Annotated in this window: 57 protein-coding genes, 1 tRNA gene and 1 pseudogene (2 of these 59 running past the window's edge); 37 read left to right on the top strand and 22 right to left on the bottom strand. The window is 60.0% G+C overall.

Annotation, left to right across the window (positions count from 1 at the left end; all coding sequences use genetic code 11):
* Together KQ933_RS00270 and KQ933_RS00275 are read right to left on the bottom strand one after the other, a co-directional pair.
* Positions 1 to 82: the 5' portion of a ribokinase gene (locus KQ933_RS00270; RefSeq protein WP_216756849.1), read on the bottom strand. The gene continues 818 nt to the left of window position 1, outside the view; only the first 82 of its 900 coding nucleotides appear in the window; it begins with the start codon at positions 80 to 82; the stop codon falls past the left edge of the window.
* A gap of 43 nt (positions 83 to 125) precedes the next feature.
* Positions 126 to 1,349 carry a DNA recombination protein RmuC gene (locus KQ933_RS00275; RefSeq protein ID WP_216756850.1) on the bottom strand — a complete coding sequence of 408 codons (1,224 nt, stop codon included), beginning with the start codon at positions 1,347 to 1,349 and terminating at the stop codon, positions 126 to 128.
* A 192-nt stretch (positions 1,350 to 1,541) separates the two neighbouring features.
* Here KQ933_RS00275 and KQ933_RS00280 point away from each other — a divergent pair, with 192 nt between their 5' ends.
* The 5 genes and pseudogenes from KQ933_RS00280 (at position 1,542) to arsC (ending at position 5,870) form a co-directional block, all read left to right on the top strand.
* On the top strand, positions 1,542 to 3,041 hold the full coding sequence (locus KQ933_RS00280) for a globin-coupled sensor protein (protein ID WP_216756851.1): 1,500 nt from the start codon (positions 1,542 to 1,544) through the stop codon (positions 3,039 to 3,041).
* 94 nt (positions 3,042 to 3,135) lie between these two features.
* Positions 3,136 to 3,651, top strand: a complete 516-nt coding sequence (gene def / locus KQ933_RS00285; protein ID WP_183727998.1) for a peptide deformylase — start codon at positions 3,136 to 3,138, stop codon at positions 3,649 to 3,651.
* Between the two features lie 97 nt (positions 3,652 to 3,748).
* On the top strand, positions 3,749 to 4,684 hold the full coding sequence (gene fmt / locus KQ933_RS00290) for a methionyl-tRNA formyltransferase (protein ID WP_216756852.1): 936 nt from the start codon (positions 3,749 to 3,751) through the stop codon (positions 4,682 to 4,684).
* Positions 4,684 to 5,490 carry a tRNA pseudouridine(38-40) synthase TruA gene (gene truA / locus KQ933_RS00295; RefSeq protein WP_216756853.1) on the top strand — a complete coding sequence of 269 codons (807 nt, stop codon included), beginning with the start codon at positions 4,684 to 4,686 and terminating at the stop codon, positions 5,488 to 5,490. Before fmt ends, truA begins: the two co-directional genes overlap by 1 nt.
* Positions 5,468 to 5,870: pseudogene (arsC, locus tag KQ933_RS00300) on the top strand (arsenate reductase (glutaredoxin)). Before truA ends, arsC begins: the two are co-directional and overlap by 23 nt.
* Here the strand turns inward: arsC and KQ933_RS00305 are convergent.
* The 3 genes from KQ933_RS00305 to dapD form a co-directional block, all read right to left on the bottom strand.
* Entirely contained in the window at positions 5,871 to 6,467 is a 597-nt protein-coding gene (locus KQ933_RS00305; protein ID WP_216756854.1) for a hypothetical protein, read from the bottom strand. It lies immediately after the preceding pseudogene.
* Positions 6,468 to 6,469: 2 nt separating this feature from the next.
* On the bottom strand, positions 6,470 to 7,663 hold the full coding sequence (gene dapE / locus KQ933_RS00310) for a succinyl-diaminopimelate desuccinylase (protein ID WP_216756855.1): 1,194 nt from the start codon (positions 7,661 to 7,663) through the stop codon (positions 6,470 to 6,472).
* 102 nt (positions 7,664 to 7,765) lie between these two features.
* Positions 7,766 to 8,623 (bottom strand): 2,3,4,5-tetrahydropyridine-2,6-dicarboxylate N-succinyltransferase, encoded by an 858-nt coding sequence (dapD, locus tag KQ933_RS00315; protein ID WP_216756856.1) that lies wholly within the window; start codon positions 8,621 to 8,623, stop codon positions 7,766 to 7,768.
* Between the two features lie 195 nt (positions 8,624 to 8,818).
* Here dapD and KQ933_RS00320 point away from each other — a divergent pair, with 195 nt between their 5' ends.
* Positions 8,819 to 9,685 carry an LOG family protein gene (locus KQ933_RS00320; protein ID WP_216756857.1) on the top strand — a complete coding sequence of 289 codons (867 nt, stop codon included), beginning with the start codon at positions 8,819 to 8,821 and terminating at the stop codon, positions 9,683 to 9,685.
* Positions 9,686 to 9,784: 99 nt separating this feature from the next.
* Here KQ933_RS00320 and KQ933_RS00325 read toward each other — a convergent pair whose 3' ends face one another.
* Positions 9,785 to 10,408 carry an EF-hand domain-containing protein gene (locus tag KQ933_RS00325; protein WP_216756858.1) on the bottom strand — a complete coding sequence of 208 codons (624 nt, stop codon included), beginning with the start codon at positions 10,406 to 10,408 and terminating at the stop codon, positions 9,785 to 9,787.
* Positions 10,409 to 10,510: 102 nt separating this feature from the next.
* Positions 10,511 to 11,218, bottom strand: a complete 708-nt coding sequence (locus KQ933_RS00330; RefSeq protein ID WP_216756859.1) for a pyrimidine 5'-nucleotidase — start codon at positions 11,216 to 11,218, stop codon at positions 10,511 to 10,513.
* Between the two features lie 103 nt (positions 11,219 to 11,321).
* Here KQ933_RS00330 and KQ933_RS00335 point away from each other — a divergent pair, with 103 nt between their 5' ends.
* Together KQ933_RS00335 and KQ933_RS00340 are read left to right on the top strand one after the other, a co-directional pair.
* Entirely contained in the window at positions 11,322 to 12,392 is a 1,071-nt protein-coding gene (locus tag KQ933_RS00335) for a bifunctional transcriptional activator/DNA repair enzyme AdaA (protein ID WP_216756860.1), read from the top strand.
* Entirely contained in the window at positions 12,389 to 13,162 is a 774-nt protein-coding gene (locus tag KQ933_RS00340) for an isocitrate lyase/phosphoenolpyruvate mutase family protein (protein WP_216756861.1), read from the top strand. The genes KQ933_RS00335 and KQ933_RS00340 overlap by 4 nt, the downstream gene beginning before the upstream one ends.
* Before the next feature lies 1 nt (position 13,163).
* On the opposite strand, the gene argB is transcribed toward KQ933_RS00340, so the two are convergent.
* Positions 13,164 to 14,051 carry an acetylglutamate kinase gene (argB, locus tag KQ933_RS00345; RefSeq protein WP_183728030.1) on the bottom strand — a complete coding sequence of 296 codons (888 nt, stop codon included), beginning with the start codon at positions 14,049 to 14,051 and terminating at the stop codon, positions 13,164 to 13,166.
* 156 nt (positions 14,052 to 14,207) lie between these two features.
* Between argB and KQ933_RS00350 the strand changes: the two genes are divergently transcribed.
* The 4 genes from KQ933_RS00350 (at position 14,208) to KQ933_RS00365 (ending at position 17,594) form a co-directional block, all read left to right on the top strand.
* On the top strand, positions 14,208 to 14,744 hold the full coding sequence (locus tag KQ933_RS00350; protein WP_216756862.1) for a sigma-70 family RNA polymerase sigma factor: 537 nt from the start codon (positions 14,208 to 14,210) through the stop codon (positions 14,742 to 14,744).
* A complete protein-coding gene (locus KQ933_RS00355; RefSeq protein WP_216756863.1) occupies positions 14,741 to 15,460 on the top strand; it encodes an anti-sigma factor in 720 nt (239 codons plus the stop codon). The genes KQ933_RS00350 and KQ933_RS00355 overlap by 4 nt, the downstream gene beginning before the upstream one ends.
* Positions 15,461 to 15,572: 112 nt before the next feature.
* Entirely contained in the window at positions 15,573 to 16,130 is a 558-nt protein-coding gene (locus KQ933_RS00360) for a fasciclin domain-containing protein (RefSeq protein WP_216756864.1), read from the top strand.
* 93 nt (positions 16,131 to 16,223) lie between these two features.
* The gene (locus KQ933_RS00365; protein WP_216755122.1) at positions 16,224 to 17,594 is read left to right on the top strand and encodes an IS1182 family transposase; all 1,371 of its coding nucleotides are present in this window, start codon (positions 16,224 to 16,226) and stop codon (positions 17,592 to 17,594) included.
* Between the two features lie 134 nt (positions 17,595 to 17,728).
* On the opposite strand, the gene yihA is transcribed toward KQ933_RS00365, so the two are convergent.
* From yihA to rpmH, 4 genes are all read right to left on the bottom strand, one after another.
* Complete coding sequence (gene yihA / locus KQ933_RS00370) at positions 17,729 to 18,382, bottom strand: ribosome biogenesis GTP-binding protein YihA/YsxC (protein ID WP_007815033.1); 654 nt, start codon at positions 18,380 to 18,382, stop codon at positions 17,729 to 17,731.
* Positions 18,383 to 18,615: 233 nt separating this feature from the next.
* Positions 18,616 to 20,406, bottom strand: coding sequence for a membrane protein insertase YidC (yidC, locus tag KQ933_RS00375; RefSeq protein ID WP_216756865.1), 1,791 nt, complete (start codon positions 20,404 to 20,406; stop codon positions 18,616 to 18,618).
* Complete coding sequence (rnpA, locus tag KQ933_RS00380; RefSeq protein ID WP_216756866.1) at positions 20,406 to 20,804, bottom strand: ribonuclease P protein component; 399 nt, start codon at positions 20,802 to 20,804, stop codon at positions 20,406 to 20,408. The genes yidC and rnpA overlap by 1 nt, the downstream gene beginning before the upstream one ends.
* A gap of 21 nt (positions 20,805 to 20,825) precedes the next feature.
* Entirely contained in the window at positions 20,826 to 20,960 is a 135-nt protein-coding gene (rpmH, locus tag KQ933_RS00385; RefSeq protein WP_016552555.1) for a 50S ribosomal protein L34, read from the bottom strand.
* Between the two features lie 449 nt (positions 20,961 to 21,409).
* Between rpmH and KQ933_RS00390 the strand changes: the two genes are divergently transcribed.
* From KQ933_RS00390 to KQ933_RS00400, 3 genes are all read left to right on the top strand, one after another.
* Entirely contained in the window at positions 21,410 to 23,407 is a 1,998-nt protein-coding gene (locus KQ933_RS00390) for a methyl-accepting chemotaxis protein (protein WP_216756867.1), read from the top strand.
* A gap of 153 nt (positions 23,408 to 23,560) precedes the next feature.
* Positions 23,561 to 25,081, top strand: coding sequence for an ATP-binding protein (locus tag KQ933_RS00395; RefSeq protein ID WP_216756868.1), 1,521 nt, complete (start codon positions 23,561 to 23,563; stop codon positions 25,079 to 25,081).
* A gap of 123 nt (positions 25,082 to 25,204) precedes the next feature.
* Positions 25,205 to 25,281, top strand: a tRNA-Arg gene (locus KQ933_RS00400).
* A 54-nt stretch (positions 25,282 to 25,335) separates the two neighbouring features.
* Here the strand turns inward: KQ933_RS00400 and KQ933_RS00405 are convergent.
* Positions 25,336 to 25,551 carry a hypothetical protein gene (locus tag KQ933_RS00405; protein ID WP_216756869.1) on the bottom strand — a complete coding sequence of 72 codons (216 nt, stop codon included), beginning with the start codon at positions 25,549 to 25,551 and terminating at the stop codon, positions 25,336 to 25,338.
* A gap of 175 nt (positions 25,552 to 25,726) precedes the next feature.
* Here KQ933_RS00405 and KQ933_RS00410 point away from each other — a divergent pair, with 175 nt between their 5' ends.
* From KQ933_RS00410 to KQ933_RS00430, 5 genes are all read left to right on the top strand, one after another.
* Positions 25,727 to 26,038 carry a hypothetical protein gene (locus KQ933_RS00410; protein ID WP_216758800.1) on the top strand — a complete coding sequence of 104 codons (312 nt, stop codon included), beginning with the start codon at positions 25,727 to 25,729 and terminating at the stop codon, positions 26,036 to 26,038.
* Positions 26,039 to 26,237: 199 nt separating this feature from the next.
* Positions 26,238 to 26,609 carry a cell surface protein gene (locus KQ933_RS00415; protein ID WP_216756870.1) on the top strand — a complete coding sequence of 124 codons (372 nt, stop codon included), beginning with the start codon at positions 26,238 to 26,240 and terminating at the stop codon, positions 26,607 to 26,609.
* A gap of 156 nt (positions 26,610 to 26,765) precedes the next feature.
* Positions 26,766 to 27,047: a hypothetical protein gene (locus tag KQ933_RS00420; protein ID WP_216756871.1), complete on the top strand. Its 282-nt coding sequence runs from the start codon at positions 26,766 to 26,768 to the stop codon at positions 27,045 to 27,047.
* 383 nt (positions 27,048 to 27,430) lie between these two features.
* On the top strand, positions 27,431 to 28,096 hold the full coding sequence (locus tag KQ933_RS00425) for a class I SAM-dependent methyltransferase (RefSeq protein WP_216756872.1): 666 nt from the start codon (positions 27,431 to 27,433) through the stop codon (positions 28,094 to 28,096).
* A 10-nt stretch (positions 28,097 to 28,106) separates the two neighbouring features.
* Positions 28,107 to 28,766 carry a TetR family transcriptional regulator gene (locus KQ933_RS00430; protein ID WP_216756873.1) on the top strand — a complete coding sequence of 220 codons (660 nt, stop codon included), beginning with the start codon at positions 28,107 to 28,109 and terminating at the stop codon, positions 28,764 to 28,766.
* Positions 28,767 to 28,862: 96 nt separating this feature from the next.
* On the opposite strand, the gene KQ933_RS00435 is transcribed toward KQ933_RS00430, so the two are convergent.
* On the bottom strand, positions 28,863 to 29,792 hold the full coding sequence (locus KQ933_RS00435) for a LysR family transcriptional regulator (RefSeq protein WP_216756874.1): 930 nt from the start codon (positions 29,790 to 29,792) through the stop codon (positions 28,863 to 28,865).
* Between the two features lie 129 nt (positions 29,793 to 29,921).
* Here KQ933_RS00435 and KQ933_RS00440 point away from each other — a divergent pair, with 129 nt between their 5' ends.
* Positions 29,922 to 30,761 (top strand): oxidoreductase, encoded by an 840-nt coding sequence (locus KQ933_RS00440; protein WP_216756875.1) that lies wholly within the window; start codon positions 29,922 to 29,924, stop codon positions 30,759 to 30,761.
* Between the two features lie 27 nt (positions 30,762 to 30,788).
* Entirely contained in the window at positions 30,789 to 31,670 is an 882-nt protein-coding gene (locus KQ933_RS00445; RefSeq protein WP_216756876.1) for an aldo/keto reductase, read from the top strand.
* Positions 31,671 to 31,704: 34 nt separating this feature from the next.
* Here KQ933_RS00445 and KQ933_RS00450 read toward each other — a convergent pair whose 3' ends face one another.
* Entirely contained in the window at positions 31,705 to 32,622 is a 918-nt protein-coding gene (locus tag KQ933_RS00450; protein ID WP_216756877.1) for a LysR family transcriptional regulator, read from the bottom strand.
* Between the two features lie 104 nt (positions 32,623 to 32,726).
* Here KQ933_RS00450 and KQ933_RS00455 point away from each other — a divergent pair, with 104 nt between their 5' ends.
* The 4 genes from KQ933_RS00455 to KQ933_RS00470 all read left to right on the top strand — a co-directional run bounded on the left by KQ933_RS00455 (position 32,727) and on the right by KQ933_RS00470 (position 37,774).
* Positions 32,727 to 33,557, top strand: a complete 831-nt coding sequence (locus KQ933_RS00455) for an SDR family oxidoreductase (RefSeq protein ID WP_216756878.1) — start codon at positions 32,727 to 32,729, stop codon at positions 33,555 to 33,557.
* Between the two features lie 488 nt (positions 33,558 to 34,045).
* Complete coding sequence (locus KQ933_RS00460; protein ID WP_216756879.1) at positions 34,046 to 35,323, top strand: alpha/beta hydrolase; 1,278 nt, start codon at positions 34,046 to 34,048, stop codon at positions 35,321 to 35,323.
* Positions 35,324 to 35,400: 77 nt separating this feature from the next.
* Entirely contained in the window at positions 35,401 to 36,651 is a 1,251-nt protein-coding gene (locus tag KQ933_RS00465; RefSeq protein ID WP_216756880.1) for an FAD-binding oxidoreductase, read from the top strand.
* An 85-nt stretch (positions 36,652 to 36,736) separates the two neighbouring features.
* On the top strand, positions 36,737 to 37,774 hold the full coding sequence (locus tag KQ933_RS00470; protein WP_216756881.1) for a 4-hydroxyproline epimerase: 1,038 nt from the start codon (positions 36,737 to 36,739) through the stop codon (positions 37,772 to 37,774).
* A 9-nt stretch (positions 37,775 to 37,783) separates the two neighbouring features.
* On the opposite strand, the gene KQ933_RS00475 is transcribed toward KQ933_RS00470, so the two are convergent.
* Complete coding sequence (locus KQ933_RS00475) at positions 37,784 to 38,260, bottom strand: RbsD/FucU family protein (RefSeq protein WP_216756882.1); 477 nt, start codon at positions 38,258 to 38,260, stop codon at positions 37,784 to 37,786.
* On the bottom strand, positions 38,244 to 39,491 hold the full coding sequence (locus KQ933_RS00480; RefSeq protein ID WP_216756883.1) for an ROK family transcriptional regulator: 1,248 nt from the start codon (positions 39,489 to 39,491) through the stop codon (positions 38,244 to 38,246). The genes KQ933_RS00475 and KQ933_RS00480 overlap by 17 nt, the downstream gene beginning before the upstream one ends.
* A 233-nt stretch (positions 39,492 to 39,724) precedes the next feature.
* On the opposite strand from KQ933_RS00480, the gene KQ933_RS00485 reads away from it, so the two are divergent.
* The 7 genes from KQ933_RS00485 to KQ933_RS00515 all read left to right on the top strand — a co-directional run bounded on the left by KQ933_RS00485 (position 39,725) and on the right by KQ933_RS00515 (position 46,563).
* Complete coding sequence (locus KQ933_RS00485) at positions 39,725 to 40,744, top strand: sugar ABC transporter substrate-binding protein (RefSeq protein ID WP_037071865.1); 1,020 nt, start codon at positions 39,725 to 39,727, stop codon at positions 40,742 to 40,744.
* A gap of 153 nt (positions 40,745 to 40,897) precedes the next feature.
* Positions 40,898 to 41,962 carry an ABC transporter permease gene (locus KQ933_RS00490; RefSeq protein WP_216756884.1) on the top strand — a complete coding sequence of 355 codons (1,065 nt, stop codon included), beginning with the start codon at positions 40,898 to 40,900 and terminating at the stop codon, positions 41,960 to 41,962.
* Between the two features lie 2 nt (positions 41,963 to 41,964).
* A complete protein-coding gene (locus KQ933_RS00495) occupies positions 41,965 to 42,747 on the top strand; it encodes an ATP-binding cassette domain-containing protein (protein ID WP_216756885.1) in 783 nt (260 codons plus the stop codon).
* A complete protein-coding gene (locus KQ933_RS00500; RefSeq protein ID WP_216756886.1) occupies positions 42,744 to 43,376 on the top strand; it encodes a nucleoside triphosphate hydrolase in 633 nt (210 codons plus the stop codon). Before KQ933_RS00495 ends, KQ933_RS00500 begins: the two co-directional genes overlap by 4 nt.
* 64 nt (positions 43,377 to 43,440) lie before the next feature.
* The gene (gene pyrC / locus KQ933_RS00505) at positions 43,441 to 44,481 is read left to right on the top strand and encodes a dihydroorotase (RefSeq protein ID WP_216756887.1); all 1,041 of its coding nucleotides are present in this window, start codon (positions 43,441 to 43,443) and stop codon (positions 44,479 to 44,481) included.
* 177 nt (positions 44,482 to 44,658) lie between these two features.
* Positions 44,659 to 45,837, top strand: coding sequence for a GGDEF domain-containing protein (locus KQ933_RS00510; RefSeq protein ID WP_216756888.1), 1,179 nt, complete (start codon positions 44,659 to 44,661; stop codon positions 45,835 to 45,837).
* A 189-nt stretch (positions 45,838 to 46,026) separates the two neighbouring features.
* The gene (locus KQ933_RS00515) at positions 46,027 to 46,563 is read left to right on the top strand and encodes a glyoxalase superfamily protein (protein ID WP_216756889.1); all 537 of its coding nucleotides are present in this window, start codon (positions 46,027 to 46,029) and stop codon (positions 46,561 to 46,563) included.
* Between the two features lie 34 nt (positions 46,564 to 46,597).
* Here KQ933_RS00515 and KQ933_RS00520 read toward each other — a convergent pair whose 3' ends face one another.
* On the bottom strand, positions 46,598 to 47,080 hold the full coding sequence (locus tag KQ933_RS00520; RefSeq protein WP_216756890.1) for a DUF1772 domain-containing protein: 483 nt from the start codon (positions 47,078 to 47,080) through the stop codon (positions 46,598 to 46,600).
* A gap of 98 nt (positions 47,081 to 47,178) precedes the next feature.
* Here KQ933_RS00520 and KQ933_RS00525 point away from each other — a divergent pair, with 98 nt between their 5' ends.
* The 3 genes from KQ933_RS00525 (at position 47,179) to KQ933_RS00535 (ending at position 49,591) form a co-directional block, all read left to right on the top strand.
* Positions 47,179 to 47,832 (top strand): TetR/AcrR family transcriptional regulator, encoded by a 654-nt coding sequence (locus tag KQ933_RS00525; RefSeq protein WP_216756891.1) that lies wholly within the window; start codon positions 47,179 to 47,181, stop codon positions 47,830 to 47,832.
* A gap of 75 nt (positions 47,833 to 47,907) precedes the next feature.
* Positions 47,908 to 48,603 (top strand): orotate phosphoribosyltransferase, encoded by a 696-nt coding sequence (locus tag KQ933_RS00530; protein WP_216756892.1) that lies wholly within the window; start codon positions 47,908 to 47,910, stop codon positions 48,601 to 48,603.
* A gap of 61 nt (positions 48,604 to 48,664) precedes the next feature.
* Entirely contained in the window at positions 48,665 to 49,591 is a 927-nt protein-coding gene (locus tag KQ933_RS00535; RefSeq protein WP_216756893.1) for a carbohydrate kinase, read from the top strand.
* Positions 49,592 to 49,594: 3 nt separating this feature from the next.
* On the opposite strand, the gene KQ933_RS00540 is transcribed toward KQ933_RS00535, so the two are convergent.
* From KQ933_RS00540 to KQ933_RS00550, 3 genes are all read right to left on the bottom strand, one after another.
* A complete protein-coding gene (locus KQ933_RS00540) occupies positions 49,595 to 50,398 on the bottom strand; it encodes an alpha/beta fold hydrolase (protein WP_216756894.1) in 804 nt (267 codons plus the stop codon).
* Positions 50,399 to 50,513: 115 nt separating this feature from the next.
* Entirely contained in the window at positions 50,514 to 52,139 is a 1,626-nt protein-coding gene (gene pgi, locus KQ933_RS00545) for a glucose-6-phosphate isomerase (protein WP_216756895.1), read from the bottom strand.
* A gap of 140 nt (positions 52,140 to 52,279) precedes the next feature.
* A complete protein-coding gene (locus tag KQ933_RS00550) occupies positions 52,280 to 53,980 on the bottom strand; it encodes a long-chain fatty acid--CoA ligase (RefSeq protein ID WP_216756896.1) in 1,701 nt (566 codons plus the stop codon).
* Positions 53,981 to 54,229: 249 nt separating this feature from the next.
* Between KQ933_RS00550 and KQ933_RS00555 the strand changes: the two genes are divergently transcribed.
* Complete coding sequence (locus KQ933_RS00555; protein ID WP_216756897.1) at positions 54,230 to 54,622, top strand: PRC-barrel domain-containing protein; 393 nt, start codon at positions 54,230 to 54,232, stop codon at positions 54,620 to 54,622.
* Between the two features lie 49 nt (positions 54,623 to 54,671).
* Here the strand turns inward: KQ933_RS00555 and KQ933_RS00560 are convergent, their stop codons facing one another.
* On the bottom strand, positions 54,672 to 54,832 hold the final stretch of the coding sequence (locus KQ933_RS00560; protein ID WP_216756898.1) for a glycoside hydrolase family 2 protein. Its footprint extends 2,290 nt past the window's final position; only the last 161 of its 2,451 coding nucleotides appear in the window; the start codon falls outside the window, past its right edge; the stop codon is at positions 54,672 to 54,674.

Below are 54,832 nucleotides of genomic sequence, written 5' to 3' on the forward strand. Positions count from 1 at the left end.
CGGCAACGGTTTCGCCGGGCTTCGGCAGGCGCTCGGTGGTGGCGATGAGGTCCATATTGATGGAGCCGAATACTGTGATCATGGAATGTCCGTCCCTTGCTTCGGGCGCGACACTGCCGAAGTGATTACTCCTCGTCAACCACCCTGAGCTTGAGCAGTCCGGTCCTGCTTTCGACAGATTTCGCCGGCGGCTCACTCACCTGCGGCTGCTTGCCGTCACCACTCGCTTCAAATTCCAGCGCCTCGATCTTCGCGCCGCGCTTGGTGAGCTTGTCCGCCGAGGTAATGATCTGGTCCACGTCGCGCTGCGTCTGGGAAAAATGTCCCTGCAGCTTGCGTACGCGTTCGTCGAGCCGGCCGAGATCGTCCATGAGGAGGGCGACTTCGCCCTGGATGACGTGCGCCTGTGCCCGCATGCGCTGGTCTTTCAGAACGGCCTGGATGACCTGGATCGACAGCATCAAGAGCGAAGGCGAGACGATGACGACGCGTGCGCGGTGAGCCTTCTGCACGATCGCCTCGAAATTCTCGTGAATTTCAGCGAAGATCGATTCCGAGGGAACGAAGAGGAAAGCCGTGTCCTGCGTCTCGCCCTGGATCAGATATTTCTCGGAAATATCCTTGATGTGGACTTCCATGTCTCGGCGAAACTGCTGGCCGGCAAGCTTGCCGTCGTCTGCGCCGCCTGCATCGCGGATCGCGTTCCACGCTTCGAGCGGAAATTTGGCATCGATGACCAGCGGCGGTGCCCCGTTCGGCATCCGGATCGTACAGTCCGGCCGCGAGCCGTTGGAAAGCGTCTGCTGGAAGGCATAGGCGCCCATAGGCAAGCCATCGGCGACGATCGTTTCCATGCGCGACTGGCCGAAAGCCCCGCGCGTCTGCTTGTTGGAAAGAATGGCCTGCAGCCCCACGACATCCTTGGCGAGCGTCTGGATATTGTTCTGGGCGACATCGATCACCGCGAGGCGCTCCTGCAGCTTCTGCAGGTTGTCATGCGTTGATTTTGTCTGCTCGGTCAGCGTCGAGTTCATGCGTTGCGACATGCCGTCGAGCCGCTGGTTGATCGCATGATTGAGTTCGGCCTGCCGTGCACCAAAGACTTCCGTCATGGTCGAGATGCGCCCCTGCATCTCGGCCTGGATTTTTAGAAGTTCGGCCATGCGCGCTTCGCTTTCTGCAGCGCGAAGATGGGCCTCTTCTGCCTCCTCGCGACGAATGCCGGCGCTGCGCAGCGCAAACACGATCGTCACGAGAATGATGACGGCGAGCGCACCGCCAGCGACCGCAAGCACGCCAGGGCTCAGTATGGGCAGGGAAATGGTGAGTGAGTCGGGTGTCATGGTCATACCACACCATAACAAAATGGCCGGCGATATCCAGATCAAAACGTGAACAATCCGCGTTGGCCTTTTTGGCACTATCCAGCTACTTCGCTGTAACAGAAGAAAAATCAGCGATGCGCTTAACGATTGCTCAACCATATTCGCCAAATCTGGCGCCGTTATTCCCTCCGCATCCGCGCCAGATAGAGATCGTCCATGACTCCCCAGCAGACCGACAATGCCCTCAGGCAGCGCCTTGACTTCATTGAGCTTGACGATGAGGCGCGCAAGAACCTCCGGGAGCTGCGGCCGGCGATCTCGGAGCTTCTCGGCGGCGCACTCGACAAATTTTACGGCAAGCTTGCAAAGACCCCGGCTGTCGCAGGCTTTTTCTCCGACAAGGCCCATATGGGCCACGCCAAGAAGCGTCAGCAGGAACATTGGGGCAATCTTTCGGGCGGCAATTTCGACGAGCGCTATGTGAACGGCGTTACGGCCGTCGGCCGCACCCATGCCCGTATCGGCCTGGAGCCGCGCTGGTATATCGGCGGTTATGCGCTCGTCATGTCGGAGCTCGTTCGGGGCCTGATGGAAAAGCAGTGGCCATCGTTCTTTGCCCGCCAGCAGGGAAAGGCGCTCGCCGAAAAGCTGACTGCCGTCATCAAGGCAGCGATGCTCGACATGGATTATTCCATCTCCGTCTATCTCCAGGCGCTCGAGGAAAAACGCCACGCGCTGGAAGAAGAACGCGCCCGCTCCGAAGCAGATCAGGCGCTGGCGCTGGAACATCTGCGCCGCGGCCTCGAAGCGCTGTCGCGCGGCGATCTCGAAGCGACCCTTCCTGCCCATCTGCCCGGCAATTTTCGCCAGATGGCTGAAGACTATAACAGGGCCGTCAACGCTCTTCGCGATTCTTTCACCTCCGTCCGCGCGACCTCCAGCCACATTCTCGAAGGCGCCGATGTGATGTCCAAGGCGACGGACGATCTCGCCTTGCGCACAGCGCAGCAGGCAGCCGGCGTCGAAGAAAGCTCGGCTGCTCTGCAGCAGCTTTCCGTCAGTGTCAGCCAGACTGCTGCCAATGCCGAGAAGGCATCTGGCGCCGTGCGCGAAACGCAGGAGAAAGCCAAGAATTCCGGCGAACTCGTCACCAGCGCCGTTTCGGCCATGGCCGGTATCGAGAAGTCTTCCACCGAGATCGCCAAGATCATCGGCGTCATCGATGAGATCGCTTTCCAGACCAACCTGCTGGCGCTGAACGCCGGCGTCGAAGCCGCCCGTGCCGGTGATGCCGGCAAGGGCTTCGCCGTCGTCGCACAGGAGGTTCGTCAGCTTGCCCAGCGCACGGCCGATGCCGCCAAGGAGATCAAGAACCTGATCTCCGAAAGCTCCACGCAGGTGAACGAGGGCGTCAACATCGTCAGCAGCACCGGTGAGGCGCTGAGCGACATGATCAGCCGCATCGACATCATCAACAGCTTCGTTGCCGATATCGCCGCCGCCGCGCGGGATCAGGCGACCGGCGTCAACGAGGTGAGCGTGGCGATCCGCAATATGGACACCATCACCCAGCAGAATTCCGGCATGGTCGAGCGTACGTCCGCCGAAACCCGCAGGCTGAAGGATGAAGTCGAAAACCTCATCGAACTGCTGCAGCGTTTCCGCGCACGCGCCGAAGGCGGTCAGGCCGCGGGTGTCGCTCGCCGCGCAGCCTGACAATCCGGACAAAATCGGGCAGGCGCTGCAAAAAACCGCAATCCCTGCCCGGCGGATGATTCCCTAGTGTGAAAAGATGGGTTATGGGAACGCCATGACCATCAAGCCACTCATCATTCTTCCCGATCCGGTTCTCCGTCAGGTTTCCAAGCCGATCGAGCGAGTCGATGCCGATCTCCAGCGGCTTTCCGACGACATGCTGGAAACCATGTACGACGCACCGGGCATCGGCCTTGCTGCGATCCAGATCGGCATTGCGCGCCGCATGCTCGTCATCGATCTGTCGAAGGAAGGCGAGGATAAACAGCCGCTCGTCTTCATCAATCCGGAGATCGTCAGCTCCTCGGACGACCGGTCCGTCTATGAGGAAGGCTGCCTTTCCATTCCCGACTACTACGCGGAGGTCGAACGCCCCGCGAAAGTCACGGTCAAATATCTGGATCGCGAAGGTAAGGAACAGAGTGTAGAGGCCGATGGGCTTCTGGCGACCTGCCTCCAGCACGAGATCGATCACCTGAACGGCGTGCTCTTCATCGATCATATCTCGCGGCTGAAGCGCGAAATGGTGATCAAGAAATTCACCAAGGCTTCCAAGTCCAAGGCGCTCTAGGCGGGCTGGCAGCGGCATATACGAAAGATTTCGAGCGGGCTTGATTGTGAGCCGGCAAACCCGTTTGAAGACGGTTGATCCTCAATTGTGAGATAGAATGTCTCTTCGTATCGTTTTCATGGGAACGCCCGAGTTTTCCGTCCCGACGCTGCGCCTGCTTGTGGAGGCGGGCCACCAGATCGTCGCCGTCTATACCCAGCCGCCGCGGCCCGGTGGACGGCGTGGGCTCGATCTCCAGAAATCGCCGGTACACCAGGCGGCTGAGCTGTTCGGCCTGCCGGTCTTTACGCCGGTCAATTTCAAAGACCCCGAAGAGCGTGAACGTTTCCGCGCGCTTAATGCTGATGTCGGCGTCGTCGTCGCCTATGGCCTGTTGCTGCCCGAGGCTATCCTGACCGGCACGCGTTACGGCTGCTATAACGGCCATGCCTCGCTGCTGCCGCGCTGGCGTGGCGCTGCGCCCATCCAGCGGGCGATCATGGCCGGCGATGAAAAGACCGGCATGATGGTCATGAAGATGGACAAGGGTCTCGATACCGGCGACGTCGCGCTGACCCGCGAAGTTGAGATCGGCCCGAACATGACATCGGGCGAACTGCACGATAGACTGATGCATGTTGGCGCAAAGGCGATGGCCGAAGCCATGGTCAAGCTGGAGATGGACGATCTGCCGCTCACCCCCCAGCCGGCCGAAGGCGTGCTCTACGCCGCCAAGATCGACAAGGCGGAAACACGCATCGATTTCAGCCGCGACGCCAAAGACGTTCACAACCATATCCGAGGCCTCGCACCCTTCCCGGGTGCCTGGTTCGAACTCGAGATCAACGGTAAAGCTGAGCGCGTGAAGGTGCTCGGCTCCGAACTTGCGGCGGCTGAGGGGGCGGCCGGCACACTTCTGACCGACGATTTCGTGGTTGCCTGCGGGGCGGGCGCCATCCGCCTTACAAGGCTGCAGAAGGCCGGTGGCAAACCGCTCGCCGCCGGCGACTTCCTTCACGGTACGCCGCTTGCCGCGGGCACGAGGCTCGCCTGATGCCGCGATACCGCATGATCGTCGAATATGACGGCGGCCCCTATGTCGGCTGGCAGCGGCAGGACAACGGCCCATCGGTGCAGGGTGCAATCGAAAAGGCGATCTTTTCGGCAAGTGGCGATACCGTTTCGATTCGCGGTGCGGGCCGCACCGATTCCGGCGTCCATGGCATGGGTCAAGTCATCCATGCCGATCTTTCTAAGGACTGGTCGCCTTTCAAGCTTCAGAATGCGCTGAATGCTCATCTGAAGCTTGCTCGCGAGAAGGTAGCGATCCTCAGTGTCGAGGTGACGAGCGCGTTCTTCGACGCCCGCTTTTCCGCACTCCGCCGGCACTATCTCTATCGCATCATCAGCCGTCGCGCGCCGCTGGCGCTGGAAGCGGGCAAGGCATGGTGGGTGCCGAAGCTGCTGGATCACGAGGTCATGCATGCCGCAGCCCAGAGGCTCGTCGGCAAGCACGATTTCTCGACGTTCCGTTCGGCCCACTGCCAGGCAAACAGTCCGGTGCGTACGCTCGACCGGCTGGACGTGACCCGCAATGGCGAACTGATCGAAATTCGCGCCACCGCACAGAGCTTTCTGCACAACCAGATCCGCTCCTTCGCCGGAACGCTCAAACTGGCGGGTGAGGGCAAGTGGACGTCAGATGATGTGCGGTCGGCACTCGATGCACGCGATCGCAAGGCCTGCGGTCCCGTGGCGCCGCCGGACGGGCTCTATTTCATGCAGGTTGATTATCCCGAGGTGATCACCGATCGCCGCAAGCCGATGGATGAAAACGATGACGGTGACGATCTATCATAATCCGGTCTGCGGCACTCCCGCAACACGCTGGCCACGATCCGCCAGTTCGGCGAAGAGCCTGAGATCATCGAATATCTGAAGACGCAGCCGGCGCGCGAAGAGCTTGTCGAGCTGATCGCCGCCATGGGCACGTCCGCCCGCGATCTTCTTCGCCAGAAGGGAACACCTTATGACGAACTCGGGCTCGATAATCCCGAACTGACCGACGAGCGTCTGCTCGACGTAATGATGGCGCATCCGATCCTCATCATCGGCCGATCGTCGTGACGGAAAAGGATGCGCGCCTGTGCAGGCCGTCCGAAGCGGTGCTGGAGATTCTGCCCAATCCGGATATCGGAACCTTCACCAAGGAAGAAGGCGAAATCGTCAATCCGCGCTGATCACGCCGGATAGATGCCGAGGAAGTTCTGCAGATATTCCGACAGCATCATCGATGGCACCAGCAGCACCAGCGTGAGCGCTCCGACCATCAGGGCATGGCCATGGCAGATCATCCTGAGGATCCGCGCCAGCACGAAGACCTGCGCCAGCATGAAGACGAGCAGCAGCAGCGATACGACACCAACCGAGCCCGGCAGGAAGAACACGAACGCCAGCAACAGCCCGTTGATATAGGCGAGCGGCACGTTGAGCCAGTTGACGCCGACGACGACAGGCGCGAAACGCTCGCCCATACGGACGGCAAGCAGCAGCAGACCGGCAAAGACCAGCGGCACGAACCAATTCGCAAGTTCTACAAGCCCAAGCCGGAAGTAGAAGGGAAATCCGACATCGGTTTCCGGCGGCATGGAGCGGAGATAGGCATTGCGCCACCAGAGCCACGAAATACCCATTGGTGGCAGGCACCAGATGATCGCCCAGAAGGATCGGTTGACGCCGCGATCCGATATGTCGAGGAAGCGGAAACCACGCGGATCGAGCTTGATCAGCAACCAGATGCCGGCGAGATAATATTGAACCTCTCTAAAGCCCGGCATTCTCAAACCCCGGCATTCTCAAACCAACGTTCGATGAAGGTTTCGTAGATCGCCGTCAGCGTCTCCAGATCCGCAATGGCGACGCGCTCGTCGACCATATGCATGGTCTGGCCGACGAGGCCGAATTCCACGACCGGACAATAATCCTTGATGAAGCGCGCATCAGACGTGCCGCCCGTCGTCGACAGCGCCGGCGATGCACCGGTGACGCTCTCGACAGCCGAGGACAGTGAGGCGATCAGCGCATTGTTGCGCGTCAGGAAGACGTGGCTCGGCCGGTCGGCCCAGATGATCTCATATTTCACCGGCTCGCGGCCCGGCCGCAATATACCGTCCGCAGCCGCCGCATCGAGGCGCCGGATGATCTCGGCCCGCAGCGTATCTGCCGTCCAGGTATCGTTGAAGCGGATGTTGAAGCTTGCTAGAGCCTTGGCCGGAATGACGTTCGTCGCCGGATTGCCGACATCGATAGTCGTGACTTCGAGGTTGGACGGCTGGAAATTGTCGGTGCCGGCATCGAAGGGCGGATCCATGAGCGCCTGGGTCAGCTGCAGCATGCCGCGCACCGGATTGTCGGCGAGGTGCGGATAGGCGGCATGACCCTGCACGCCATGCACGACAATCTTGCCGGAGAGCGAACCCCGACGGCCGATCTTGATCATGTCGCCGAGCTTGTTCGGATTGGTGGGCTCACCGACGACGCAGGCATCCCAAGTCTCGCCGCGTTCGGCGGCCCATTGCAGAACCTTGATCGTACCGTTGATCGACGGGCCTTCCTCGTCGCCCGTGATCAGGAAGGAAATCGAGCCCTTCGGTACGCCATGCTTCTCGACATGCCGGGCAACGGCTGCGGCAAAGCAGGCAATGCCGCCTTTCATGTCGACCGCGCCACGGCCGAAAAGCTCGCCACCGGCGATCTCGGCGGCAAAGGGCGGATGCGTCCAGGCGCCTTCGTCGCCGACAGGCACGACATCGGTATGCCCTGCAAACATCAGATGCGGTCCCTCGGTGCCGAGGCGGGCATAGAGGTTTTCGACGTCGGGCGTGCCGGCCTCTTGCGCAATCATTCGTTCGATCTTGAAACCGAGCGGCGAAAGCATCGCTTCCAGCGCCGAAAGTGCGCCACCTTCTGCCGGCGTCACGGACGGGCAGCGGATCAACTTCTGAAGATTGGCAACAGGATTCGTGGCGGTCATGGTGGTCGAATTATCCGGTGGGAATGGCAAAGACGTGGCAAGGCGCAGACCGCCTTGCCCAAAAAGACGCCGACTGTTTACCGGATCAGTTCCGGGCTGTCATCAATCCCTGAGCAGTTCGTTAATGCCCGTCTTGGAACGGGTCTGCTCGTCGACACGCTTGACGATCACAGCGCAATAGAGGTTCGGCGCCTGCTGACCGTTTGCCATCGTCTTGTCTGACGGCAGCGAGCCGGCGACGACAACGGAATAGGGCGGTACTTCGCCATAGGTGATTTCGCCGGTGGCGCGGTCGACGATCTTGGTCGACTTGCCGATGAAGACGCCCATGCCGAGCACGGAACCTTCACGCACGATGCAGCCCTCGACGACTTCCGACCGGGCGCCGATGAAGCAATTGTCCTCGATGATCGTCGGGCCGGCCTGCATCGGCTCCAGAACGCCGCCGATGCCGACGCCGCCGGAAAGATGCACATGCTTGCCGATCTGCGCGCACGAGCCGACGGTCGCCCAGGTATCGACCATCGTGCCTTCGCCGACATAGGCGCCGAGGTTGACGAAGGACGGCATCAGGATCGCATTCGGAGCGATATAGGCCGAGCGGCGAACGACCGCGTTAGGCACGGCGCGGAAGCCGGTGGCGCGGAACTGGTTTTCGCCCCAGCCTTCGAACTTCGAGGGAACCTTATCCCACCAGGTCGACTGGCCGGGACCGCCCTTGACGACTTCCATGTCGCTGAGACGGAAGGACAGGAGCACGGCCTTCTTCAGCCACTGATTGACTTTCCAGGCACCATCGGCGCCGCGTTCGGCCACGCGTGCCTTGCCTTCATCGAGCAGATTGAGAGCCGCCTCGACTGCATCGCGCACTTCACCCTTCGTCGACGTGTTCACATTGTTGCGATTGTCGAAGGCGGTTTCGATGGTCTTCTCGAGGGATGCTAGGTCGGTGACGCTCATGAGAATTCCTTAAACTTCGATCTTTATCGTGGAGACGACGGAGTCTCCGGAATTGCGGTTGGCGGGTTGTCACCCGATCTACAGCATGCGCCCGTAAAATGGAATGATTTTTCGGACAAGATCATATCTGGATTCAAGGCGTTATAGCGACATATCCGATCACTTGTGACCGGTAATACTGAAAGGCATTTCGATATGGCAAAGGCAAGAAACGGCGGCGGGCGGCGCAGGGACGGCGTCTGGGATCCGTTGAAGAGCAGTTCGAGCGACAGGCAGCGCGCGGAAGCGGTTCCGAAGACGCCGCAGACGCTCTCACCGGCTTATCGCCTTGCCTATGTGGACGAGGATTTCCTCTGCCGCGAGGAGCTGCGCCCGATCCGCCTGCAGCTCGAACTCCTGAAGGTCGAGATGATGATGGCCGAGCGCGGTATCACGTCGACCGTCGTCATGTTCGGAGGCGCCCGCATTCCGGCGCCCGGCCAGAGCGCCTGGGCTGCCCGCAACGAGACCCAGCGTGCGAACCTGGAAGCCGCGTCGGTCTATTATGACGAAGCCCGCAAATTCGCCCGTCTCTGCTCGCGTTACGCAGCCGGCTTCGACTTCCACGAATATGTCGTTGTCACCGGCGGCGGACCTGGCGTCATGGAAGCAGGGAACCGCGGCGCGGCCGATGAAGGCGCCCCCTCGATCGGCTTCAACATCGTGCTGCCGCACGAGCAGGCGCCGAATGCCTATGTGACGCCCGAGCTCAGCTTCAATTTCCACTATTTCGCGATCCGCAAGATGCACTTCATGGTGCGCGCCAAGGCCGTCGCGGTCTTCCCCGGCGGCTTCGGTACGCTCGACGAATTCTTCGAATGCCTGACGCTGATCCAGACCGGCCGCATGGAGCGCATCCCGCTGCTGCTCTTCGGCTCGAAATTCTGGCAGAGCATCATCAACTTCGAGGCGCTTGCCGAATTCGGGACGATCGCGCCTGAGGATGTGAAGTTGATCAGCTTCGTGGATACCGCCGATGAGGCCTGGAAGATCGTGCAGGACTTTTACGAGCATCCCGAATAAGGCAACTCCAGCGCGGCAACGAAAAACCCTCTCCCCGCAAGCGGGAAGAGGGTTCCAGAAGCAAACACCTCGCGATATCCAGGGAAACCGGTCAGCCCCTTATAGGAAGGGCCGGTCCGGCATGTCATCGATCGAGATCACGCCGTCCTTGTTGCGATCCATGCGATCGAAGAACTTGTTGAAGGCGGTTTCCGCCTCCTGCTTGCTGATCTGGCCGTTCTCATCGGTATCGATGCGGTGCATCATCAGCGAGGCGCCCATGATGCGCATGCGCATCCCGTGCCGACCGTCCCGGTCCGGGCGGCGATGATCCTTGTTGTCAGCCGTGTCAGGCGCGGCATTGTCATCCGCATTGTCTTGTTTGGCCGAGGCGGCTTCGCGACGTGCCTTGAATTGCGTCTGACGGTATTCTCGGATTTCGCCCGGAGTGAGAGAACCGTCATGGTTGGTGTCGATGGCAGCAAAGATCTTCTCCATGCCGTCGGTTGCCTCCTGCTTGGAAACCTGTCCATCCTTATTGGCGTCGAACTGCTTCAGCATGCGTACAAAGGCGATTTCGCGGAAGGCGGCGCCGTGCGGCCCGCCCATCATGCCATGCTCCATCTTCCCATGGTGAGGCGGACGATTAGACTGGTCGCCCGGCGCTGCCAAGCTGGCCCCGGTGGCTCCGCCGAGTAGAAGAACAGAAGAAAACGCCGTCAGGATAAGCTTGTTGCGGTACATATCAGTGCGTCCTTTCGTAGGATGTCCCTCGTTACGAAAGGTAGGGCCGAACGGCGCCGCGACCCAGTTAAACATCTGTAAGATGGATGAAACTTTGGTAAGTTAACCGGTAATCTTCTTCAGGAAATCAGCGAGATCGTCAGTAACGAAATCGATGTGATCGTCCTCGCCGCTTGTCCTCTCCCACCATTCGACAATCGTCTCTTCCAGATTGCGCGGCACGAGCAGAACGGTCTGCATGCCGAGTGCCTTCGGCACCGTCAGATTTCGCGGCAGATCTTCGAACATGGCTGCCTTGCCGGTCTCGACCTTTTTCAGCGCAGTGAACTTGTCATAGGTCGCCTGCGCCGGCTTCGGCAGGTAGTCGGCCGCCACGATATCGAAGATGTCGTCGAAATGATCAAGGATGCCGAGCGCGCCAGCTGTCGCCTGCGCATGCTGGACGCTGCCATTGGTGAAGATGAACTTGCGCCCCGGCAGGGATTTGATGGCTTCGGCGAGTTCCGGCTGTGGGGTCAGTGCCGAATAGTCGATCGCATGCGCCTTTTCGAGAAAGTCGTTGGGATCGACGCCGTGGTGGATCATCAGGCCCTGCAGCGTCGTACCGTGATCATAATAGTACTGTTTCTGCAGCTTGCGGGCCTCTTCCTGCTCCATCTGCAGGAGAGCCGAGACATAGGCCGTCATGTTCTTGTCGATCTGGGCGAAGAGATTGACGTGATGCGGATAGAGCGTGTTGTCGAGGTCGAAGACCCATTCGGTCACATGCTCGAAATCGCGTCTGCTGGGCGTGCGGTCGATCTTTGTCATGGCCGCCCTTATGGCATGGTCGCGGCGCCAAGAAAATCACGAAGAGAAAATAGACGCCTGATTTTCGGCGGACGAGGCAGGCGCGGAGTGCTAGAAAGCGCATATGCTTTTCGAACGTCCCGATGACGATACGCTTTATGATGCCCTGATCGCCCGCAGCGCCGATTACGAGGGCCAGGCCTATGTCTGTGTGAAAACGACAGGCATCTTCTGTCGTCTGACCTGCCCGGCGCGCAAGCCGAAACGGGAAAACACCATCTTCTTCGATACGATCGCCGCCTGCATGCATTCAGGCTTCCGCCCCTGCCTACGCTGCAGGCCGCTGGAACAGCCCGGCCGCGAACCGATTGTCGATGAACTGCTGGCACAGCTCGAGAGTAAACCGGAACTACGCTGGACCGAGGATGAGCTTGTGCGCCGGGGCCACGATCCCTCGACCGTGCGTCGCGCCTTCAAGCGGGCGCTCGGCATGACTTTCCACGATATTGTCCGCTATCGCCGGCTCGGCGAGGCGGCCCGGCAATTGGCCGATGGTGCGCGTGTCATCGATGCGCAGATCGACGCGGGATATGAATCTCCGAGCGGTTTTCGGGCGGCCTTCCAGCGCCTTGTCGGCAAGGCGCCGGCGCTCTCGCAGAACCGGGAACTGCTGTTTGCTGACTGGTTCGACACGCCGCTCGGACCGATGGTCGCCGTCGCCGACAAGACGCATCTGCATCTTCTCGAATTTCACGACCGCAAGGCACTGCCGACCGAACTCGAAGCCCTGCAGAAGCGTGTTCGTTCCTCGGTCGCGATTGGCCGCACGCCGGCGATCGACCAGATCGAAGCGGAAATCAGAGACTATTTCGAAGGGCGGCTGACGACCTTCAAGACGCCGCTGGCGCTTGGCGGCACGCCTTTCGAAAAACATGTCTGGGCAAAGCTCGTTGACATTCCGATTGGCCAAACGCGCGCCTACGGCGATCTGGCAAGGGAGATGGAACGCCCCGAAGTCGTGCGCGCCGTCGGTCGCGCCAATGGCTCGAACCAGCTCGCCATCATCGTTCCCTGCCATCGGATCCTCGGTGCAGACGGATCGCTGACGGGTTACGGCGGGGGGCTCTGGCGCAAGCAATGGCTGCTGCGGCACGAGGAGAAGATCGGTGTACATAAGATGGAGAAGACAGCATGAACCAGACTGAGAAGGCCGAGCTTTTCGGCACGCTGCATCGCAAGGGTATCCCTGTCATTCTGTACAACATCTGGGATGCCGGAACCGCCAAGGCCGTGACGGAGGCCGGAGCGAAGGCGCTTGCGACCGGAAGCTGGTCTGTGGCTGCCGCCCATGGTTATGGCGACGGTCAGAAGCTGCCGATGGAGGTGCTGATCGAGACCGCCCGCTCGATCACGGCCGTCAACGATCTGCCGCTCTCGGTCGATTTCGAAGGCGGCTATTCGACAGAGCCTGCCGGTGCCGCGGCCAATGTCGCAAAGCTGATCGACGCCGGCGCCGTCGGTATCAATATTGAAGATCAAAAGGTAGGCGGGACCGGCCTTCACCCTGTTGAAGCGCAGGCGGCCCGCATCCGTGCCATCAGGGAAATGGCTGAGGGAAGGGGCATCGACCTCTTCATCAATGCCCGCACCGATCTCTTCCTTCAGGAGGGCGATGGGTCCAGACATGCAAGTCTGGTCGACGCAGCGATCGAGCGCGGCAAGGCCTATGCGGCTGCGGGCGCCAGCGGTTTCTTCGTGCCCGGCCTCATCGAGCCGGCTTTGATCGAGAAGGTCTGCGCGGCTTCCACGCTGCCGGTCAATATCATGATGAAGGCAGGCGCGCCTGATCCAGCTGATCTCGCAAGACTTGGCGTTTCGCGTATCAGTTATGGTCCGGGGCCTTACCGGACCATGATGGCGAAGCTGAAGGAAGCGGCGGCAGCGATCTACACTGCCGCTGGATAGATCAGGGAACGATCAGCGTGCCAACGCCGTGCTCGGTGAAGATTTCGAGCAGCACGGAATGGGCCGTCTTGCCGTTCAGGATGACGACGCCCTGCACGCCCGCCCGGATGGCATCGATGCAGGTCTCCACCTTTGGGATCATGCCACCGGAAATCGTGCCGTCGGCGATCAGCGCATGCGCTTCGGCGACGGAAAGCTCCTTGATGAGCTTGCCCTGCTTGTCGAGCACGCCGGGCACATCCGTCAGGAACAAGAGGCGGGTGGCGTTCAGCGCACCGGCGATCGCGCCAGCGAAAGTGTCGGCGTTGATGTTGTAGGTCGCGCCATCGCGGCCCGGAGCAACCGGAGCGATAACCGGGATCATCTCGGAGCGGGCGAGAAGGTCGAGCAGCGTACGGTCGACCTCGACGACTTCGCCGACAAAGCCGAGATCGAGCACCCGCTCGATGTTGGAATCGGGGTCCTTGACGGTCTTGCGGGCTTTTTCGGCAAAGACCATGTTGCCGTCCTTGCCGCAAAGGCCGATCGCCCATTCGCCGGTCTGGTTGATCAGCGCGACGATTTCCTTGTTGATCGAGCCGGCGAGAACCATTTCGACGATTTCGACCGTCTTCTGGTCGGTAACGCGCAATCCGCCTTCGAATTTGGATTCGATACCCATCTTCGTCAGCATCGCGCCGATCTGCGGGCCGCCGCCATGCACGACGATTGGGTTGACGCCGGACTGCTTCAAAAGTGCGATATCGCTGGCGAAGGCCTTGCCGAGCTCGGGATTACCCATGGCATGGCCACCGTACTTCACGACGATCGTCTTGTTTTCGTAACGCTGCATGAAGGGCAGCGCCTGCGCCAGAAGACGTGCCTGGATTTCGCTTTCGGACTCGTTCATGGGGGACCCCGCGGAATTGATCGCGGCCTTTTATCTCAAGTTTTTGACAGATGGAATAATCCGGCACGCAATAGTTTCTCGTATCTAAGGCCGACCTGGGAACCTGCCAGTTCATATTGAAACTATCGAACCGGAAATCGTTCATTCGAGGGCGACATGACTGGGGATTTTGCAGATTTAATCGGCCGCGTAGCGCTGGGTGACCGCAAAGCCTTTGCGGCGCTCTACCATCAGACCAGCCCGAAACTTCTGGCGATCTGCCTTCGTATCCTTGGGAACAGGAACGAGGCCGAAGAGGTGTTGCAGGAGGTCTACATCAAGATATGGCAGCGTGCCGGTGCCTTTACGGCGGGCTCCTCCACATCAGCCGCCTGGATTGCGGCGATTGCACGCAATCAGTCGATTGATGCGTTGAGGGCGCGCAAGCCGGTAGCCGACGAAATCGACAATGCGCTTGATCTCGCCGATGCCGGTCTCGATCCGGAAGCACAAGTCGTGATTAAGGATGAAGGAAGGCGGATTGACACCTGCATGGAAGAGTTGGAAGCTGATCGAGCGGTCGCCGTGAAACGGGCTTATGTCGAAGGGCTGAGCTATCAGGAACTGGCCGATCAGTTTGGTGTCCCGCTGAACACTGTGCGGACATGGCTAAGACGCAGCCTGCTGAAACTGAGAGAGTGCATGGAACGATGACATCGCCCGACAAAAGCAAGGGAGACCGCTCCCGGGATGAGGTTCTCGCCGGCGAATATGTGCTGGGTGTCCTCTCCCTTCAGGATCGCAGGATCGTTGAGGAGCGCATGCGCCGCGACCGGCAGTTTGCTGCCATCGTCAGCCGCTGGGAGGTCAATCTCTCCAGTTTCAATGATGAATACGGCACGGCCGCGCCAAGCCATGAAACCTTCAAGCAGATCGAGGCGCGCCTATTTGCCGATGCAGAAAGCACGCCGCGCTTTTCGCACGGCCTCTGGAATTCGGCCGGTTTCTGGCGCTCACTCACTTTTGCCTCGCTTGCAGTCACCCTGGGCGTCATCGCCTTTGCCTCGGGCCTCGTGCCCCAACCTCCGGCATCGCCGCCGCTGGTGGCCGAACTCTCGGGACAGAACAACGAGGTCAACCTGACGGCCTCCTACGAAATCCAGAGCGGCCGATTGAAGATCGTGCCTGTTGCGGCCGGCAAGCCGGAGGAGAAATCTCTTGAGCTCTGGCTCATGCCCGGCAGTGGCGCGCCTCGTTCTCTCGGTGTTTTCCAGCCGGGCATGAACGGTGAATTGCTGATTCCGACCGATATGCGCAGCCAGATTGCAGATGGCGCGACGCTGGCCGTCAGCCTGGAGCCATTCGGCGGCTCGCCGACGCACCAGCCAACTGGCCATGTCATCGCCAGCGGTTCGATCCACAGGCCGTAAAACAAAAAATCACTGTCCTGAAACTCTTTTGCAGCACCTTCCGTAGTTGCTGATATCCGGGCGGCACAGGGCATAAAGCCTGCTGCCGCGACCGGGTGCAGAGGAGAAAATCATGTTCAAGTCCGCCTTGCGCGCAACCGCTCTCGCCGCCGCCTTTTCCGCAATTGCATTTGCCGCCCAGGCAAAGAACCCCATGGTCGGCGGTGCGGCCATGTTCGAAAACAAGAACATCGTCGAGAATGCCGTCAATTCCAAGGATCACACGACCCTCGTGGCAGCCGTGAAGGCTGCCGGGCTCGTCGGTACGCTGGAAGGCAAAGGTCCCTTCACCGTCTTCGCACCGACCAACGAAGCCTTCGCAGCTCTGCCGGCGGGCACCGTCGATACGCTGCTGAAACCTGAAAACAAAAACAAGCTCGTCAAGATCCTGACCTGCCACGTCATTGCCGCCGATGCCATGTCGAAGACCGTCGCCAAGATGATCAAGGACGACGGCGGCGAGCACGACATCAAGACGGTCGGCGGCTGCGTGCTCAAGGCAAAGGAAAGCATGGGCAAGATCACGCTGACGGATGAAAATGGTGGTGTCGCCCACGTCACCATCGCCGACGTCAAACAGTCGAACGGCGTCATCCACGTCGTCGACGAGGTGTTGCTGCCGAAGATGTAAATTCAAATACCGGCTGTCAGGGGCGCCCTTCTGGGCGCCTCAGACTGCTGACAAACCCCTGGCCACAGCCAGGGGTTTGTGATTCACTGGGACATGTTGAAGAAACCTGCTCCCGAACAAACGGCTCTCGAGATGGTGACGCTCGACAGCCTGGTGCCGAAGGATCACCTGCTTCGCAAGATCGATGCGGTGATCGACTTTTCCTTCATCCATGATCGTGTTGCCGGGCTCTACTGCGCCGACAACGGGCGTCCGCCGCTCGATCCTACCTTAATGTTCAAGGCTCTGTTCATCGGCTACCTGTTCGGGGTTCGCTCGGAGCGGCAGTTGGTGCGCGAGATCGAGGTCAATGTCGCCTATCGCTGGTTCCTTCGGATGAAGCTGACTGAGCCGGTCTTCGATGCCTCGACGCTGTCGCAAAACCGTCGCCGCCGCTTCAACGATACGTCCGTGGTCCAGGACATCTTCGATGCGATCGTGAAGCAGGCGATCCGGCACGGCCTGGTCGACGGCACGGTACTGTATACGGATTCCACGCATCTGAAGGCCAATGCCAACAAGGGCAAATATGATCTTGAGATGCTCCAGAAATCGCGGGCCGATTACTGGGCCGATCTTGACCGGGCGATCGAGGCCGAACGGGCCGCGCATGGCCAGAAGCCGCTGAAGGAGAAGGCGCGCGAGCCCGAGGTGAAGGAAACCAAGGTCAGCCGCACCGACCCTGAAAGCGGCTACATGGTGCGCGACGGCAAGCCCAAGGGCTTCTTTTATCTCGATCATCGGACCGTCGATGGTCGCCATGCCATCATCACCGACACGCATGTGACGCCGGCCAATGTGCATGACTCGATCGTCTACCTGGAGCGGCTGGACCGGCAGCGCGACCGCTTCGACTTGCATGTCGGCGCGGTCGGGCTCGATGCGGGCTATGCGACATCAGGCATCGCCAAGGGACTGGAGGACAGAAAAATCCTCGGCGTCACCGGCTATCGCAATCCCACCCCACCCAAGGACGGGATGATGCGCAAATCGAAGTTCGTGTTCGAGCCCGAGACGGACGGCTATCGCTGCCCCGAGGGCCAGTTGCTGACCTATGCCACCACCGACCGCAACGGCTACAAGCACTACCGCTCCGATCCTGCCATCTGCCGAAACTGCCCGCTGCTTGCCTCCTGCACGTCCAATGCCAAGGCTGAGCGCACCATCACCCGCCATGTCTGGCAAGACGCCCGAGAACGAACAGATGCCAACAGAAAGACACCCTGGGGCAAGGCAATCTATAAGCGGCGAAAAGAGACCGTCGAACGTTCCTTTGCCGACGCCAAACAACTTCACGGCCACCGCTACGCCCGCTTCCGAGGCCTCGTCAGAGTCCGCTGCCAATGCCTGCTGGCCGCTGCCGCCCAGAACATCAAGAAGATCACCATAGCGCTGACCAAGACCCCAAAGCCAGCCTGGGGATAAGGCCAGACAGCCGTAATTCTCATCAGACCAACCTCATCGGCAAAACGTCACTTCACCGGGCGTTCCGACAAAAAACCGCCGACAAAATCGACGGGTTTGTCAGCGGTCTGGGGCGCCCTTCTGGGCGCCTCTTTTTATTTCCAGTTGCTGACGCCGACAGTTTCGGCAATCGCCTGCCGCAGTTCGTCCAACCCTTCGTTCTTTTCCGAGGAGGTCGAAAGCACGGCCGGATAGGCGGCGGGACGCTTGCGGATCTTCTCCGATGTTTCGGCCAGCAGCTTTGGCACGGCAGGCGCTTTGATCTTGTCCGTCTTGGTCAGCACGATCTGGTAGGAGACGGCTGCCTTGTCGAGCAGCGTCAGGACGTCATCGTCGTTCTTCTTGATGCCGTGGCGGCTGTCGATCAGCACATAGACGCGCTTCAGCGTCGAGCGGCCGCGCAAATAGTCGAAGACGAGTTTTGTCCAGTTATCCACCTGCTCCTTCGGCGCCTGTGCATAGCCATAGCCCGGCATGTCGACCAGCGCCATCGGCGGCAGGTCGTTGCCTTCGCCGGAATAGCCGTCCGGAACGAAGTAGTTGAGCTCCTGCGTACGGCCTGGCGTATTGGAGGTGCGCGCCAGACCTTTCTGACCGACCAGCGCATTGATCAGCGACGATTTGCCGACATTCGAACGGCCGGCGAAAGCGACTTCCAGGGGACCCTCCGGCGGAAGGAATTTCATGGAAGGCACGCCTCGGATGAAGATCCAGGGGTGGCCGAAGAGCGGCTTTGCGATTTCAGTCATATGAATTCTGCAATCTCCGGGTTCGGTAATGAAACCGGCTTCATGTTTTTAAGACCTATTGTCAAGGTTCGCCTACTGCATAATTCCTTAAATCGGGATCGATTTAAGGATGAAATTATGCAGCAATTTAAAGTGCTACAGCGTCCTTTGCGCGTCTGAAAAGACGCGCGGCGCTGTAGTTGAGTGCTTCGGTGGCCCGAAACAAAAAGCCCCGCCGAAGCAGGGCTTTTCGACTATTTCGATGGCGCCGGTTTTCGCTTGAACAGGCCTTTCAGATTGTCGAAGAGCTCGATCTTCACCCCGTGACGTTTCATGATCACCGACTGCTGCAATACCGAGAGCGTGTTATTCCAGGCCCAGTAAATCACGAGGCCTGCCGGGAAGCTTGCCAGCATGAACGTGAAGACCAGCGGCATCCAGTTGAAGATCATCGCCTGCGTCGGATCCGGCGGGGTCGGGTTCATGCGCATCTGCACGAACATGGTGACACCCATGATCAGCGGCCAGACGCCGAGATGCAGCAAGGCCGGCGCTTCGAAGGGCAGCAGGCCGAAGAGGTTGACGATCGTCGTCGGATCGGGCGCCGAAAGGTCCTTGATCCAGCCGAAGAACGGTGCGTGGCGCATCTCGATAGTGATGTAGATCACTTTGTAGAGCGAGAAAAAGATCGGGATCTGCAGCGCCACCGGCCAGCAGCCGGCAATCGGGTTGATCTTCTCTTCCTTGTAAAGCTGCATCATCGCCTGCTGCAGGCCCATCCGGTCGTCGCCGAACTTGGCCTTCAGCTCCTCCATCTTCGGCTGTACGCGCTTCATGTTCGCCATCGAAGCATACTGCTTGCTGGCGAGCGGGAAGAACAGTGCCTTGACGACGATGGTCGTGCAGAGGATCGCCACGCCGAAATTGCCGAAGTAGCGGAAGAAGAAGTCCATCAGCTTGAACATCGGCTTGGTGATGAAATAGAACCAACCCCAGTCGATCAGCCGGTCGAAGCGCGGGATGTTGTAGCTCGCTTCGTAACCGTCGATGACGGGAACTTCCTTGGCGCCGGCAAATACCAGGTTCTTGATTTCGATCGACTGACCCGGCGCAACTGTGAAGGCATCCTGCTTATAGTCTGCCTGGTAGCGCGGCTGCCCATCGGTGAAGTGCGAGAAACGCGCGTCATAGGCTGATTGCTGCGGCGGGATGATCGTTGCTGCCCAATATTTGTCGGTAATGCCGAGCCAGCCGCCCGTGGATTTTGCCGGAGCGACGGCTTCCTTCTCGACTGCCGTATATTTGCTCTCGATGAGCCCGTCGTCGCCGATCACGCCGATGAAGCCTTCATGCAGAACGTAGACCGATGGCGTCGTCGGCTTGTTGTAGCGCGTCACGCGGCCATAGGAAGAAAGCGAGACAGGTGCCTCGCCGGCATTCAGGATCTTGTCCGTCACCGTGAACATGTAGCGTTCGTCGACGGAGATCGTGCGGGCGAAGGTGATGCCCTTGTCATTGGTATAGGTCAGCGTCACCGGCGTCTTTTCGGTAAGCTTTGCCCCTTCCGGTGCGGTCCAGACCGTGGACGGGCCGGGAACGGAGCCCGTCGCGTCGCTGCCGATATAGCCAAGCTCGGTGAAGTAGCCGTCTGTGGTTTCAGCCGGGGAGAAAAGGGTGATGATCGGGCTCGAGTCGTCGACGGTCTCGTGATAGGCCTTGAGCCTCAGGTCGTCGAGGCGGGCGCCGGCGAGGTTGATGGAGCCGGAAAGTGCAGCGGTGTCGATGGCGACACGCGGCGTCTTTGCAAGTGCTTCTTCGCGGGTCGCCGTTGCTGCGGCCTGGCCTGACGGGGCAGCACCATTCGTCTGGGCGCCCTGGCCGCCGGCGGCAGGCTGCTGTGTCTGCTCGGTTTGCTGCTGTGCCTTCTGGGCCTCCTGAGCCTTGCGCTGAGCTTCGATGCGCGGGTTCATATAGAGGAACTGCCAGCCAAGGACGATCAGCACCGAGAGAGCGATCGCAATGAAGTAATTGCGGTTGTTTTGCATCATACGTTCCTGGGGCGCTCGTCTTTCGAGCGCCGGTGTTTCGGCCTGGTTTCCACGCGGGCTTTCAGTTCCGCGGCCAGTTCATGAAAGGACGCCGTCAACACGTCCCTACGGGCGACAACCACATAGTCGTGTCCGGGCTGCATTGCAAACCCTGCATGAAGCCGCACCGCCTCTTTCAGGCGTCGCCGCATGCGGTTTCTTTCAACCGCGTTGCCATGTTTTTTGGTGACTGTGAAGCCGACGCGGGCTTCGCTCTCTTCCTTGCGGTCCAGAACCTCGAGAAGGAAGAGACTGCCGCGGCGCTTTTCGCCATCGCGGACTGCAAGAAACTGCGGGCGGCTTTTGAGCCGCCCGGCAATCATTTTGTCTTCTTTGGTCTTCGAACCGCCCGTCATTTCTATCGGGCACTTCCGGCCTTAGGCCGAAAGACGCTTGCGGCCGCGAGCGCGGCGAGCAACGATGACCTTGCGGCCGCCCTTAGTGGCCATACGCGCACGGAAACCGTGGCGGCGCTTGCGAACAAGCTTCGAGGGCTGATATGTACGCTTCATTTATTTAAACACCGCGGAGTGCGGCCCTTCTTGAATTGCATGATGCAAGGAGCGTTGTTTTTCGAACGGACGAGGTCGAAAAAGACCTTGAATGACCGGACGTGCGGCGGCTTATACGGATGAAGCCTGCCAAAGTCAATTATGACAGTCAGTTTCCCCGGATGCGCCAGGCAAACAGCAAGATTTCGCACTCAGGTGTTAACCAATGCGGCGCCTCGCTATCTGGTTGCATATTTCCGTAGAGGAGCCCGCAAGCTTGCCACTGCAGCCTCTATTCCCTGGAAATGCTCGATTTTGGACGAAGCAATCGGCCTATTGCGGCGAAATACGGGTAATTTCCTGTAGTTATTATTGTTAATATTCGAAATACAACATTAACGAATTTACCCGATCTTCTACCTATCGGCTGGGGTGCTTTCCAGGCGTTGTGTAAAGCGAGGGAGCGTTCGTTGAAAATCCGCGGCAAAATCAATCTTCTTGTTTCCGTCATGGGCGGCGTTGCGCTTCTGATCGGTGCCACCGCGCTCTCGGCGATGCGCGAATACAATGAGAAGCTCACAGCTTACGAACATGCGGCAGCCCGTGCCTATGCCGGCGAACGCCTTAACCGTTTCGTCACCGCCGTCGTCATGGAAGCGCGCGGCATCTATGCTGCAAAGAGCCTCGAACAGACGCCGGCTTTCGCCAAGGGCTTGATGACCGGTCTGGACGAGATCGACAAGGTCATCGCCGGTTGGGCGCCGCTTGTGCCGGACAGCCAAAAAGATTCCTTCACCAAGCTTGTCGACCGCGCCAAGGAATTTCGCACTTTCCGCACTGAGACGGTGCGCCTCGGCACAGAGGTCAGCCCGCAGGCGGCCAACGAGCAGGGCAACAACGACGCCAACCGTGCCAACCGCAAGGCCTTCCAGGCCGAGATCGACGCGATCGTCAACACCGACAAGGCCGAACTGACGGCCGTGCACGATCAGATCGAAGATTTCCGCAGCTGGATCCTGATGCTGGTGCTCAGCATCACCGGCATCGGCATCGCAGTCGGCGTCGGCATGGGTTTCTATATCGGCACCAGCCACCTCAGCCGACCGATCAAGAAAGTGACGCATGCGATCAAGGAAGTTGCCGACGGCAATTTCCAGGTCGAGGTGCCCTTTGCCGGCCGCAAGGATGAAATCGGCGAAATGGCCGCCGCCGTCGCCGTCTTCAAGGAAAACGGTCTCGCCATCCAGCGCATGAGCGCCCAGGAGGCGGCGATGCGGGCAAAAAGCGACGACCTGCAGTCCAGCATGTCCGTCGTCGTGGCGGCCGCTGCCGCCGGCGATTTCAGCCACCGCATCAGCAAGGATTATGAGGACGAGAGCCTCAACCAGTTCGCCGGCAATATCAACACGCTGCTGTCGAGCGTCGATACCGGCGTCAACGAAACCCGCCGGGTCATTGCAAGCCTTGCTGAAGGCGACCTGACCCAGACCATGCGCGGTCAATTCCAGGGCGTCTTTGCCGAGCTGCAGAAAAACGTCAACAACACGTTCGTGACGCTGCAGACGACGATGCGCGAGGTGCGCGAGACGACTGAAGCAATCAACGGCAATACCAACGAGTTGCGCAACGCCAGTGACGATCTGTCCAAGCGCACTGAACAGCAGGCTGCAGCACTTGAGGAAACCTCCGCTGCTCTCGATGAGATCACCGCCGTCGTGCAGAACTCCACTGAACGCGCCCAGGAGGCCACCGTCATGGTCTCTGAGGCAAAAGACAATGCCGGCCGCTCCGGCGTCGTGGTTCGCAATGCAGTCGACGCCATGGGCCGCATCGAGCAGGCCTCCCGCGAGATCAGCCAGATCATCAATGTCATCGACGAGATCGCCTTCCAGACCAACCTGCTGGCGCTGAATGCCGGCGTCGAGGCGGCCCGTGCCGGTGAGGCTGGCAAGGGCTTTGCGGTCGTCGCACAGGAAGTGCGTGAGCTTGCCCAGCGCTCGGCGACTGCCGCCAAGGATATCAAGGCACTCATCACCAAGTCGGGCGACGAAGTGCAGGTCGGCGTCAAGCTGGTTCAGGCGACGGGCGAGGCGCTGTCCGAGATCGAGACGCGCGTCATCGCCATCAACGACCATATCCATTCGATCGCAACGGCGGCTAAGGAACAGTCGACCGGCCTCAAGGAAGTCAACACTGCCGTCAACCAGATGGACCAGGTTACCCAGCAGAACGCCGCGATGGTCGAGGAAACCTCGGCTGCGACCCACAAACTGTCAGCCGAAGCCGATGGCCTCGTGCGCCTCATCTCCCGTTTCAAAGTCTCCACCGACGCACAGGCGGCGGTTGTCGTTGCCCGCCAACAGCATCACCAGCCGGTCGCCTCTCCAGCGCGCCGCGCGATCGGCCGCGTTGCCCGCGCCTTCGGCGGCAATGCCGCCGCGGCAGAGCAGAGCTGGGAAGAGTTCTGACAGCGTTCACAAACGTTAACGGAGCGCCGCCTGAGGGCGGCGCTTTCGTTTGTGACGACTTGCCGCTCCTCGCAAAGATTTGAAAGCGGAGCATTCTCGTCTAATATAAGAGCTCATTCTGATGGCGGCCTTTCGCCGCACGGACAAGACGAGATGCCGGTTCAGGACCAGGGCGAGACGTCCCAAACGGAAAATATCGCAGCCGGTGAGGCTGCCAAGGGCTCGTATCCGCGTGCCGGCAAGTTCGGCGGCCTTTCGGGCAAGCTGCTCTGGCTCACCGTCTTCTTCATCATGCTGGCGGAAATCCTGATCTTCTTTCCTTCGATTGCCAGCATGCGCATTCGCTGGCTCGAGGATCGGCTGAATACGGCTGCTGCGGCCGCAATCGTCATCGATGGGCTACAGCCGGTGGAGCTGCCGCGCGCGTTACAGAAGGAGACGCTGGAAGCGACAGGTACAAAAGCGATCGTGCTGCGAAAAGACGGCACCTCCCGGCTACTTGCCATGAGCGAGATGCCGACCTCGGTCGATGAATCCTACGACCTTACGGACATCCCACCGCTAACCGCGATGCGCGACGCGCTGGACACGATGATCTTCGGCGGCAACCGGATGATCCGCGTCTATGGCGCGGTCGGCGAGACCGATACCGGCGTTGAGGTCGTCATGAAAGACAGGCCGCTGCGCAAGGCCATGTTCGGCTATGCCCGCAACGTGCTGCTTCTGTCGATCCTGATTTCGCTTTTTACCGCGACACTGATTTTCTTTGCCATCAACCGCATTCTCATTCGCCCGATCCGCAGGCTGACGGGCAGCATGCAGCAATTTGCGTCCGATCCCGAAAATCCGCAGCATGTCTATGTCGGCGATGGCGGTCGCGACGAGTTGGCCGTTGCGGGGCGTAACCTGACCTCGATGCAGCTCGAACTGCAGAAAACGCTGAAGCAGCAGAAAAATCTCGCCGCCCTCGGTCTCGCGGTCTCGAAGATCAATCACGACATGCGCAACATCCTGGCATCCGCGCAGCTCATGTCGGACCGCCTTGTCGATGTCGACGATCCCATGGTGAAAAGTTTCGCGCCGAAGCTGCTGCGCACCATCGATCGGGCCGTCGGCTACACGACCGAAGTCCTCTCTTATGGCAAGGCAACCGAATCGGCGCCGCGCCGTCGCCGCATCCGCCTCTATGAGCTGGTGCAGGAGGTGAAGGATATCCTGGCGATCGATCCGCAGAGCGGCGTCGAGTTCATCGAGCAGATGGGGCCGGATCTGGAAGTGGATGCCGATAGCGAGCAATTGTTCCGCATCATCCACAATCTCTGCCGCAACGCCCTGCAGGCACTGACCTCGCCGGGCGAGGAGAGGGCCGGGATCTTCAGGCGCATCACGGTCGCCGCCCAGCGCGTCGGCAGCGTCGTCAGCATTACGGTGGACGATACAGGCCCCGGCATGCCGCTGAAGGCACGCCAGAACCTCTTTGCCGCGTTCCGCGGCTCGGCTCGTTCCGGCGGCACGGGTCTCGGCCTCACCATCGCCCGAGAGTTGGTGCTGGCCCACGGCGGCACCATTGCGCTTGTGGAAAAGCCCTCGGTCGGCACGCAGTTCCGCATCGAAATTCCGGATCGCCCGGTTTCGCTGGAAGATTACCGCAGCCGGTCCCACGCCGAAAAGTGATGCAATTTCCGCAAGTGAGCTTTGCGGAATCAAAGTCGCGATTTTTTTCGAATTGCTATTGCATTGCCCGAAAAGACCCTTTAGAGAACCGCCCACGCAAGCGGCACGGCCGCCACTGCAGACGCACCCGTAGCTCAGCTGGATAGAGCACCAGACTACGAATCTGGGGGTCAGGAGTTCGAATCTCTTCGGGTGCGCCACTTCTTCCAATTGCTTTTGAATGCGACTTGTTACTTGGCAACTCTCGTTGTCTCCTAACGTCTGCGCCGCGGTATGGACGATGCGAGATAACCCAGCGCAAGCGCCATGGCAGCGACTGCGATTCCGGTGCTGATCACGCCCGCCGGCGTTATTCTGAAACCGGCGTGCAAGGTCATGTTCTTCCCCAAGCGAAGATCGAAGACCGACTTGATTTCCTCGGGATGCGAGGAGACTGCGGTCGAAGGTTCTTCTTCCTGAATATCTGTCATTTTGAAGCTCCTGTGCAGATGATGCCGCGGCCGGGCGCATATTGAGCCAGCCTCAAGTTTTGCTGAGCGCCACGATACCATGGCTGCGCACCTCCATGCCTAGTTTCGCGCAACCTTCGGCGTCTATCTGCGGAAGCGATGGATTGTGTCGGGCGAGAAGCCGGAGGGTTGGATGATGACGAGAATTGTTGGTGTCGTTGGTCTCGTCGCGATGATGGCTGCTCTGGCAGGCTGTATTGATCGTGCCAATGCGCCGGTGCTCGTGCCGGTCGCGTCACCCGTCAATCCGCCTGGTGTCACTCACAGCCTCTGTATGTCTGATGCCAATGCAATGTATGACGAGGCGAATAAGCAGTACGACCTGCGTGCGCAGATGACCGGCCACCGTGATGCCGTGGAGCGGGAAACCAACGCAAGTGGCGCCGCCCATCGGCAATACCTCTCCTGCGTCGCAAGCCAGGGCTACCGTCCTCTGTATGCCAACTGAGAACAGTGAATTCACATAGCCGATGAATTGTCGCAGCGCCTGCTTGCGCGGCTTTGCAAGATCGTAGTTTTGTTTTTTTGTGACTTCGAGTCACGCCGGATCGCCTGCAATCACGAGTGTAGGAAGCTGCGTGTGATAGCGGAACTTCACGCGCGTAGAGCGCGTTTTTCATGCGTAAATCCACGAAGGAGGGTTTATCATGAAAATGCCTAATCTAGCCCCATCCGCCGTTGCGCTCAGCGCTCTTCTCGCCCTCTCGTCTACCGTTCCTGCGCTGGCGGCTCCCGTTCAGCGGACCAACTTTTCGGTCTCTTCGAACATGGAAATGGTGCAATATAAAAGACATGCCGGTTATTGGCATGGCTATCGCGGCTCCCGCACGGAACGCCCCGGTACCCGTCGTCACTCAGATGGCTACTGGTATCCGCTTGCTGCGTTCGGCGTCGAAGCCGGCACCACGGGCTCAATTGTCGCCAAGCCCATGAACCGTCCCGAACCCAAAACAATGTGCAACCCCACGTTTAATGGTTCGATCGGTCCCGGCAGCATGCCGTGTGATAACGGTTATTAAGCCGGCAAAGAAAAAGGCGGCTAAAACCGCCTTTTTCTTGCGCGCAATCGAATCTCACATATTCGTGATCGTTATTGCCGCGCAGTAGAATATGACAAATCCGGTTCCTAGCTCCTTGGCGTAAATTCCAAACGATTCCTCCCAAGGAGACAAGATGTGATCAACCGAGTGAAAAATGGCCTCGTGGCCGCAGCCTTTGGCGCAATCGTTAGCGTTTCGGCTTTCGCATCTGCCAACGCAGCCCCGGCTCAACAGCCGCAGCATCAGATCGTCAAGCAGCAGAAGAACACAAACACTCGCCAGGAGCCCCGCACGACCGGTTCGGTCAACGGTGCATCCAGTAGCTCCATGCCCTATCAGTACAGCCCGAAGAAGCCGCTCAACATGGCCTGCGGCCTCCGCTTCAATCCGACAAGCAGCTCGGGCTGCAACTACTAAACGCAGTTCGATAGCATAAGGCGAGGGAAAGGGGACCGGGGTCCCCACCCGCGAAAGAGGGCAGCCTCCATGGCTGCCTTTTTCATTCCAAGTGTGCTTCGGTCACGCTATCGAGGGAAAGGCCGGCCCATTTGGTCCAGCATGTCCCTCCCGCCCAGCCAGTCATGGAAGCTCCCATTGTGGAGTTGACGGTTCGATCCGCTTGCGGATCTATGCGATACATTGCATTAAATGCAAAAATGCAGTAGATACAAAAATACACAAAATGTTGACGAGGAAGACCTGCGAAGAAACGATGGATTGACGGGCCTGCCTTGGAATTGCCATGCTGCGGGAGATCGTCGCATCAACCGTCAATCACGTTTCAGTCAGGTGGGATAATCATGATCGCAAAGAGCGCTTACTCCGATTTCCTGCATTTTTTCCGGTCCTGGTTGAACAACCCGTTGAGGGTTGCCGCGATTGCGCCCTCCGGCGACTCGCTCGCCCGGATTATGACAAGCGAGATCGCTGCGCTGGACGGCCCGATTATCGAGCTCGGGCCAGGCACCGGCGTCTTCACCCGCGCGCTGCTTGCGCGCGGCATCAGCGAATCCGATCTGACGCTCATCGAATATGGTCCGGAATTCATAGGATCGCTCCAGAAGCGTTTCCCCGATGCGCGTATCCTGCAGATGGACGCAGCCCATCTGGCGCAGGCTGATATTTTCGAGGGCGAACCCGTCGGTGCTGTCGTCAGCGGTCTGCCACTGCTGTCCATGTCGCCGCGCAAGATCGCCTCGATCCTTGCAGGGGCTTTTGTCTATATGCGGGCCGGCGGCGCTTTCTATCAGTTTACCTACGGGCCGCGCTGTCCCGTGCCGCGCCCGATCCTCGACCGCCTGGGCCTGAAAGCGACGCGCATCGGCGGCACGGTCCGCAACCTGCCGCCAGCGTCCGTCTACCGGATTTCGCGCCGCAAGCCGCTTGAGCTCTCCCGTGAGCGTTTCAAATATCGTGCCAGCGGAGTGGATATGGAGATCGCCGCTTTCTCCGAAGCGGATGACTGAATGACACCTGATGGAAATGACTGAGAAGGTCGAGGGCAGGCGCGAGCGCAAGCGGCGCCAGACTCGCGAGCGCATCGAGCAGGCAGCGATGAGCCTCTTTCTGGAGCGCGGGTTCGACGCCACCACCATTGAGGAGATCACTGAAGCTGCCGATGTTTCGAAGCGCAGCTTCTTTGATTATTTCCCGTCAAAGGAAGAGGTCGTCTTCGCCTGGCAGGATTCCTTCGCCGACCGCCTGATGGCGGCGATTGCCGAGCGTCCAGCCAGTGATTCCTCCGTCAAGGCAGTCGAGGAAGCCCTGATCGTCACTGTGACCGCTTCGGCTGACGAGCGCGCCATGGCGCTTGGCGAACTCATCCATCGCACGCCGACCCTCAAGGCCCGCGATCAGCTTAAATATGCCAAGCTGGAGCAGAAGTTGACCGAGGCGCTGATTGCCCGCAAGGGCGGCGATCCGCAGGCGCGGACGCGCATGCGTTTGCTTTCGACAATCGTCATCGGCGCGCTGCGCGTCGGCAGTGAGGTCTGGCAGGCGCGCGCGCCGGATGTTTCGATGGAAGGCGCTTCAATGGAAGCCTTCGCACGCGAGATCTTTGGCGAACTCTGGAAGATGCTGGCCGAATTCGGCGAAGAGACGAAAACCCGCCTCCAAGGCAATTCCATACGCTAGAGCAATTTCAGCAAAAGTGCGTAGCGGTTTTGCGTCCGGAATTGCGTGAAAACAAAGAGATAGAGCATTTCCGTGATTCGGAGATAAACGGAAATGCTAGATAATTGCGCTTTCCGTTGCCGGCGGCGCTTCGGATCGATGCTTTCTCAGGAAATCGATGAGTGCGCGCAGCTTTGCAGGCACCCGCCGGCGGTCCGGATAATAGAGCGTCAGGCCCGACAGCGGCGGGCTCCAGTCGGCAAGGATCCGCACCAGCCTGCCGTCTTCGAGAAAACGCTCGATATAGCCGTTGATCATGTAGGAAACGCCGATCCCATCGAGCGCTGCCTGGGTCAATGCTGCGGAATCATTGAGGATCAGCCGCGGATGGAGCGTAATATCGACGCGCTCGCCATCCTTCTCGAATTCCCAGCGCTCGACCTGGCCGCTGGTGACGAAGCGGAAGCCGATGCAATCATGCTGCAGCAGGTCGCGCGGATGTTTCGGCATGCCGCGTCGACTGAGATATTCCGGCGAGGCGATCACATGGGCACGGATCGGCGGGCCGATCGGAATGGCCACCATGTCCTTGGCCACCGTCTCGCCGAAGCGGATGCCGGCATCGAAGCCTTCGGCAACGATGTCGCTCATCGAGGCTTCCATCTTCACCTCGACCTGAATGTCGGGATAGGCCTCCAGGAAATCGCGAAGCAGCGGCTGGATGGCGATCATATAGCCGGCGCGCAGCACATTGAGCCGCAGAAGACCGGCCGGCCGGCCGACATCTGCGTCAAGATCCTTGCTGGCGGCAGCAAGCTCACCCAAAGCGGGAAGTATCCGTTCCAGATAGCGGTTGCCAGCTTCCGTCAAACTCACGCTGCGCGTGGTCCGGTTGAAGAGAGGTTGCCGCAGACGGCTCTCCAGCTTGCTGATCGTCTGGCTGATGGCGGACGGCGACACACCAAGCCGAACGGCAGCGGCCGAAAAGCTCTTTTCCTCGGCAACGACGACAAAAGTCACCATGCCGTCAAGCATGTCCTGGCGCATTCGGATCTCCGTTTTCAAGTCCTAGATTAATAAGTTTCGCTAAAAAGGCTATCGTCATTTAATGAGGTTATCGAAATTATCGGATGAGCCTACCTTCGCCTCCATCAAACAGCCCACGGAGTGAAGGCCATGACATCGAAGTCCAAAATCCTTTTCGTAACAGGCGTTTCGACCGGCTTCGGCCGCGCCCTTGCAGAAACCGCTCTCGCTGAAGGTCACAAGGTGGTCGGCACCCTTCGCAATGAAGAAGCTCTCAAGGAGTTCGAGGCGCTGAAGCCCGGTTCTGCCTTCGGTAAGCTTCTCGACGTCACCGATACTGCCGCGATTGCGCCTGTTGTCGCCGAGATCGAAAGGGAGATCGGTCCGATCGACGTTCTCGTCAACAATGCCGGCTACGGCCACGAAGGTCTTGTCGAGGAATCGACGATGGACGAGCTGCGCCGCCAGTTCGAGGTCAATGTTTTCGGGCCGGTGGCTGTCATGCAGGCAGTGCTGCCCTATATGCGCAAGCGCCGCAGTGGCCATATCCTCAATATAACCTCGATGGGCGGGATCATCACCATGCCGGGCATCGCTTTCTATCACGGCAGCAAGTTCGCCCTCGAGGGTATTTCCGAAAGCCTCGGCAAGGAGGTCAAGAGCTTCGGCATCCACGTGACCGCCGTCGAACCCGGCGGCTTCCGCACCGACTGGGCTGGCCGCTCGATGGTGCGTGCAGAGCGTTCGATCGCGGATTATGACGAGGTCTTCGAACCCCTGCGCCAGCGCCGCCTCGAACGCAACGGCAACCAGCCAGGCGACCCGAAAAAGGCAGCTTCAGCAATGCTGAAGCTCATTGCATCCGACAATCCGCCGGCCCATCTCTTGCTCGGGCGTGATGCGATCAGCCTCGTTCGCGAGAAGCTTGGGTCTCTCAAGACCGAATTCGACGCCTGGGAGCAGGTTTCCAGTTCCACTGATTTTGAGTGATTTTATTGACCAAGAGAGGAAAAGACGATGAGCGATTACAATGCAGCGAAATCGGGTACCTTCAAGATCGGCGGCGATATGGAGGTCAACCGTCTCGGCTTCGGCGCCATGCGCGTCACCGGCGACGGTATCTGGGGCAATCCAGCCGATCACGATGAATCGATCCGCACTCTGAAGCGGCTGCCGGAACTCGGCGTAAACTTTATCGATACGGCCGATTCCTACGGTCCTGACGTTTCCGAATGGCTGATCAAGGAAGCGCTTCACCCTTATAAGAAAGGCCTCGTCGTCGCCACCAAGGGCGGTCTCACGCGCCACGGACCGAATATCTGGCTTCCGCTCGGTCGTCCGGAATATCTGATCCAGCAGGTGCACAAGAGCCTGCGCAATCTCGGCGTCGAGCAGATCGATCTCTGGCAGCTTCACCGCATAGACCCGAAGGTTCCGGCCAAGGAACAGTTCGACACCATCAAGTCGCTCCTCGATTCCGGCCTGATCCGCCATGCGGGCCTCAGCGAAGTCTCGGTGGCCGATATCGAAGCAGCCTCCAAGGTCTTCAAGGTCGCGACCGTCCAGAACCGTTACAACCTTGTCGACCGCACCAGCGAAGATGTGCTCGATTATTGCGCCAAGCACAATATCGGCTTCATCCCCTGGTATCCGCTGGCTGCCGGCGATCTCGCCAAGCCCGGCTCGCTGCTCGATACGATCGCCAGGAAGCACAATGCTGCCCCGAGCCAGATCGCGCTGGACTGGGTGCTGAAGCGCAGCCCGGTCATGCTGCCGATCCCCGGCACGTCGAAGGTCAAGCATCTCGAAGAAAATGTCGCAGCCGTTGATATCACGCTGTCGGACGAGGAGTTCACCGCCCTCGACGCCGAAGGCAAGAAGCTCTTCAAGGCTGCCTGATCGTCATAAGACAGCACACAAAACGGCCGCGGTTTCAGGCGCGGCCGTTCTCCTTTCGCGCTCGTGTCATTTCGCGTGCAACATCCAGGAAGGCGCGCAATGTCGCCGGCACATGCCGGTGGCCGGAATAGTAGAGGCAGAGGCCGGGAAAGGGCGGCGTCCAGTCTTCGAGCACTGTAGCCAGCCGGCCAGCCGTAACATCGGCCTCCACATTCTGCCGGGTCATATAGGCAAGCCCCGCGCCGCCGACCGCTGCTTCCAGCATCAGATCCATGCTCTGCAGCGTCATCGGCCCCTTCACATCGAGCCGGATTTCCTCGCCGTGCCGCTCGAATTCCCAGCGATAGACCGTACCGCTCGGCAACCTCAACCGCAGGCAGGCATGGCGCAGAAGATCGTTCGGCGTCTGCGGCCTTCCATGTTTTTCGAAATAGGAGGGAGCGCCGACAACAAAGAAACGCTCTTCGGCCTTCAGCGGCACGGCGATCATGTCCTGCGGCACGGTTTCGATGAGGCGTATGCCGACATCGAAACTGTCGGCGACGATATCGATCATGCGTCCGTCGCTGACGATATCGACATGCACATCGGGAAAGCGCCTGACATATTCAAGCACGATCGGTATCAGGATCCGCCGTGCGCCGCCCTCCGACGTATTGATGCGCAGCGTTCCTGCCGGCGTGGCGCGCGCCTGCGTCGCCGCTTCCATCGCCGCCGCAATGTCTTTCAGCGCGGGACCGATCTTGCCGAGAAACTGCTCCCCCGCCTCGGTCAGCGAAACGCTGCGGGTCGTGCGGTTGAACAGCCTGACGCCGATCCGGTTCTCCAATGCCGCCACCGCATGGCTAAGCGCGGAGGTCGACATGCCGAGTTCGGCGGCGGCCGCGCGGAAGTTTCGCGCCGCCGCCACGGCAACGACCGCATTGAGTTCAATCAGCCCAGTCTTCTGCATTATCCTAAATCCCGCAAGAGCTCATCCTTGAATATGTGGATTATAAGGACAATAGGCCGCGACTATCTAGCCTCCGGGATCAATCAAAACCCGTGAGGCAGATTATGAAAAAGACAGTTCTCATCACCGGCGCGTCCTCCGGCATCGGCAAGGCGGCAGGCAGGCTCTTCCATGCCAATGGTTGGAATGTCATCGCCACCATGCGCAGCCCTGAAAAGGAAAGCGAGCTGACCGAAATTGCCGATGTCCTCGTTGTCAGGCTCGACGTTCAGGATCGCGGCAGCATCGATACCGCCATCAAGGCCGGCATCGAACAGTTCGGACGCATCGACGTGCTCGTCAACAATGCCGGTTACGGCCAGAACGGTATCTTCGAGGCCACCGCGCGCGAAAAGATCCAGCAGCAGTTCGACGTGAATGTCTTCGGTGTCATGGATGTGACCAGGGCGATCCTGCCGCATTTCCGGGCAAACAAGGCCGGCACGATCATCAATGTCAGCTCGGGCGCCGGTCTCTTCACCCTGCCGACCCTGTCGATCTATTGTGCTTCGAAATTCGCGCTCGAGGGCTTTACCGAGGCGCTGTCTTACGAGCTTCTGGCACTTGGTATTGGCGTGAAGTCGGTGATTCCGCACGGCGGTGTGGCGGAGACCAGTTTCCGGGAGCGCGCCGGCGCCGATTTTGCCATCGATCCCTCGGGCTTGCCTGATTATAATGAATTCCTGCAGCGTGCTCAGCGGGCCTTTGCAGCTATGGTCGCCGCGAAGATGATGACGTCTTCGGATGTCGCCAAGGTAGTCTATGAAGCTGCGACCGATGGCAAAGACCAGCTGCGTTATCTCGTCGGTGATGATGCGCGCGGATTCGTGAAAGCGCGCCGGAGCATGGACGATCAGGCCTATGTGGACTTCATGCGGGCGCAATTTGCCGAGTAATTTTGATCATCTGGTCAAAGATGCTGCAAAATGAGGCGTCCCCGTGACGTCTATTAGGCAAGCATTGCGCCCAACGCATTGCTGCATTGCGGTAATTTCGCTATTCTCCATCAAATGAATTGGGTATTAATAATCCCGAAGGCAGCGCACTCCTCCTCCCAGCGCTTCCTTTCATCGGACTGACAACACTCCTCCTCCCAGTTGTCAGTCAGGATCAAGAGCCCGACGCACCTCCTCCCGCGTCGGGCTCTTTTCTTTTCCGGATCAAATCTCTCCTAAAGCATGTCGCGCAAAAGTGTGCAGCGGTTTTGCGACAACGACATGCGCAAAACAAAGACCTAAAGCGCGGCGAGCGGATCTGAAAGATCGCGACGCGCATTAGAACCTTCGTGAAATTGACTTGGCTCACGGGCTCGGACTAACTGGAAGCGCGCATCAAGCGCATGTCGGTGGCTTGGCGCGATGACGCCTGAACCTGCGGAGATGTCATGATCGGCGGATGCGGCGTTTCTCGCAAAGCCCTCGCAACCCTGCTCGTCCTCTGCGTCGGCCTCGCTTCCTGCGGGCGGCCGATCGGCGTCATGCAGGCGGCCGGCACGGTTCCGCCGGGGACCTCGCGCGTCGACCTGCTGGTGGCGACGACGCGGGCTGCTGACGAAAATCCGGCCGTGCTCTTCTCCGGCGAGCGCGGCACCGGGCTGATGGTCGATGCCGTCGATGTCTCCATTCCGCCGGAAGCCAACCGCAAGGCAGGGCAGGTGCAATGGCCTCGCCGTCTGCCTGCCGACCCCCTCAAGGACTTCGTCACCGTCGCGGTCGATCCGCTGGATGGGGAGAAGGCGGGAGAGAACTGGCTCAGGACGCATATGCCGAAGAGCAAGCGCGTGCTCATCTTCGTGCATGGTTTCAACAATCGCTACGAGGATGCGGTCTATCGTTTCGCGCAGATCGTCCATGATTCGCATGCCGATGTCGCGCCCGTCGTGTTCACCTGGCCATCGCGCGCCAGCATCTTCGACTACAACTACGACAAGGAAAGCACCAACTATTCGCGCGATGCACTCGAAGAGCTGTTGCGGCGCACGGCCAACAATCCAGCCGTCGGCGACATCACCGTCATGGCTCACTCCATGGGCACGTGGCTGACAGTCGAGGCTCTACGCCAGATGGCGATCCGCGACGGCCACGTTGCCTCGAAGATCAACAATGTCATCCTTGCCTCGCCTGATCTCGATGTCGACGTGTTCGGCCGTCAATTTCAGAGCCTCGGCAAGGACAAGCCGCACTTCACCATCTTCGTATCCCAGGATGATCGCGCGCTCGCACTCTCGCGACGCATCTCCGGCAATGTCGATCGCCTCGGCCAGATCGACCCTTCCGCCGAGCCTTATCGCAGCAAGTTGGAAGCGGCCGGTATCACCGTGCTCGATCTGACCAAGCTGAAGACCGGCGACCGCCTGAACCATGGCAAATTTGCCGAGAGCCCCGAAGTGGTAAAGCTTATTGGCGACCGGTTGATTGCCGGCCAGACTATCACCGATTCCGAAGTCGGGCTCGGCGAAGCAGTCGGTGCGGTTGCCATCGGTGCAGCCCAGACGGCCGGCAGCGCGGTCAGCCTTGCGGTCAGCACGCCGATCGCCATCTTCGATCCCCGCACCCGCCGCAACTACGATGCTCAGGTGCGCCGTCTCGGCCAGTCGATGAACAATACGGTCGGGTCCGTGGGTGACAGCGTCGGCGCCGGGCTGCCGGAAGAGACGCAGTAAAAAATCATAGGCATTCGCCTTGTTGTGATATATCACATCTTGAACGGCAATCGACTCTGCCGTGCGGTGGACAAGACATGGCGAATGAAACGAATAGGACGGTGGCCGTTGTCGGCGCCGGTGTGGTCGGCGCTTCGATTGCTTTCGAGCTGCAGCGGCGCGGCTTTCAGGTAACATTGATCGACAAGGGCGAGCCGGGCAGGGGAACCTCCTACGGCAACATGGCGAGCATCGCGCTCGACTTCGCTGCCGGCTCCGGTCCCTCGACCTGGAAGAAGCTGCCGCGCTGGCTGATCGATCCGGAAGGCCCGGTCTGGCTGCGGCCTTCCTATGCGCCGAAAATCCTGCCCTGGTTCCTGCGCTTCCTCGCCGCCGGCCGTCCCTCGCGCCTGCGGGAGATCGAGGATGCGGGCATGAGCCTCTCCAAGATTGCTCTCGGCGATATCAGCGCCATGCTCGATGCTGTTGGCGCTCCCGAACTGATGACTGAGGAAGGCTGCCTGGCGATCTATGAAACCGAGGCCGAATTCGATGCGGACCGTGGCCACCTCGAATTGATGCGGCGCTATGGCATGGAATTCGAGGTGCTGAGCAACGGTGCGATCCAGTATTACGAGCCGACCCTTTCGCCGAAAATCGCCAAGGCGGTGCTGCTGCCGGACAACAAGTCGATCCGCAATCCCTACAAGCTTGTCGTAAAGCTCGCCGATGCCGCGAAGGCCGCCGGTGCCAGCTTCGTTTCCGGCGAGGTAAAGAGCGTGGAGCGCAGGGCTGACGGGAAAAGCGCCGTCCTTCTCGAAAACGGCGGTCGCATCGAGGCCGATAACGTCATTCTCGCTGCTGGCGTTCATACCCGTTTCCTCGCCGAAGCGCTCGGCGAGCCGATCCCGCTCGAAACCGAGCGCGGCTACCATACGCAGATCATGCAGCCTGGTATTTCCATGCGTTATTCGGTGATCTGGCCGCATCGTGCCTTCATGGTCACGCCGACGGCAGGCGGCATCCGCGTCGGCGGCAATGTCGAGTTGGCCGGGCTCACGGCAGCGCCTGATTTCCGTCGTCCGCGTGTGCTGGTGCGCCATGCGCAACGCATCCTGCCCGATCTGAAGGTTGAGGACACAAGCGAATGGATGGGCCACCGCCCGGCCCTGCCTGATACGATCCCGATCATTTCGCCCTCCTCGAAAATATCAGGCGTTTTCTACGCCACCGGTCACGGCCATCTCGGCCTGACCTATTCGGCAACGACAGCGCGGTTGATCGCCGATATGGTGACGGGCGCCAAAACGCCTGTCGATATCAAGCCATTCCGTATCGATAGATACTAGCAGCAGTGTATCGGCGGCTCCGTCGCCGACCAGAATATCCGCGTTGATGACGGCATCACGCGTTAAGTCTGATGGGAGTTTGCAGATGAGATGGAAGCGCACGATCCAGCTTCTGGATGTTCATGCCGAAGGTGAAATTGGCAAGGTCGCGATTGGCGGCGTGCCGAAGATTCCGGGCGAAACGGTTGCCGCCCAGCTTCACTGGCTGAACACCGATCCGAAGGGCCAGGAACTTCGTCGCTTCCTATGCCTTGAGCCGCGCGGTGCGCCGATCGGCTCGGTCAACCTGCTCCTGCCGCCAAAGCATCCCGATGCCGATGCGGCCTTCATCATCCTGCAGCCGGATCAGGCGCATGCGAGCTCCGGCTCGAATTCCATCTGCGTCACGACCGCTCTTCTCGAATCCGGCATCGTCGAAATGAAGGAGCCGGAAACCATCGTCACGCTGGAAACGGCAGCCGGCCTCGTCAAGGCAACGGCCACCTGCCGGGACGGTCGCTGCGAGAAGGTGAAACTGACCATGGTGCCGTCCTTCGTCCAAGAGCTGGATGTCGAGATCGACACGCCGCATTGGGGAAAGATCAAGGCCGACATCTGCTATGGCGGCATCTTCTATGCGCTGGTCGACGTCGGCCAGATCAATCTGACGATCGAGAAGGCCAATGCCGCAGCACTGGTGCAGGCCGGCATGATCCTCAAGGATCTCATCAACCGCAATATGCACGTCGTGCATCCGGAAATCCCGGCAATCTCGGGTGTGGCCTATGTCATGTTCCGTGATCTGGAAGCGGACGGCACGGTTCGCACCTGCACGACCATGTGGCCGGGACGGGCCGATCGTTCACCCTGCGGCACCGGCAATTCGGCCAACCTCGCGACCCTCTACGCACGCGGAAAGGCCAAGGTCGGCGATATCTTCAAGTCGAGGTCGATCATCGGCTCGGAATTCGAAGTCGGCCTGCAGGCGGTGACGCAAGTCGCCGGCAAGCCCGCCGTCATCCCGACGATATCAGGTCGCGGCTTTACCTTCGGCCTGTCGCAGGTCGCACTCGATCCCTTCGATCCGCATCCCCTCGGTTTTGCCCTGACGGATGTCTGGGGACCATCGGCCGGCGAGATCTGATCTCACGTCTCAATAGACGAAAGGATCGACCTCGGCCTTGGCGGGTGCGTCGCTGGCCGCGGGATAGATCACACCCTTGCGCAGGATGATGTTGGCATAGAGCCGCGGCTCACCGGTCTGGATGACTGCATGGGCTGCGCGCACGCGGCCATAAAAATCCGGCCCGATCAGCGGAATAACCTGTCGGTCCGGTTCGTGTTTGGCGCAGCAGGTGATCATCTCCTCATGCACGGGGTCGAGCTTGTCGCGCTCGGCCTTCACGGTTGAGCGGAAGATCGCCTCATTCACAAAGTCGTCGATCGGCAGGACGCTCAAAACGGCATTGAGAACCGGAATGAGATGGTGCCCGTCGAGCCGGATCAGCCGCCGTGCATGTTCGATGCCCGGATAGTTGCCGTCGACGATGGCGATTTCGTCGCCATGGCCCATGCCGCGCAATGTCGCGAGCAGGTCCGGGCTCAGCAGCGGGTCAAGCCCTTTCAGCATTGTCGATCTCCTTGAAAAGTACATTCTGGTCGGTGAGATAGCGAGCGAAGATCGGCAGGCTGGCCCCGCCGATGGCGCGCGCCTGCGCGCCGACCACGCCTTCGACGATATCGGGCATGACGACGCCCTGCAGGTCGAGCTTTTCAGCCTCGTGGATCGTCGCCTGCACGATGCGCCGGCGCACCCAGTCGGGAAAGCCGCCATCAATGACGGCGGCGCTGAAGTCGATGATCGAGGCGGCCGCCACGATCGCCTGCGCCAGTGCCTTGGCCGTATCCTGGATCCAGGCCTCCATAGGCTCGCCGAAATCAACCCAATCGTCGGCCGAATACCAGAGCGGCTGCGGGTCTATGCCGCGCTCGCGCAGCATGTTTTCCAGCACGAAGATGGATGCGATCTCCAGAAGTTGCAGTGTCTCGCCATTCTTGCCGCGCACCGGCAGCGGGCCGATCGCGCCTGCCGTGCCCGTCTTGCCGGAAAAGATCGATGAATTCAGCACGATCCCGCCGCCGATGAAGGAACCGATGAAGAAATAAACGAAATCCGGATAAGAGGGACCGACGCCGAACACCAGTTCCGCGCCGCAGGCACTGGTGGCATCGTTCTGCAGGAAGACCTGATAAGAGACTTGTTCAGCGATTTCGGCCTGCAGATCGAAGTCGCGCCAGACTTCCATGGCTCCTTCCGGCGCGCCAACTTCGTCGGCCCAGTTCCATAGCTCGAAGGGCGCTGCAATTCCAAGGCCGGCGATGCGGCTGCGCTCGCGCTCATCGAGCTTTCCCTCCAGCTCTTTGATCCCCTGCGTCACAAAGGACAGGATCTCGTGGGGCAGGGGGTAGGCATAGATTCTGTGCAACTGCAGCCGGATCTTGCCGACGAAATCCATCAGCACGAGGTCGGCGCTCCGCCGCCCGATCTTCACGCCGAAGGAATAGACGGCATCCGGATTGAGCCGCATCGGGATGGATGGCTGGCCAACACGGCCGCGAATGGGCTCGCCGCGCGACAGCAGCCCTTCCTTCTCCAATACCCGCATGATGACGGAGACCGTCTGGGCCGAAAGCCCGCTACGGCGTGCGATATCGGCCTTCGACAGCGCGCCGTATAGGCGCACCAGCGACAGCACGAGCCGTTCGTTATAGGCGCGCACCCTGATCTGGTTCGCACCTCCCGACGGATTCAGAATTGGCGGTGGGACCGGCATGGAATCCGGACCGTCCAAGGACGACATTGGCCACTCCTCCCAATTAACGGCCTATGCCCTAATTTTCCTCAGCATGCCACATCGAATTAATAATTCAATTGGATTTATTTATTGACAAGCCGTTTTCTTTCGCTCTTAATTGCCATTGTCAACGGCACGGGACGGCTTTGGGAGGGGCTCATGTCACATCCGCAAGTCTCGCCGTGCATGAATTCCGGCACCGCCTTGGGGGCGGGTCGGCTAATCTCTGGGAGGAGTTCATGAAGAAATCAGTTCTCGCTTTCGGCGCTCTCGCGCTCGGTGTCGCCTTTTCCGCTCCGGCGATGGCGGCAGATGTTTCCGCCTGCCTGATCACCAAGACCGACACCAACCCCTTCTTCGTCAAGATGAAGGAAGGTGCGACCGCCAAGGCCAAGGAACTCGGCGTTTCGCTGAAGTCCTATGCCGGCAAGATCGACGGTGACAGCGAAAGCCAGGTCGCGGCGATCGAAAGCTGCATTGCCGACGGCGCAAAGGGCATCCTGCTCACCGCTTCCGACACCAAGGGCATCGTCTCTTCGGTCAAGAAGGCGCGTGATGCCGGTCTGCTGGTCATCGCGCTCGACACACCGCTCGAGCCGGCCGATGCCGCCGACGCCACCTTCGCCACCGACAACCTGCTCGCCGGCAAGCTGATCGGCCAGTGGGCCAAGGAAACGCTCGGCGATAAGGCCAAGGACGCCAAGGTCGGCTTCCTCGACCTGACGCCGTCGCAGCCGACGGTCGACGTTCTGCGCGACCAGGGCTTCATGATCGGCTTCGGCATCGACCCGAAGAACCCGAACAAGATCGGCGATGAAGATGACAAGCGCATCGTCGGCCATGACGTGACGAACGGCAACGAGGAAGGCGGCCGCAAGGCCATGGAAAACCTCCTGCAGAAGGATCCTGGCATCAACGTCATCCACACGATCAACGAACCGGCTGCAGTCGGTGCCTATCAGGCGCTGAAGGCCGTCGGTATGGAAAAGAACGTACTGATCGTATCGGTCGACGGCGGTTGCCCGGGTGTCAAGTCGGTCAAGGAAGGCGTCATCGGCGCCACCTCGCAGCAATATCCGCTGCTGATGGCGTCGCTCGGTATCGAGGCGATCAAGAAGTTCGCTGATAGCGGTGAGAAGCCGAAGCCGACCGAAGGCAAGTCCTTCTTCGATACGGGCGTCTCGCTCGTCACCGATAAGCCGGTCTCCGGCGTCAAGTCGATCGACACCAAGGAAGGCACGGACAAGTGCTGGGGCTGAGCCCTGCCTGATTGACATCAGAACGGCCGGGGCTTGATCCCCGGCCATTTTGGGCGGACGATATGCCGTCGCCCGACAAACCGGCTGATTAAGACCGGAAGTATATCGGTCGCGGCTTCCGCGTGGGTTTGCCGCGGATGCGAAGGAGGAACAATGACCGGAGCACAGGAATTTGAACGCGTCCTCGACAAGAGCGACAAGAACGTCGCCTCGTTCGAGCACGAGACCGTCTCGCTGATCAAGCGCGCCCAGCATTTTCTGCACTCGACACCGGCCGCCGTGCCGCTGATCGTGCTGGTGCTGGCGATCATCGTCTTCGGGATAACGATTGGCGGACGGTTCTTCTCGTCCTACACCCTGACGCTGATCCTGCAGCAGATCGCCATCGTCGGTATTCTCGGCGCAGCCCAGACGCTGGTCATCCTGACCGCCGGCATCGATCTTTCGATTGGCGTCATCATGGTCATCTCGGCCGTCATCATGGGCAACGTCGCCATAACCTACGGCATACCGACGCCGATCGCGGTCATTGTCGGCCTTCTCGTCGGCGGCCTGTGCGGATTGCTGAACGGCTTTCTCGTCGCCTACATGAAACTGCCGCCCTTCATCGTGACACTTGGCACTTGGAATATCGTCATGGCGACGAATTTCATCTATTCCGCCAATGAGACGATCCGCGACACCGACGTCGACGAACAGGCGCCGCTGCTGCATCTTTTCGCCGCGAGCTTCAAGCTCGGCAGTGCCGTGCTAACGCTCGGCGTCGTCGCCATGGTCCTGCTCGTCCTACTCCTGTGGTATGTGCTCAATCACACCGCCTGGGGCCGGCATGTCTATGCGGTCGGCGACGATCCGGAAGCAGCCAAGCTTTCCGGCATCCAGGCGAAGAAGGTATTGTTGACCGTCTACACCATATCCGGCGTTATCGCCGCTTTCGCGGCCTGGGTCTCGATCGGCCGCAACGGCTCGATCTCCCCGTCCTCGGCCGTCACGGATTATAACCTCCAGGCGATCACCGCGACCGTGATCGGCGGCATCTCGCTGTTCGGCGGCCGCGGCTCCATTCTCGGCACGCTCTTTGGCGCCATGATCGTCGGTGTCGTGTCGATGGGCCTCAACATGCTTGGTGCCGATCCGCAATGGAAAGTCCTGCTGACCGGCGTGCTGATCATCGCCGCCGTCGCCATCGACCAATGGATCAGAAAGGTTTCGGTGTAACCATGGTTGTCGAACCCATTCTCACTGCCCGCGGCCTCGTCAAGCGTTATGGACGCGTGACAGCGCTCGACAATGCCGATTTCGACCTCTACCCGGGTGAAATCCTGGCGGTCATCGGCGATAACGGCGCCGGCAAATCCTCGCTGATCAAGGCGATTTCAGGTGCGGTCACTCCCGACGAGGGCGTGATCACGCTGGAAGGCCGGCAGGTGCAGTTCCGCTCGCCGATGGAAGCGCGCGACGCGGGCATCGAGACCGTCTATCAGAACCTCGCCCTTTCGCCGGCTTTGTCGATCGCCGACAACATGTTCCTCGGTCGCGAGATCCGCAAACCGGGTCCGCTCGGCTCCTGGTTCCGCATGCTCGACCGGCCGACGATGGAAAAGCAGGCGCGCAACAAGCTTTCCGAACTCGGCCTGATGACCATCCAGAATATCAATCAGGCGGTGGAAACGCTCTCCGGCGGCCAGCGCCAAGGCGTCGCCGTTGCCCGAGCGGCCGCCTTCGGCTCCAAGGTCATCATCATGGATGAACCGACCGCCGCCCTCGGCGTCAAGGAAAGCCGCCGCGTGCTGGAGCTCATTCTCGACGTGCGCGCCCGCGGCATTCCGATCGTGCTCATCTCGCACAACATGCCGCATGTCTTCGAGGTAGCCGACCGCATCCATATCCATCGCCTTGGGCGTCGTTTGACGGTCATCAATCCCAAGGAATACACGATGTCCGATGCCGTCGCCTTCATGACCGGCGCCAAGGCAGTCCCTGCGGAGCCCGTCGCTGCATGAATGCGAGAATAGACGACATTGTCGGCGAGGTCCTGAACCGCGCCGGCAACTCCAGGCGCTTCCTGATCGCGATCGCCGGCCCGCCGGGTGCCGGCAAATCCACCATGGCCGACAAAGTCGCCAGCGGCCTCAAGGCGAAGGGCGAGAGCGCTGCGGTGTTGCCCATGGACGGCTTCCACATGGACAATGCGGTCCTTATCGAACGCGGACTGCTGGCCCGTAAGGGCATTCCGGAAACCTTCGACGTGCGCGGCTTCCTCGACATCGTCAGAGCCGTGCGCCCCGCCGATCAGGAAGTTCTTGTTCCCGTCTTCGACCGTTCGCGCGAACTCGCCATCGCCTCTGCCCGGCCGATCGATCCCCAGGACCGCTTCATCATTATCGAGGGCAACTATCTGCTCTTCACGCAGGGCAAATGGGCCGAACTCGACGGCATCTTCGATTACACGATCATGCTCGCCCCGCCGATGGAGGTCCTGGAAGAGCGCCTCTGGGATCGTTGGCGCGGCTACAAGCTGACCGAGGAAGAAGCAAGCGCCAAAGTCTATGGCAACGACCTGCCGAACGGCCGTCTCATTCTCGAAAATCGCCGGCCTGCCGACATCACATTGGAAATCGCGCTGGCCTGAACAGTTGTTTCCGTACCGGTGTTGATGCTATCGAGGCGAAACCCGCATCGCTTCGGAGGCTTCCATGCAATCGATCACCATCCGCCGTCCTGACGACTGGCACCTGCATCTGCGCGACGGCGCCATGCTGGAAGGTGTGATCGGCGATACGAGCAGCACCTTCGCCCGCGCCATCATCATGCCGAACCTGGTGCCACCAGTCGTCACGACCGCGGATGCGACCGCCTATCGCGAGCGCATCATGAAGGCGCTTCCGGCCGACCATCGTTTCCAGCCGCTGATGACGCTCTATCTGACCGAGGATACGAGCCCCGACGACGTGGAAGAGGGCAAGAAGAGTGGCCTCGTCACGGCCGTCAAACTTTATCCCGCCGGCGCCACGACGAATTCACACGGTGGCGTGCGCGACATGGAAAAGGCGATGCCGGTGCTGGAGCGCATGGCGAAGATCGGCCTGCCGCTCTGCGTCCACGGCGAGGTGACGACGCCTGACGTCGATATCTTCGATCGTGAAGCCGTCTTCATCGAGACGGTGCTCGACCCGCTGCGCAAGCGCCTGCCGGAACTGAAGGTGACGATGGAACATGTCACGACATCAGATGGCATCGACTACATCAAGTCGGCCAAGGCCAATCTCGCCGGTTCCATCACCACCCATCACCTGATCATCAACCGCAACGCCATCCTCGTCGGCGGCATTCGCCCGCATTATTATTGCCTGCCGGTCGCAAAACGCGAAAACCACAGGCTGGCGCTCCGGGCCGCGGCGACGAGCGGCGATAGCAGGTTCTTCCTCGGCACGGATTCTGCCCCGCATGTCGATCCGCTCAAGGAATGCGCCTGCGGCTGCGCGGGGATCTATACCTCGATCAATACGATGAGCTGCCTTGCCCATGTGTTCGAGCAGGATAGTGCGCTCGACAAGCTGGAGGCCTTTGCCTCCCTGAATGGCCCGGCCTGGTATGGGCTGGCGCCCAACGAGGAACGCATCACGCTGGAGCGGCAGGCCGAACCGGTGGTCTTCCCCGCCAGGATTGAGACCGGCGTCGGTCCGGTCACTGTCTTCGATCCGATGTTTGCGCTGCATTGGCGGATCAAAGGCTGAGAAAGACGTTGCAGGCTTAAATATTATTCCCCTTATAGTTGCTGCCGAATGTGGAATTTGTAACGCTCGGCTACGAAATCCATGTTTTTTAACGGAATGCGTAAGACATTCGTCAGCAATGACGAGATAGATTTTCAGAACGTTATCGGCGCGGCAGGAGCCGCGGAGATTTAAAGCATGATGCTTGACTATAATTCATTGCTGCTGGCGCTCGGCGTTTCAGCAACATGCCTTGCCGTGACGCTCATGGGAAGCTGGCTCGTGCGCCGGGCCGAAACCTTTCTTGTCACCGGCGCATTCGGCCTCGTTCTCGTCGTCGCCGGCATTTTTGCCTACGCCTTTTATGTAGAACAGCCCGGGCCTGTGCTCGGCGTCGGCAACTTCGTGCTGTTCCATGCCGGTTTCGCGACCATCTGGGGCGCTGGCTATCAGTTCCGCACCGGCCGGCTCCCGATATCAGGCATCGTCGTCTGTGCACTTGTCGCCATGGCCACATCCGTTCCGCCGATGATCGCCGGGCTGGATGGTCTGGCCTTCATGGCCGATAATCTCGCCATCGCCTTCCTCCTGTTTGCCACCGCCTGGCAATACTGGCTCGACCGCGCCGAAGCACCTGCGCCGATATCGGGCATTACCGCTCTCTATACATTGACGGCGATTTCCTTCGTGCTCTGCGCTGCCGTATTGATCTGGGACGGCAAACTGGTGCTCGGCGCCGCACCCAGCAACTGGGCGGAAGATCTCAGCCTTGCCATATGCATCGCCGGCATGACCGGCATCGGCGCCCTGTCGCTGGCGCTGCATCAATGGCGGCTTGCCGCCCGCCACCGCATCGAGGCGATCACCGACCCACTGACCGGTCTGCTGAACCGCCGCGCCCTGTTCGATCAATATGGCGTCCGCGCCATGGGCGTTTCGACCGCTGTCATCGTCTTCGATATCGATCATTTCAAATCGGTCAACGACCGCTATGGCCATGCGGCCGGCGACCATGTCCTGAGGGTCTTTGCAGGCGAACTCTCGGCCAATTGCCGCAGCGGCGATACGGCCGCCCGCCTCGGCGGTGAGGAATTCGCGCTGGTCCTGAAGGAAATCATGCCCGGCCGCGCCGAGCTTGCCGCTGAGCGCATCCGCAAGGCCTTCGAGGAACGCGACATCTATATCGACGACGAGGTGCTGAAATGCACCGTCAGCGTCGGCGTCGCCCCCGGCCGCTCCAACCCACTGGATTTCGATGCCATGCTGGGGGAGGCGGACAAGGCGCTCTATGTCGCCAAACGCGCCGGCCGCAATCGTGTCGAACTCGCCAGCCACCTTCATTCGGTGCCGGCAGGGGATGCGCGCTCGGCCTCTTGATCCCTCCCCCGACCTTTCGTAAGCTGACATCGGCCGGATGCAGCTAGCCGCCCCGCGATGCGCAAGCATTATGGTGAATGCATCCAAATCCACCTTCACGTCCTTGTCTCCCAGGCAATCGATGGCGAACGGGTCAGCAGACGCGGGCACTGATCTTCCTGTTTGCCGCTAACGGAGAAGGATGAACTCATGCGCGATTTTCGCGATGCCAAGCTTATGGCAAAAACCCTGCGGCAGGCGCTTGCCGACCGCGATATTTCCCTTACCCATAGTGAAACCCTGGAGATCGTCGCCAGACAATTCGGCTTCGACCAGTGGAATATTCTCTCCGCAAAGCTGGACGAGACGGAAGGGTCAAAGTCCGCAATCGGCATCGAGCCGCCGGTGCCGATCTTCCGCATCTTCTCGGTCGAGAAAGCCATGGAATTCTATTGCGGTTTCCTGGGCTTCACGCTGGATTGGGAGCATCGTTTCGGAGAGAACTTTCCGCTTTATTGCCAGGTCTCGCGTGAAAGCATGCAATTACATCTGAGCGAACATTCCGGCGATGCCAGCCCCGGCGCCCGCGCCTTCGTGCGGGTGAAGGATATCAGGGCCTATCAGGCAGAACTCGCCGCCAGGAACTACCGCTATATGAAGCCGGGCATCGAGGAAGCGCCCTGGGGCCTCGAAATGGGCGTCATCGACCCCTTCAACAACCGCATCACCTTCTGCCAGCAAAACTGATTGGAGGAAGGGCGGAGGGCATTCCCTCCGCCTTTCAGATCAACATCAGCGCACGAACGAACGCAACCGAGGCCAGCAGCGAGGCGATGGTGCGTACATGGTTCCACCAGGTCCAGTCCCTGAGATAGGTGGTCCAGAGCTGCACCGCGTCCGGCTCGCTGCCGCTGACTTTCGCCAGCGCGTCATTCATCGGCACGTTGAAGACGATGGTCGAGAGGAAGGACGCGATGACATAGAGTGCTGCGCCGGCCAGCATCATCGAAGAGGCGCCGCCACGCCAGTTCAGGAAGGCCAGTACAGCGATCACGACGCAGAGGATCGCCGTCGGCACGAAAAGCAGCATGAAGGGCGAGCGGACGATGGTCACGTTGATGGAATTCATCGCAGCAATACCCTGCTCGGCCGGGATGCGTGAAAAGGCGGTCATGATGAAGGTCGAGAAGGCAAAGAAGATGCCGGCGACAAGGCCGCTGCCGATGGCCGCTGCGGTGAGGCATAGGACGAGAATGATCTGCATTTGATAATTCCTCCTCGAGAAATAAGAGAAACTCTCTCATTTGCAAAACGTGATAATCTCTCTTATTTTCCATGTCAATGGGCGAGGAAGGCAGGCCGATGGCGAAAGAGGCGGTTGTAAAACGCAGGCGAAAGCCGAAGCCAACCGGCCAGCCGCGCCGCATTCCCAGCCAGCAGCGCGGCCGCGAACGTTTCGAGAGAATCCTGTCGGTCGCCTCCGATCTCATCGAAAGGAATGGCAGCGACGCGCTGAAAATGAGCGAGATCGTTGAAAAGGCGGAGCTTTCTTTCGGCGCCCTCTACCAGTATTTCCCCGACAAGACCGCGATCATCCGCACGCTCGCCGAACGTTTCAACGAACAGGGCCGCCAATGCGTGGCCGATGAACTGGCCAAGGTAACGGATGCCGATAGTCTCCGGGTGGCGCTCGGCGTGATCACCGACGAATATTACGCCTTCTTCCGCCGCGAGCCCGTGATGCGCGACATCTGGCACGCCACGCACACCGACAAGCTTCTTCAAGAGGTCGATGCCGAGGACATGGAATTCCATGCGCAGGCCCTGCTTTCGGTGCTGAAACAGCTGTGGCCCGATCGCGCCGAGACGGAGCTTTTGGCCATCGCCCGGCTGACAATGCAGCTTCTGGCGGCGGCTGTCCGTTATGCGGTTTCGCTCGACGAGAAGGAGGGGGCGGAGGCAATCGCGCTCTTCCGGAAGATGCAGGTTGCTGATATCGGCCGTCTGCTCGGCTGATGGCCCTCTTCTATCTGGAAACCGGCCGCTCTTGCTGCTATTGCCGCTGGAACGTCAGCCGAAGGAGAGAGCCGCATGATCCAGACCACATTTCCCGACCGCGCCGTCATGGCAGAGCTGCTGGCAAAGATGCTCTGGGAGATCAAGGCGGTGCATTTCAACGCCGAGACGCCCTATAAATATGCGTCGGGCATCATGAGCCCCGTCTATATCGATTGCCGCAAGCTCCTGTCCTTTCCGCGTGTCCGCTCGACCGTGATGGATTTTGCCGCCAGCACCCTGCTGCGCGATGCCGGGTTCGAGCAGTTTGACTGCATCGCCGGCGGCGAGACCGCAGGCATCCCCTTTGCAGCACTGCTTGCCGATCGCCTCGGCCTGCCGATGATCTATGTCCGCAAAAAGCCGAAGGGTCATGGCCGCAATGCGCAGATTGAAGGCGACATGAAGGACGGCGCCCGGGTGCTCGTTATCGAGGATCTGACGACGGCGGGCGGCAGCATGTTCACCTTCATCGATGCCATCAGAGCCGCCGGCGGCATCGTCGATCACGGCATTGCGCTCTTCTCCTACGGCATTTTCCCGGAAGCGCAGCAGCGCTTTGCCAATGGTAAGGTTCAGTTCCATCATATCGCCACATGGCGCGAGGTATTGGCGGTTGCCAGGCAGCAGAAGCTCTTCGACGACAGGACGCTGCAGGAGGTCGAGGCCTTCCTCGATGCGCCGCTTGCCTGGTCGGCGAGAAATGGTGGCGTGAGTGAGCTTTCGCTCTAGCCTTTTGACAAAAGCTCGCTTAATCGATTGAAGAACGCGCAAGTTCTTTGGGAGGAATTCGATGATTTTGTGCTGCGGCGAAGCCTTGATCGACATGCTGCCGAGGGATACGACGTTAGGCGAAAAGGGCTTTGCACCCTATGCCGGCGGTGCGATCTTCAATACCGCGATCGCGCTTGGCCGCCTGGGGATTCCCACGGCCTTCTTCACCGGCATCGCCGACGACATGATGGGCGAAATCCTGCTCGATACGCTGAAGGCGAGCAATGTCGATTACAGCCCTTGCGCCATCACCCCGCGCCCTTCGACGATCGCATTCGTCAAGCTGGTCAACGGCCAGGCGACCTATGCCTTTTACGATGAGGGCACGGCCGGTCGCATGATCACCACCGACGACCTGCCAACCCTCGGCGACGACTGCGAGGCCCTGCATTTCGGCGCCATCAGCCTCATCCCAAGCCCCTGCGGCGAAACCTACGAAGCGCTTCTGGATCGCGAGGCCGCCAAGCGCGTCATCTCGCTCGACCCGAACATCCGCCCCAGTTTCATCAAGGATAAGCCGGCGCATATGGCCCGCATCAAGCGCATGGCCGCCAAGTCCGACATCGTGAAATTCTCCGACGAGGATCTCGAATGGTTCGGCCTTGAAGGCGACCATGATGCGCTGGCCGCCCATTGGCTGAACCACGGCGCGAAGCTCGTCGTCATCACAAAGGGTGCCGAAGGCGCCACCGGCTACACCAGCGCGCGCAAGGTCACCGTACCGAGCGAACGTGTCACCGTCGTCGATACGGTCGGCGCCGGCGACACATTCGATGCCGGGGTCCTGGCTTCGCTGAAGATGGATAACCTGCTGACCAAGACCCAGGTCGCCAATCTCGATGAGCAGGCCCTGCGCAATGCTTTGGCTCTTGGCGCCAAGGCGGCAGCCGTCACCGTCTCCCGCGCTGGTGCCAATCCGCCCTGGGCGAAAGAGATCGGTCTCTGAGTCTCATTCGATCCGGTCGAGAAAAGCCCGGACCTCGCGATTGAAGAGGTCCGGCTGCTGCAGCGGCGCGAAATGGCTGACATCGGGCATGAGCACGAATTCCGCATCCGGGATCGTCCTTGCCAGATAATCGGCATGTTCAGGCTTGATGAATTCGTCATGCTCGCCGAGCACGATGGAGACCGGTACCTTGATGCCGGCCAGTTGCTCCGCCGAGTAGTTGGGCTCCGTCGCCATCATGTCAGAGACATCGCCGACGAAAGCCTCGAACTGATCAGGTGTCGCCGATAGCGCCTGATAGTCCTTCCTGTGACGGCTGAAGCAGCGATCGATAACGGGCGTCATCTTGAATTCCTTGGCGCCGCTGGGGTCCATGTTGCAGGCGAAGAAGAACACACCGCAGACGCGGTCCGGGTGCTGGTCGGCGAGAATCAGGGATGTACAGGCGCCATCGCTCCAGCCGACGAGAGCCGCTTCCTCGATGCCGGCATGATCCATGACTGCCAGCACATCGGATGCCATCAGGTGATAGGTATAGGGACGGTCGTCACGGGTGCTGCGGCCATGTCCACGGCTATCGATCACCACGACCCGATGACCGGCCTCGACAAGATCGGGAACCTGATAGCCCCAGTTGCCGCTATTGCCGAGCCCGCCATGCAGCAGGATGACGGCTGGACCAGCGCCATAACTCGCATACCAGATACGCGCGCCCTTGTTCTCGACGAAGCCCTGCTCGCTCGAGGGCGGCAATGGCAGCGCTCCTTCGGCTTCGAATTTCACCAGCTCGTCATCCGTTGCAGTCATCGGCTCCTCCTCTATCACTCTCTCTATAGACGACGAGATGTTCTGCAATTCGACAGGGTCAAATAAAAAAGCCCACCCGCAGGACGGATGGGCTTCGATAACAGCGTGGCCGAGATTACTTGGCGAGCTTCGCCAGCGCAGCGACCAACCCCTGCGTCGAGGAATCGTGACCTGCAGCGCTTTCCTTGCCTTCGACGACGGGCAGCAAGCCGGTCGCCAGTTCCTTGCCAAGTTCCACGCCCCACTGGTCAAAGGAGTTGATGCGGAAGAGCACGCCTTCGACGAAGACGCGGTGCTCATAGAGCGCGATCAGGCGGCCGAGCGCATAGGGCGTCAGCTTGTCATAGACGAAGGTGATCGACGGGCGGTTGCCGGTAAAGACGCGGTGCGGGGCGATGAAGTCGGCCTTCTTGTCGTCCATGCCCTTGTCGGTCAGCTGCTTCTTGGCTTCCGCGAAGGTGCGGCCCTTCATCAGCGCCTCCGACTGGGCGAGAACGTTGGACATCAAGAGCTGGTGCTGGTGACGCAGTTCCGGCTCGAAGCCGTTGGCGGCGATCATGAATTCGGCCGGGATGATGCTCGTGCCCTGGTGGATGAGCTGATAGAAGGCGTGCTGACCGTTGGTGCCGGGCTCGCCCCAGACGACAGGGCCGGAATTGTTTTCGACCGGAGTGCCGTCGATGGTGACACCCTTGCCGTTCGATTCCATGTCGAGCTGCTGCAGATAGGCCGGGAAGCGCGATAGGCGCTGGTCATAGGGAAGCACGGCGCGCGTCGGGTAACCCAGAACATTGCGATGGTAGAAGCCGATCAGGCCGAGCAGCATCGGCAGGTTTTCGGCAATCGGCGCGTTACGGAAATGGTTGTCGACGGCATGGGCGCCATCGAGGAACTTGCCGAAATTCTCCGGGCCGACAGCGATCATCAGCGGCAGGCCGATGGCCGACCAGATCGAGTAGCGGCCGCCGACCCAATCCCAGAAGCCGAAGACGCGCGCGCTTTCGATGCCGAAGGCCGCGACCTTGTCGAGCGCCGTCGAAACTGCGGCGAAGTGGTGCTGAACAGCAGCTTCACCAAGCGCGCTGGCGATGAACTTGCGCGCCGTCTGCGCATTGGTCATCGTCTCGACGGTGGTGAAGGTCTTGGAAGCGACGATGAACAGCGTCGTTTCCGGCTGCACCAGCTTCAGGATGTCGGCAATATGGGCGCCGTCGATATTGGAGACGAAATGGGCGCGTGGGCCGTCATGGAAGGGGGCGAGCGCCAGCGTCGCCATGACCGGGCCGAGATCCGAGCCGCCGATGCCGATATTGATGACATCGGTGATCTTCTTGCCGGTTGCACCCTTCAGCGCACCGGAGCGCACGCCGTCGGCAAACTTGCCCATGGCGGCGAGAACAGCATTGACGTCAGGCATGACATCCTTGCCGTCGACCAGAACGGGCGTGTTGGAGCGGTTGCGCAGCGCGGTGTGCAGCACGGCGCGGTCCTCGGTGAAGTTGATCGCCTTGCCCGAGAACATCTCCTCACGCTTCTTCTCGACGCCGCCTTCTTCGGCGAGCTTCACCAGAAGCTTCAGGATCTCGTCGTTCACGGCCGTCTTGGAATAATCCATCAGCAGGTCGTCAAGCGATACGGAAAAGTGCTGGAAGCGCTGCGGATCGGCTGCGAATGCGGCGCGCAGATCGGTGGCCTTGGTGGTAGCCGCGGTGCTCTTCAGTTGTTCGACGATGGCATTCATGGGAGACTCCTTTGGAGGCGGAGAGGGTTGCGGAAACTATTCTGTTTCCCGCAGTCAAATCAAGTTCAGCCATATGTCGAAATATGAAAAAAGCCACCCGCGACAAGCGGATGGCCCTCAATTTCACGAGACCGTCAAATTCAGCCGCGCAGGTCCTTGCGCAGGATCTTGCCGACAGGCGTTTTCGGCAGTTCGGTGCGGAATTCGATGAAGCGCGGCCGCTTGTAATTGGTGAGATTGGCCGCGCAATGGGCCTTCACATCGGCTTCGGTGAGACCAGGATCCTTGCGCACGATGAAGAGTTTTACCGCCTCGCCGGAATGCCCGTCCGGAACGCCGATCGCCGCCGCCTCCAGGATGCCGGGATGCATGGCCGCCACTTCCTCGATCTCGTTCGGATAGACGTTGAAACCGGAGACGAGGATCATGTCCTTCTTGCGGTCGACGATCTTGGTGTAACCGCGCTCGTCCATGAAACCCATGTCACCGCTGCGGAAATAGCCATCAGGCGTCATCACCTTCGCCGTTTCCTCCGGCTTGTTCCAGTAGCCGGCCATCACCTGCGGGCCGCGGATACAGATCTCGCCGATCTCGCCAAGCGGCAGCGAATTGCCGTCTTCGTCTCTGATGTCGAGTTCCGTCGAGGGTATGGGAAGGCCGATCGAGCCCGTGAACTCGGGCGAATCGAAGCGGTTGGCGGTGGCAACCGGCGAGGTTTCCGAAAGTCCGTAGCCCTCGGTGACATGCGAGCCCGTCACCTTCAGCCAGCGCTCGGCCACCGGCCGCTGCACGGCCATGCCGCCGCCGAGCGACATGACGAGCGAGGAGAAGTCGAGCTTGGCGAAGTCGGCATTGTTGAGCAGCGCGTTGAACAGCGTATTGAGGCCAGGGAAAATATGAATGTTCGACTTCTGGAATTCCTTCACCAGCCCCGGAATGTCGCGCGGATTGGCGATCAGCACATTATGGGCGCCAAGCGACATGCCCATCAGCGAATTCACGGTCAGCGCGAAGATATGGTAGAGCGGCAGGGCGCAAAGGAAATTCAGGACGTCAGGCTGCTTCTTCTTGTCGAAGGCGGATTTCAGCCACAACTGCAGCTGCATCTTGTTGGCAAGCAGGTTCTGGTGCGTCAGCACCGCACCCTTGGCAATGCCGGTCGTCCCACCCGTATATTGCAGGAAGGCGATGTCGCTGCCGGTGAGGCTGACAGGCGCAAGCGTCTTCTTCGCGCCTTCCGCAAGCACCTGCCCGAAGCTCTTGTGCTGCGGAATTGACCAGGATGGCACCAGTTTCTTCACCCGGCGAACGACGAAATTGATGATATACCCCTTGGGGCCGAGCATTTCGCCGAGAGAGGTGACGATGACATGGCGCAGGTCGGTCTTGTTGATCACCTGCTCGACGGTGCGTGCGAAGTTTTCGAGAACGAAGATCGCCTTGGCGCCGGAATCGTTGAGTTGGTGCTCCAGCTCGCGCGGCGTGTAGAGCGGGTTGACGTTGACCACGACCAGGCCGGCGCGCAGGATGCCATAGACGGCGACGGGATTCTGCAGCACGTTCGGCATCATCACGGCGACACGATCGCCTTTCTGCAGGCCGGTGCTCTGCAGCCAGGCGGCCACCTTGCGGGTCTGCGCTTCGAGCTCGCGATAGGTCATCACCTTGCCCATGCTGGAAAAGGCTTTCCGATCGGCAAAACGCGCGCAGCTCTTTTCCAGTAGATCCGGCAGCGATGCAAATTCCAGTGGGGGAATCTGGGCCGGAACGACGTCCGGATAGGTGGCAAGCCATGGTTTTTCCGGTTTCGCACCGCTTGGGTGGACGGAAATGCTGTTCATTTTCTCTCTCCCATTCGGCCGCCGAAACCGGGTTTGCACCGGCATCGATCGGGAGATTCCTCCATCTCCCGTCAAGGCAGCTTATGCCATTGCTTGAAGGGTTCAAGCGGATTGAGGCTACAATAACCTTGACGTAAACGTCAATATCCCGGCCGGTGCGTGCTAACATCATGCGTGAGGGAACTTTGAAGCACAGGGTACGTTTTGTGGGTGTGGATGAACCACGAGGAAACGACAAAGGAGGTGCACATGCTCAATCAGGATACCGACGCCACTCGCCGTGACCCGAATGTGAAGGATACGCCGACGCTGATCGCCAGCGACCGCGTTGAAGGCACCCGTGTTTATGGTGCCGATGGCAAACATATCGGTTCCATCGAACGTCTCATCCTCGGGAAGCAGGACGGTCGTGTCGCTTACGCCGTCCTGAGCTTCGGCGGCTTCCTCGGCATCGGCAATGATCACTATCCGCTGCCGTGGGAAAAGCTGACCTACGATACCCAGCTGGACGGCTACCGCATCGATCTCGCCAAGGACCAGATCGAAGGCGCGCCGAGCTACGCGGATGATGACGACACCTGGTATAACGATAATGGCCGCCGGGTCTATGACTACTATGGCGTGCCGCCCTACTGGATGTAACGTTATCCGCGAGGACGAGCCGGAAGAGGCCCCGCGAGAGCGGGGCCTTTCATTTTGCGGTCACGAGGTCGTTGGCTGAGCGCAGCACCGTGCCGACAACGATATCCTCGACCGAGATCTGCTTGTCGCTTGCCACGCGGAAGACATGGCTTTCGCCGGGCAGAAGAGTTACCAACATCGAATCCACCACGGCCGCGGGATCAAGCCGAT

Origin of the sequence: Rhizobium sp. WYJ-E13 (genome assembly GCF_018987265.1) — a bacterium.
Lineage (GTDB): Bacteria > Pseudomonadota > Alphaproteobacteria > Rhizobiales > Rhizobiaceae > Rhizobium.

Excerpts from the sequence above, each read along its gene's own strand:
- KQ933_RS00275 (WP_216756850.1), bottom strand. The coding sequence starts at position 1,349 with ATGACCATGACACCCGACTCACTCACCATTTCCCTGCCCATACTGAGC.
- KQ933_RS00280 (WP_216756851.1), top strand. The coding sequence starts at position 1,542 with ATGACTCCCCAGCAGACCGACAATGCCCTCAGGCAGCGCCTTGACTTC.
- def (WP_183727998.1), top strand. The coding sequence starts at position 3,136 with ATGACCATCAAGCCACTCATCATTCTTCCCGATCCGGTTCTCCGTCAG.
- fmt (WP_216756852.1), top strand. The coding sequence starts at position 3,749 with ATGTCTCTTCGTATCGTTTTCATGGGAACGCCCGAGTTTTCCGTCCCG.
- truA (WP_216756853.1), top strand. The coding sequence starts at position 4,684 with ATGCCGCGATACCGCATGATCGTCGAATATGACGGCGGCCCCTATGTC.
- KQ933_RS00305 (WP_216756854.1), bottom strand. The coding sequence starts at position 6,467 with ATGCCGGGCTTTAGAGAGGTTCAATATTATCTCGCCGGCATCTGGTTG.
- dapE (WP_216756855.1), bottom strand. The coding sequence starts at position 7,663 with ATGACCGCCACGAATCCTGTTGCCAATCTTCAGAAGTTGATCCGCTGC.
- dapD (WP_216756856.1), bottom strand. The coding sequence starts at position 8,623 with ATGAGCGTCACCGACCTAGCATCCCTCGAGAAGACCATCGAAACCGCC.
- KQ933_RS00320 (WP_216756857.1), top strand. The coding sequence starts at position 8,819 with ATGGCAAAGGCAAGAAACGGCGGCGGGCGGCGCAGGGACGGCGTCTGG.
- KQ933_RS00325 (WP_216756858.1), bottom strand. The coding sequence starts at position 10,408 with ATGTACCGCAACAAGCTTATCCTGACGGCGTTTTCTTCTGTTCTTCTA.
- KQ933_RS00330 (WP_216756859.1), bottom strand. The coding sequence starts at position 11,218 with ATGACAAAGATCGACCGCACGCCCAGCAGACGCGATTTCGAGCATGTG.
- KQ933_RS00335 (WP_216756860.1), top strand. The coding sequence starts at position 11,322 with ATGCTTTTCGAACGTCCCGATGACGATACGCTTTATGATGCCCTGATC.
- KQ933_RS00340 (WP_216756861.1), top strand. The coding sequence starts at position 12,389 with ATGAACCAGACTGAGAAGGCCGAGCTTTTCGGCACGCTGCATCGCAAG.
- argB (WP_183728030.1), bottom strand. The coding sequence starts at position 14,051 with ATGAACGAGTCCGAAAGCGAAATCCAGGCACGTCTTCTGGCGCAGGCG.
- KQ933_RS00350 (WP_216756862.1), top strand. The coding sequence starts at position 14,208 with ATGACTGGGGATTTTGCAGATTTAATCGGCCGCGTAGCGCTGGGTGAC.
- KQ933_RS00355 (WP_216756863.1), top strand. The coding sequence starts at position 14,741 with ATGACATCGCCCGACAAAAGCAAGGGAGACCGCTCCCGGGATGAGGTT.
- KQ933_RS00360 (WP_216756864.1), top strand. The coding sequence starts at position 15,573 with ATGTTCAAGTCCGCCTTGCGCGCAACCGCTCTCGCCGCCGCCTTTTCC.
- KQ933_RS00365 (WP_216755122.1), top strand. The coding sequence starts at position 16,224 with ATGTTGAAGAAACCTGCTCCCGAACAAACGGCTCTCGAGATGGTGACG.
- yihA (WP_007815033.1), bottom strand. The coding sequence starts at position 18,382 with ATGACTGAAATCGCAAAGCCGCTCTTCGGCCACCCCTGGATCTTCATC.
- yidC (WP_216756865.1), bottom strand. The coding sequence starts at position 20,406 with ATGCAAAACAACCGCAATTACTTCATTGCGATCGCTCTCTCGGTGCTG.
- rnpA (WP_216756866.1), bottom strand. The coding sequence starts at position 20,804 with ATGACGGGCGGTTCGAAGACCAAAGAAGACAAAATGATTGCCGGGCGG.
- rpmH (WP_016552555.1), bottom strand. The coding sequence starts at position 20,960 with ATGAAGCGTACATATCAGCCCTCGAAGCTTGTTCGCAAGCGCCGCCAC.
- KQ933_RS00395 (WP_216756868.1), top strand. The coding sequence starts at position 23,561 with ATGCCGGTTCAGGACCAGGGCGAGACGTCCCAAACGGAAAATATCGCA.
- KQ933_RS00405 (WP_216756869.1), bottom strand. The coding sequence starts at position 25,551 with ATGACAGATATTCAGGAAGAAGAACCTTCGACCGCAGTCTCCTCGCAT.
- KQ933_RS00410 (WP_216758800.1), top strand. The coding sequence starts at position 25,727 with ATGACGAGAATTGTTGGTGTCGTTGGTCTCGTCGCGATGATGGCTGCT.
- KQ933_RS00415 (WP_216756870.1), top strand. The coding sequence starts at position 26,238 with ATGAAAATGCCTAATCTAGCCCCATCCGCCGTTGCGCTCAGCGCTCTT.
- KQ933_RS00425 (WP_216756872.1), top strand. The coding sequence starts at position 27,431 with ATGATCGCAAAGAGCGCTTACTCCGATTTCCTGCATTTTTTCCGGTCC.
- KQ933_RS00430 (WP_216756873.1), top strand. The coding sequence starts at position 28,107 with ATGGAAATGACTGAGAAGGTCGAGGGCAGGCGCGAGCGCAAGCGGCGC.
- KQ933_RS00435 (WP_216756874.1), bottom strand. The coding sequence starts at position 29,792 with ATGCGCCAGGACATGCTTGACGGCATGGTGACTTTTGTCGTCGTTGCC.
- KQ933_RS00440 (WP_216756875.1), top strand. The coding sequence starts at position 29,922 with ATGACATCGAAGTCCAAAATCCTTTTCGTAACAGGCGTTTCGACCGGC.
- KQ933_RS00445 (WP_216756876.1), top strand. The coding sequence starts at position 30,789 with ATGAGCGATTACAATGCAGCGAAATCGGGTACCTTCAAGATCGGCGGC.
- KQ933_RS00450 (WP_216756877.1), bottom strand. The coding sequence starts at position 32,622 with ATGCAGAAGACTGGGCTGATTGAACTCAATGCGGTCGTTGCCGTGGCG.
- KQ933_RS00455 (WP_216756878.1), top strand. The coding sequence starts at position 32,727 with ATGAAAAAGACAGTTCTCATCACCGGCGCGTCCTCCGGCATCGGCAAG.
- KQ933_RS00460 (WP_216756879.1), top strand. The coding sequence starts at position 34,046 with ATGATCGGCGGATGCGGCGTTTCTCGCAAAGCCCTCGCAACCCTGCTC.
- KQ933_RS00465 (WP_216756880.1), top strand. The coding sequence starts at position 35,401 with ATGGCGAATGAAACGAATAGGACGGTGGCCGTTGTCGGCGCCGGTGTG.
- KQ933_RS00470 (WP_216756881.1), top strand. The coding sequence starts at position 36,737 with ATGAGATGGAAGCGCACGATCCAGCTTCTGGATGTTCATGCCGAAGGT.
- KQ933_RS00475 (WP_216756882.1), bottom strand. The coding sequence starts at position 38,260 with ATGCTGAAAGGGCTTGACCCGCTGCTGAGCCCGGACCTGCTCGCGACA.
- KQ933_RS00480 (WP_216756883.1), bottom strand. The coding sequence starts at position 39,491 with ATGTCGTCCTTGGACGGTCCGGATTCCATGCCGGTCCCACCGCCAATT.
- KQ933_RS00485 (WP_037071865.1), top strand. The coding sequence starts at position 39,725 with ATGAAGAAATCAGTTCTCGCTTTCGGCGCTCTCGCGCTCGGTGTCGCC.
- KQ933_RS00490 (WP_216756884.1), top strand. The coding sequence starts at position 40,898 with ATGACCGGAGCACAGGAATTTGAACGCGTCCTCGACAAGAGCGACAAG.
- KQ933_RS00495 (WP_216756885.1), top strand. The coding sequence starts at position 41,965 with ATGGTTGTCGAACCCATTCTCACTGCCCGCGGCCTCGTCAAGCGTTAT.
- KQ933_RS00500 (WP_216756886.1), top strand. The coding sequence starts at position 42,744 with ATGAATGCGAGAATAGACGACATTGTCGGCGAGGTCCTGAACCGCGCC.
- pyrC (WP_216756887.1), top strand. The coding sequence starts at position 43,441 with ATGCAATCGATCACCATCCGCCGTCCTGACGACTGGCACCTGCATCTG.
- KQ933_RS00510 (WP_216756888.1), top strand. The coding sequence starts at position 44,659 with ATGATGCTTGACTATAATTCATTGCTGCTGGCGCTCGGCGTTTCAGCA.
- KQ933_RS00515 (WP_216756889.1), top strand. The coding sequence starts at position 46,027 with ATGCGCGATTTTCGCGATGCCAAGCTTATGGCAAAAACCCTGCGGCAG.
- KQ933_RS00520 (WP_216756890.1), bottom strand. The coding sequence starts at position 47,080 with ATGCAGATCATTCTCGTCCTATGCCTCACCGCAGCGGCCATCGGCAGC.
- KQ933_RS00525 (WP_216756891.1), top strand. The coding sequence starts at position 47,179 with ATGGCGAAAGAGGCGGTTGTAAAACGCAGGCGAAAGCCGAAGCCAACC.
- KQ933_RS00530 (WP_216756892.1), top strand. The coding sequence starts at position 47,908 with ATGATCCAGACCACATTTCCCGACCGCGCCGTCATGGCAGAGCTGCTG.
- KQ933_RS00535 (WP_216756893.1), top strand. The coding sequence starts at position 48,665 with ATGATTTTGTGCTGCGGCGAAGCCTTGATCGACATGCTGCCGAGGGAT.
- KQ933_RS00540 (WP_216756894.1), bottom strand. The coding sequence starts at position 50,398 with ATGACTGCAACGGATGACGAGCTGGTGAAATTCGAAGCCGAAGGAGCG.
- pgi (WP_216756895.1), bottom strand. The coding sequence starts at position 52,139 with ATGAATGCCATCGTCGAACAACTGAAGAGCACCGCGGCTACCACCAAG.
- KQ933_RS00550 (WP_216756896.1), bottom strand. The coding sequence starts at position 53,980 with ATGAACAGCATTTCCGTCCACCCAAGCGGTGCGAAACCGGAAAAACCA.
- KQ933_RS00555 (WP_216756897.1), top strand. The coding sequence starts at position 54,230 with ATGCTCAATCAGGATACCGACGCCACTCGCCGTGACCCGAATGTGAAG.